We start from the raw sequence: 57,671 nt of genomic DNA on the forward strand, positions 1-57,671 counted from the left end.
GCATGTGTTAGGCCTGCCGCCAGCGTTCAATCTGAGCCATGATCAAACTCTTCAATTTAAGATTTTGTCGGCTCAATGAATACTGAACATTACATAAAGTAATGCTTGAATTGACTGTGCTGAATCCGAAGATTCAATGGTCACTTCGTATCATTGAAACCTAATTTGAAGCCTAAGCTTCTAATTGGATTATCATCAACGAGTGCCCACACAGATTGATAGGTTTATATTGTTAAAGAACTTTGTTTTAAGCTTTACTCAAAACGGACGGCCATTTTAGCGAGATAACTCATAGTGTCAAACACTTTTTTTGTTATTTCTCTTAAAGTTAAATGATTAACTTCAAGCCGTCTTATCATCGGCGAGATATGTTTAGTATCCCGTGACAACGAGGGCGCATTATAGGGAGTTCACTCGACAGTACAAGAGGGAAATTGAAAAAACTTGTAGTTTTTACTTCGTTCGCTCGCAATTTAATCAAAGCGGCGTAAATGAAAGCAAAAAGGGCTCCCAAGAGCCCTTTCTATACACCTCATCATTGATGGGCAATAATCTGGTCTTTACTGACCAGTAGCTTAACTGGTTTATCTGGCACGACTTTCCCAGCCAGTATTGCTTTAGCCAGTGGGTTTTCAACACTTTGCTGAATTGCCCTTTTCAGAGGTCGAGCACCATATACTGGATCAAAGCCAACTTGGGCAATAAGATCCAGCGCTTTGTCTGAAACCTCTAACGCATAGCCTCTTTCTTCCATACGTTTGGATAGTCTCTGCAATTGAATAGATGCTATTGACTTAATGTGCTCCTGACCAAGTGGATGGAAAACAACACTCTCATCGACACGGTTGAGAAATTCTGGACGGAAATGTTTGTTGACGACTTCCATTACCTGTTCTTTCATGCCTTGATAATCCAAAGAACCAAAGTTTTCCTGGATTCTCGCCGAACCTAAGTTGGATGTCATGATGACAACCGTATTGCGGAAATCGACGGTACGACCTTGTCCATCAGTTAAACGGCCATCGTCAAGCACTTGCAATAAAATGTTGAACACATCTGGATGCGCTTTTTCAACTTCATCTAACAAAATCACTGAATAAGGTTTTCTGCGTACGGCTTCCGTCAGGTAACCACCTTCTTCATAACCAACATATCCAGGAGGTGCACCCACTAGGCGAGCTACCGAGTGTTTCTCCATAAACTCCGACATATCAATTCGAACCATGGCATCTTCACTGTCGAACATAAAGCTTGCCAGCGTTTTGCATAATTCTGTTTTACCAACACCTGTCGGACCTAGGAATAAGAATGAGCCTATCGGTTTATTTGGATCCGACAGCCCTGCTCTGCTGCGGCGAATTGCATTTGAAACCACTTCTACGGCTTCGCTTTGGCCAATGACACGAGCGTGCAATACCTCTTCCATACGCAGAAGTTTTTCTTTTTCTGCTTCCAACATTTTGGAAACAGGAATACCAGTCTGCTTCGACAATACGTCAGCAATCTCGTTGTCTGTGACTTTGTTACGCAACAAGGTCATTTCCTGCATCTCAGCTTGCGTCGCAAGATCCAGTTGCTTCTCCAGCTCAGGGATACGGCCATATTGAAGCTCAGACATTCGATTGAGATCACCCGCTCGACGAGCAAATTCCATATCCATTCGAGCCTGCTCTAATTCGCTCTTGATATGTTGCGTCCCTGATAATGCCGCTTTTTCTGCATTCCACACTTCTTCAAGCTCGGCAAATGCGCGTTCTTTGTCTTCCAATTCTTCGTTGAGATTGCTTAGGCGCTTCTCACTTGCTTCATCATGCTCATTAGTCAACGCCTGCTGTTCAATTTTAAGCTGGATAATTTTACGCTCCAGCTTATCGAGTGATTCAGGTTTGGAGTCGATCTGCATGCGGATGCTTGATGCCGCCTCATCAATCAAGTCAATCGCTTTATCGGGCAATTGACGATCAGAAACGTAGCGATGAGATAAACTCGCTGCAGCGACAATCGCAGGGTCGGTAATCTCTACATGGTGATGCAGCTCGTAGCGCTCTTTCAATCCACGTAAAATCGCCACTGTATCTTCAACCGAAGGCTCATCCACCAGCACTTTTTGGAAACGGCGCTCTAATGCCGGATCTTTTTCAATATATTGGCGATACTCATCTAATGTAGTGGCGCCAACACAGTGAAGTTCTCCACGTGCTAAAGCAGGTTTGAGCATGTTGCCGGCATCCATAGAGCCTTCACCTTTACCAGCTCCAACCATGGTATGAATCTCGTCAATAAAGAGGATGACATTGCCCTCTTCTTTAGACAGCTCATTAAGAACCGACTTCAAACGCTCTTCAAATTCACCACGGTATTTCGCGCCAGCAACTAAAGCGCCCATATCAAGCGATAGAACTCGTTTGTTACGTAGACCTTCCGGAACTTCATTATTGATGATGCGCTGTGCCAACCCTTCAACAATCGCGGTTTTACCGACACCCGGTTCACCGATAATCACTGGGTTGTTTTTGGTTCGACGTTGCAGTACTTGAATCGTGCGGCGAATCTCGTCATCACGACCGATGACAGGATCTAGTTTGCCTTGCTCTGCTCGCTCGGTTAGATCGATGGTGAACTTTTCCAAAGCTTGGCGTAGGTCTTCAGCATTCTGATCATTGACTTTTTGTCCACCGCGTACCTTATCAATGGCATCACTCAGCTTGGCTTCGGTTAAACCTAACTCTTTTAAAAGCTCACCGAGTGGCCCGCGATCTTCAATGGCAGCAAGAAGGAAAACTTCTGAGGAAATGTAGGCGTCCTGACGCTTTTGCGCGACTTTGTCGCACAAATTGAAAAGCGTGCCCATCGCACTGGATAACTGAACATCCCCACCGATACCGCTTACTTTAGGTAAACGATCAAGGATTTCACTCAGCTTAGAGCGTAAATGGGTAACATCGACATCAAGCATGGTCAGTAGTGGCCTAATAGGGCTGCCATTCTGATCCATCAGCGCAACCATTAAGTGCACTGGTTCGATGTATTGGTGATCGCGCCCCAGCGCGAGCGATTGTGCGTCAGATATCGCGATTTGAAATTTGCTTGTGAATCTGTCGAGACGCATACATACCTTCCTAACCTTAACGGAGAATACTCTTATAGTCAGTATGAGAGATGGATACGCAAGAATCGATTTTCAAGGGGAGAGGGCTAAGTTTCCTTAGCAATTCTGAGAGTTACTTTTCCAGCCAGATAAACGTTGCTTGTCTCCCAGTAGCACCATCTCGACGATAGGAAAAGAAGCGCACCGGATCAAGATAAGTACACAGTTCACTGTAATAAACGTCAGTCACACCGACTTTATTCAAGCGTTGAGTAACAAGCGTGTTCATATCTGCCAGCCATTTCCCCGGCTTCTCGCGTGGCACAAATGCCTTTTTAGCCTCAGAGTCGAACGAGACAAATACATCCAGTACGTCCTGACCAACCTCAAACGCCGAAGCACCGATTGCAGGGCCAATCCAAGCCATCACCTGCCCGTCAAATTTCGAAACAGCATTTTCAACAATCCCATCAGCCAAACCACGCCAGCCAGCATGAACCGCTGCCACTTGCGTACCAGCGGTATTGGTCAATAAAACGGGTAAACAATCAGCGGTCATAGCAGAACACACGACGCCAGCTTGCTGAGTAAAGAGGCCGTCAGCATCCAGCACATTTTGTGTTGGTTTGTCAGCTTCCAATACAAGTGTAGAGTGTGTCTGATTAAGCCAGATTGGAGCCGTCGGCATTTGGGATTGCTGCGTTAACCATTGGCGGTTCTTTTCAACAATCGCAAGTTCATCCCCAACATGAGCGCCAAGGTTTAACCCCTGATAAACGCCAGAAGAAAAGCCGTGCTGTCGAGTCGAGGCAAAAGCTTTAACATTGCTCGGCGCAGGCCAGTTAGGGATGATCATGTCCATCTTAGAATTCGTCTTCTAATCCGTGGTGCTGCGTATCTTGGCGAAGCGCTTCAGCCATTTCGACCATGTCATCTGGTACTGGAGCGTGGAACTCCAGCTCTTCTCCGGTCACTGGATGATCAAACTTTAGCATCACAGCATGGAGCGCTTGACGATCAAACTTACGGATCATTTCCGCCAGTTCTTCTGAAGCACCAGAAGGAATTCGCGCTCGACCACCATAAGCAGAATCACCCAGCAACGGATGCTGAAGGTAAGACATGTGCACACGGATCTGGTGAGTACGCCCGGTTTCAAGACGTAAACGAATACGGGTGTGCTCACGGAAATGTTCCGCGACTCGGTAGTGCGTCACTGCTGGCTTACCCATTGGGCTAACCGCCATCAAAGTACGCTTCGTTGAGTGACGGCCAATCGGCTGCTCCACTCGTCCGCCCGCAGTCATACGGCCAATCGCGATCGCTTCATACTCACGAGTAATGTTGCGCTTTTGCAGTGCTCGAACGAGACGAGTTTGTGCTGGTACTGTTTTCGCTACCACCATCAAACCTGTAGTGTCCTTATCAAGACGGTGAACAATACCCGCTCGAGGCACTTCAGCAATATCAGGGTAATGATGCAGCAGAGCATTTAATACCGTCCCATCAGGAGTACCGGCACCTGGGTGAACAACAAAATCTCTTGGCTTATTGATGACCATAATATCGTCATCTTCATAAACGATGTCCAATGGGATATCTTGCGCTTCCCAGCGCTCTTCGTCTTCCAATTCAGCCTGTAGCGTAATGATTTCACCACCCATCACTTTCGTGCGGGGTTTGGTAACCACCTCACCATTGACCTGAACTTTGCCGTCGACCAACCATTCTTTCAGGCGAGAGCGGGAAAAGTCGGCGAATAATTCTGCGATCGCCTGGTCAAGACGCTGACCTAATTGACTATCTTTTACTGTATGCGTTAATTCAATCTGCTGAGCCATATCGAACTTTTTTAAAAACTGTGAGACTAATTGTCACTAGTGTGGAAGAATATCGCTCCATTGTATCTGCTACCGGCAAGAAAGTAACGGAAGCGCAAGAAATATTTATCTCAAGGAATCGAATCCTGACATGAAAAAGCATACTTTATCTGGCTTATTGGCATTATCCGTTTTGGTTGGCTGCTCAAGCAGCGAAGAAATCGTCCCGGATGTACCGCCATCGGAACTCTACTCAGAAGCACAGGTATCGCTGCAAAGTGGCAACTGGTTAACAGCCATCGACAAACTGGAAGCGCTGGATTCTCGCTACCCGTTTGGCGCTTACTCCGAGCAGGTTCAGTTGGATCTGATTTATGCCTACTACAAAAACGATGATTTAGCGCTTGGTCTTGCGACGATTGAACGTTTCTCTCGTCTCAACCCAACTCACGAAAAGCTTGACTGGGTTTTGTACATGCGTGGTCTGACTCACATGGCACAGGATCGTAACTTTATGCACGATCTATTTAATGTTGACCGTAGTGATCGAGACCCTGAGCCAGTGAAAAAAGCCTTTGCTGATTTCAAAAAGCTGCTAGAACGTTATCCAAATAGCCCTTATGCAGAAGATGCTCAAAAACGCATGTTTGCCCTGAAAAACCGTTTAGCGGAATACGATCTGGCGACGGCTGACTTCTACCTACGTCGTGAGGCTTGGATCGCTGCCATCAACCGAGCACAAGAGTTGCAAAAGACTTACCCGGATACAGAAGCGGCTCGTAAGTCACTAGAGATCCAGCTCGAAGCCTATGAAAAACTTGGGCTAGAAGACGCCGCTAAGCGCACCGAGCAACTTATCGAGCTAAACCCTCAGTAACTGCTTAGAAGTTAAAGAAAACCGCCTCCATATTGAGGCGTTTTTTTATTGCCTATTTTGCTGAGTGACTTGTTAAGAACTACCTTTAATAGATGATCTGTCGAGGGTATTTCATGAGTCGAATTGTTTTAATTCTGATGTTGTTTGCCGCCACTTCCCATCAAGCGGCCGCGCTATCTTTGTCACCATTGCAAAAAGATCCTTACTTTGGCGATCTGACAGAGCTCGAAAAGAAAGGGGTTATACGAGTATTGGTTTCTGCCGATCTCGGCTTTTATTATATTGAAGGAGGCAAACCTAAAGGCATTCTTGCTGAGCTGCTGTATCACTTTGAGAAAGAACTCAGACAACGTTCCTCCTACTTCAATCTGCAGATTATTCCGGTACAAAGAGACGAGTTACTGCCCTCACTAGAAAAAGGTTATGGCGATCTGATCGTTGCGAACCTGACTATCACTTCCTATCGCTCAAAGCATGTCGATTTTAGCATTCCGGTTTTACAGGGCGTCAGCGAACTGCTCGTCACTCGCAACACAGTCCCGCCAATCACTGACCTGACGCAACTCAGTGGCAAAGAAATCTGGGTTAGAGCCAGCTCCAGTTATTTCGAAAGCTTACAAAACGTCAATCAAATGCTCGATGAGCATGATTTACAACCCGTCACCATTCGCTTTGTTGAAGAGACGCTACAAGATATTGAAATTATTGAATTGGTTAATCAAGGCCACATTGATGCCACAGTTTTAGACAGCCACAAAACTGAACTTTGGCTTAAGGTCATGGAAAACATTCAAGTACACGACCAAGCTCCCCTCAGAGTTGACGGCAAGATTGCTTGGGCGATGCGCCAAGACAGTCCTGATTTACAGTCGTTCGTTAACCAATATCTCAAGAAAACCCGTTCCGGCACCCTGTTAGGTAACGTCATCTACGGCAAATACCTTGATAAAACAGGCTGGCTAAGACGTATTCTCAATCCTGACCATATTACCCGCCTAGACTCGTTATCCGGCATCTTCGCCAACTACTCCGAACAATATGACTTTGACCCATTGATGATCTCAGCCCAAGGTTTTCAGGAATCAGGCTTAGATCAGAGCAAGGTGTCACACAAGGGCGCAGTAGGCGTCATGCAGGTATTACCCAGCACAGCCAAAGATCCCAATGTCGCCATCCCTGACATCTATCAAGTTGATAACAATATCCATGCTGGCGTGAAATACATGCGTTTCCTTAAAGATCGCTATTTTAGTGATGATGACATAACGCCCGACAATCAGGTTTATTTTTCCCTTGCAGCCTACAACGCCGGGCCTGCCAATATTCGAAAGATGCGCCGTTTGGCCGAGCAGCATGGTTATGACCCTAATCGATGGTTCCGACATGTTGAGATCATGGCGAGACGGAATATTGGCCGTGAGCCAGTCCATTACGTCTCCAACATCAATCGCTACTTTGTCATATACAAGCAGCTCAATGCCTTAAAAGAGCAACGTCAGAATCAGTCCAGTAGTGCAAACACACCCGATTTATTCGTTCCTAATATCGATCAGTAACGCTGGGGAAAATGCATCAAGAAGAGGTTCAGGAAACGACAGAAGAGAATGAGAAGAGAATCACATTGGCAGTTGAGCAACAATTAACCAGCCATTTTTATCAGGTCGAATTGGAGCCCTAAAAAGCGGATGATTTTTAGTACGTTACCTCTTCCAATCTAGCGATATTTTTTTCAGGTACAAGCTTTTTCAACGCCAAACAAACCAAGTATTTGAGATAGATCACGTTTAATTTCAATCTAAAAACACACCGACAAAAGAGTGATGTAAGTCACATTATTTTAGACTTGGACGAGTAATCTGAAGTTAACCCATAAGGGATGCTACAGAGGAAAACATCTATGAAAGTAAACATCACTGGTAAAAATATCGAAACCACCTCTGCAATCCGAGCTCATATCGAGAGCAAATTTAAAAAGTTGGAAAAATGGCAAGTAGACATCATCGGATGTCAGGCAAGCTTCAGTGAGGAGCCGAATAAACAGAAGAAATTTGAAGCTGTCATTACTGTCCCTAAAGGCCAACTTGTTGCATCTGCCACCAACGAAGATCTGTACGTTGCTATCAATGAGGTAGAACAAAAACTGGAACGTCAGCTCAACAAACTTCGTCACAAGCCTGAAGCGCGACGCGCAGAGAAACCAGAGCTTGAAGAGATAGAAAGCGAATAATTGTTAACTCATATTGATGAGTTACGGAGGATTTAAAAAATAGCGCCGAAAGGCGCTATTTTTTTGCTTGACGCTCACTAAGCGGTTGCTTATTGTGTTGGCAGCATCACAACAAAAGTAATGATTTATGACTCACAACACCCTGTTCTTTTTTGACTTCTTTTTTCTCCACTAAGCTTGGAGGCTCTCTCGTTTTCGAAAGAAAAGTCAAAAACGAACAGGAAGCCTCCCAAACGGGAGGCTTTTTTTATGAAGGAATGCAGGATGACCGAACAAAAATACTCACTCGATGAAATTCGCTTACGTTTAAATGAGCTGGATGACGAACTGTTGAAGCTTTTATCTGAACGAAGAAAGATGAGCATTGAGGTGGCTAAGAGTAAAGTTCAGACATCCAAACCGGTTCGTGACGCAAGCCGAGAACAGCAGCTATTGGTGAAACTGATCAACGCGGGTCGTGACAAGTACGAACTTGATGCTCAGTACATTACTAAGCTGTTCCACACCATCATTGAAGACTCCGTTTTACTGCAACAATCTTACCTGCAGAATCTAGCCAACCCTGAGTTGAGCCGTAAGCCACTGGCTCGTGTGGCGTTTCTTGGCTCTAAAGGCTCATACTCCCACCTTGCTAGCCGTGAGTATTTCAGCCGTAAAAATACTGAACTGATCGAGCTCAATTGTGAACACTTTAAAGAAGTGACACAAACGGTGGAATCTGGTCATGCCGACTATGGTGTACTGCCGATTGAAAACACCAGTTCCGGATCCATCAATGAAGTTTACGACCTGCTGCAACATACAACGCTGTATATCGTCGGAGAAATGACCCTGCCGATTGAACATTGCCTAGTTGCAACATCAGACATTCGTTTAGAAGAGATCAAAACGCTCTACTCACACCCACAGCCTCATCAGCAATGCAGTGAGTTCCTGAGCCGAATGAAAGGTGTCACGCTGGAGTCTTGTGCCAGCACCGCCGATGCGATGCAGAAGGTTAAAGAAATGGGCCGCAGCGATATTGCCGCCATTGGTAATGCTTCAAGCGGCAAGCTCTACGGCCTGCAATCGATCCAGGCTAACATTGCCAACCAAACGGAGAACCACACCCGTTTCATCATCGTGGCACGTAAACCTGTCGAAGTGTCCAGCCAGATCCCAGCAAAGACGACACTCATCATGTCAACCTCCCAAGACGCCGGCTCATTGGTCGCAACCTTACTGGTACTACAAAAGTACGGAATCAACATGAACAAATTGGAATCACGTCCAATCATGGGGAACCCTTGGGAAGAAATGTTTTATGTTGACCTCGAATCTCACCTTAAATCTGACGAGATGCAGCAAGCTCTGAATGAGCTAACGCAACTGACTAAACATTTAAAAGTTTTGGGTTGTTACCCAAGTGAGAATGTCAAGCCAACGACAGTGAAACTTCAGTAATTAAACAATGCAGATCAAATAAATTACTTACAAGGACTGACACTATTCATAAATGAACCTAATATTCCGCTTCTTAGTTGCATATTAGGTGTGTGTCAGTCCTTTCAACATATCACTCTGATAGGCGTTATCCATTCATGGATCAGAAGGCCACTTCCTAGCTGATATGAGATCACTATTTCTACTTGCTGTCGCACTTTCCGTGCCCAGTTTTTCTACTCAAGCAAACCCTCCACTCAACGTCTACATGTGGGAAGACACGCTCTCACCGAATGTCATCGAAAGCTGGCAATCGAGTACAGGAACGCCTTTGAAGCTGTCCCATTTTGATAATGATGATGAACGTAGCCTGTTGATGATGAAAGGTATTCAGTTACCTTTTGACCTCGTGGTTTTAGATAATGTTTCGGCTCAAATATATGGCCGTTTAGGATCGTTTGAAGATCTTACCCAACTGAAAAATCGTCAACATAACGACGACAAATGGCTCCAAGCCTGCGGTGAATACGCCGTCCCTTACTTCTGGGGAACCGTTGGAATAGCTTATCGAAAAGACATAGTGCAAACGCCTCCAACCAACTGGCAAGAATTTGTCCATCCGCCGAAAACTCTGGAAGGACGAATTGGCATGATCAATGACAGCGTCGAAAGCTTTCTGCCAGTATTTTACAGCTTGGGGATCTCACCAACAGAAGAACAAGAGTCGCTCTTCCAGCAAGCCTACCCCGAATTGCAATCTTTCAGCGATAAAGTGCTCACCTACGAATACATTCTCAGCTACATCCGCAGTAACAGGAATGCGGAAAAGCTGGCAATGGCTCTAGCTTACAGTGGTGATCAGCACTCATTAAATCGCTACTACACAGATAATCAGTGGGATTTCACCGTTCCTGAAGGTGAGTTGTTTTTATGGGTTGATTGTCTGGCCGTCAGTAGCCACTCAACCAATAAGGAGAGCGCTAAAGCCTTCCTTGAGTACCTTATGGATCCCACTATTGCTGCAACAAATGCAACAGACATCAAAGCTGCAACGCCAAACTTAACGGCGTTAAAACAGATGCCGGATTGGTATCTAGATGATGCATCATTGTTTCCAGAACAACAGCGAGTCGAGCAAGGGCGCGTAGATAGCGAACTCTCGGCATCAAATATCAGCTTACGAGCAAAAATAATAAATCGCATTCTGAAACGTCATGAAGCTCAGTACTAGAGTTCTGTTGCTAGTTTCCCCAGTCATCCTAATCAGTGCTGCGTTTTCTAGCTACGGCATATACAACAACCAAAAAGATGCGTTAATTAAACGCGAAAACAGTTATCTCCAATTAACGATGGAAAAGCTCGCAGGTCACTTTCGCCAATCAGTGGCACTGTTGAACAGCTATTCCCTGACCTTAACCAAGAGTGACATTATCCGTCATTACTTTGGTCAGCAGGACAACCCATATCGGGAGATGGAGCTGATCGATAACCTGCAGACGACGATAGAGAATCTGCAGGCCAACAAGCAGAACGATATTGCCGTCGCGATTCTAAATCATAATCGCGCCCCGCAGTTCTATGCAGATAATCAGTCCGATCCTTTTTCTAAGCTGGACCAGAATGTGTTCCGCTTTGTGGATCGAACATACCGCCGCACGGGTAACACGTCCTACACTGGTTTCACGCAAAACCACCAAGGGCAGAGCATTTTAGTACGCTACGATGTCCTTGATACCAATACGCTGATTTCTCCGCTTAGTTACAATACCGATCAGGTATTTTTTATCGTTGTTTATCTGTCTTTGGATAAGTTTGACCAACTAAAACACATCATCGAATTTGATAATGACAGCAGCATATTTTTCGCTGACCAACCAATCATAAAATCAGGGTTAACTCAGTCGGTCGAGCTCAAGCCCAACCTGTATGCGGTGTTGGATCCAGCGCAATATCTGCTGGCTGAAAAGCTCCATAAGATCGAACAAAGGCTGCTGTTGTTCTTTGGTGCCTCCACGGTAGCAACGATCCTGATCCTTTTGTTTCTGCTCCATCGCCGCGTCATCAGCCCAATTACCCGTCTTGAACATCAACTGCAGGAAGTCGAACAACGTAAGCGCCATAACATTGAACGGCTCAGCAGCGACGATGAAATCGGCCGTTTGTCGGTTCGTTTTTATGATATGTACAAAGAGCTCAATTCAAGTTACCAGAAAACCAAAGCAATGGCGGAGAACGACCACCTGACACAACTGGCCAATCGCTACCAGTTTCAAGTCTATGTCGAGCGTACAATTGCCAACAAACTGCTCCACACCCACGCTTGGATTCTGTATATCGACTTGGACAACTTTAAGTACGTCAATGACAAATACGGGCATCATTTGGGTGATTCGTTGCTGGTGAACTTTGCCGACCATATTCGTGAAATCTGTCATCAGTATGAACTGTCTTATGGCGTGAAGTGCATCGCTTCAAGATTGTCTGGTGACGAGTTTGCTATTTTCATAGCTTCCGCACACGACAACAATTACCCAGACAAGGTGGCCCAAGCGGTTTTAGAACCGATTCAAAACCCTCAGAGTTCACCGCTAGGCAGCTTTCCGATTACCGCCAGTATCGGCGTGGCGAGCTACCCTCAAGACGGGCAGGATTTAGCCAAACTGCTGTCTAATGCGGACACTGCGATGTATCAGGCCAAACGTGCAGGGAAAAACCAAGTCGCACGTTATTCAGAAGAGCTGGATCAGATTGTTCGTCGCCGAACTCAGATTGAGCGCGCCTTGAGAAATGGCGAGTTCGACGATGAGTTCCATTTGATGTATCAGCCTTACTTTGATCGCTCGGGTAAGACCATTGTCGGCGTGGAGGCTCTATTGCGTTGGGAGTCACCCAAAATGGGCAAGGTCAATCCGGGCGAGTTTATCCCTATCTCAGAGAAAACGGGGTTATTTGGTAAGATTGATCGCTGGGTCATACTTCAGGCGTTTAAAGACTTTGTCGCCCTGCAAAACTGTTTTGATCATCCGATTCAACTGTCAATCAATCTCTCTTCTGCAGAACTGGACTCCTTGCAACTGGCGCGAGACATACAGCACGCCGCCAAGCAATATCACGTAATTCCCGGCTTGGTGGATTTTGAAATCACAGAAACTTTTGCCACAGACTCCCAGAGCTACTCTCTGCTACATGAACTGTCATTGATGGGCTTTAAGTTGGCGATTGATGATTTTGGTTCCGGCTATACATCTATCACTCAGCTTGTAGAATACCCGGTACAGAAAATTAAGCTCGACCGTGAATTTCTCACCGCTCTGATCAAAACCAATAATCAGAAAGTGGTGAAGCCACTGGTGGATTTGTGCCATTCACAGTCAATGATAGTGACCGCTGAAGGCATCGAATCACAGGAAATGCACCAATGGCTGGCGGAGAATCAGTGTGACTACATGCAAGGGTATTTCCTTTCTCCTCCGGTTTCATTGTCTGAGCTGAAATTCCTCGATTCATCCACACAAGGAAACCAGCATGTCGGTGAAGAAAGTTATTGTCGCTTCGCTTAACCCAGCCAAAATTAACGCGGTCAAAAGCGCATTTCAGGCAGCTTTTGACTCACAAACGTTTGAGTTTGTCGGCGTGAGTGTCGCTAGTGAAGTGGCCGATCAACCAATGAGCAATGAAGAAACGCACACAGGCGCGCTCAACCGGGTCCGCAACGCTAAAATGTCTCAACCTGATGGCGACTATTATGTTGGCCTCGAGGCTGGCATTGAAGGCAATGTGACCTTTGCATGGATGGTAATTGAGTCAGAAACACATCGTGGCGAGTCTCGCTCTGCTAGCTTGATGCTACCACCGGTTGTGATTGAAAAACTGGCTAAGGCTAATGAACTGGGTGATGTGATGGATGAAGTGTTTGGCACTGACAACATTAAACAGAAAGGTGGTGCCATTAGCCTACTGACGCAAGACCAGTTGACGCGCAGCAGTGTGTATCATCAGGCGTTGATATTGGCATTAATTCCATTTACCAATCCAGAGCACTTCCCCGCTAATCTCTAGGGTCTGTTGACCTTTTGCGGTTAAATTTTGTTCGAGATAAAAGCATTTTAGTCGCGGCGAGAGGTTTGTCGCCTAGTGACCTAAGCAAAACACCTCTCAACAAAGAGTAAAACGCTTTTAGCCGAACCCTCTGGGCAGCGTTTGTGGCTCCTTTCTACTGCGTTATCGGCTTATCAGGTAGGGCAACTACGTTTCAAATCCTCTGCCTTGTATAAAGAACCCACAAACTGCTGCAAAAATCAGCTCAAAAGGGTGAGCAGCATAGTCAGCAACATCTCGTGTTGGTCAGATTCGCTGCTCGTTTTAATCAAATCTAAGATCTGTTGCCAGTCGGTGTACTCAGGTTGTGTTGCCATTTGCTCTCGCTGCCTAGAACGTCATAAAACTAGTACCTGGTATCAATCTCATTCTGATTGAGAAACGCCCCATCGACCCCCAACAGGTTACGGTAGTATGTTTCAAACATCAGAATGTTCTGCACATAGCCACGGGTTTCCTTAAATGGAATGGCTTCAATAAATGCGTAAGCATCCAGTTTGCCTTGGGTACGTTCACGCCAGGTTTTCACTCGGTGTGGTCCAGCATTATACGCAGCAAGCGCGAAAATTCGATTATTATCGTATCGCTCTAGTAAGCCTTTCAGGTAGTGGCTGCCTATCTCTATGTTTTTGCCAACCTCATATAAGTCATTGCTACTGCGATACGATAGCTGATATTTACGCGCAGTGTACTTAGCCGTTGATGGCATAATTTGCATGATACCGCGCGCACCAACAGGAGAACGCGCTTCAACATCCAAGCCACTCTCTTGTCTCGCCAATGACATCAGAGTGATTGGATCAATGCTGTGCTTTTCGCCATAGAAGTTAAACCACCAGCGATGAGCCACCGGGAAACGCAGCTCTAGGTTGTCCCACATTTTGGCTTTGATACTCGCCGTAACGGTCAAATGAGACCAGTCTTTATAGGAGGCATACGCCGCTAGCATCTCTTTTTGCTCAGCATTGGCTCGATTGAGCAACCAACGCCATTCGCTTTTCGCTGCGGCAATTTTATCCCGTTCAATCAGCTCTTCAATGCGCACTAAGGCCGTCATAAACGGTTTGACCGCTTTCTGCTCAAAAGAGATGGTGGAGACTGGGTAATTGATCGATCGCTTGATCTCTTTCGCTGCCGCAACGCTATAGAAGTTTCGCTGACCCACCAGATTTTCAAGACGCTGGCTGCCTTTGGTGATATCCCCCAATGCGACTTCACTGCGTCCTAACCAATATTGCCAGCGCAGGCTTTGCTGCTTTTTCTCAGGCAAGTGCCCTATCCAATCTTCCACACCACGCCAGTCTGCTTCTTGAATCGCTAAGCGAACCCTGCGCTCAATCAAATCATTATTACTGGACGTTTCTATCTTCTTATCGCGCCATTGCGCCAAAGACTCGGAATCGGTGTTAATCAATCGGAAGGCAATATAGTCAGCCAATTTCTGCGCCTCATCTTGAGGCATTTTCTGCGCAGAAGTGGCTTGGTCAAACGCTCTCTGTGCCATTCTAACGTCTTTTCGCGCCAGCTTTTTCAATGCAAGCCCAGTCTGAGAACGGTTGAAATCGCTCTCGCTGTGCTGACGAGCAAAGTTAACGACATTTTCTGGCCGATTAAACAACGCCTTCATATCAGAGGCTTGTTTGCGCGTTTTATCGGAGTTGAGCTGCTTTTTGAGGTAGTTCATTAACGAGCCATTACGTGCTTCAAACGCCAGCAGCATACGCTCAAGGATTTGCTGATCGGTTCTTAATCCCGCTTTGTCCCAAACCTCAAACAGAGGATCACAGGCATCAGCAATACTCTGCCCGGAGTGCCAAAGTTTCTCTGCGCCTTCAAAAGCCTGGTCTTTATGACCCGTTTGATAAAGCGCATGGTAGTAGTGACATTGGTACGTTTCACCGCGTGGTTCTACGGTCTGAAATTCTGCCAGCTTTTGCCACTGTTTTTGTCTAGCAAGGCTGTCGATGTATGGCGCTCGAATGCGAGCTGAAAATGGCAGCGTACTATAAGTATCAATAAACGCTTCCACCTCCGCTGGTGAGCGTTGCCCGATGTCAACTAAAAAAGCACGGTAGTCTGTATAAGGAGTTAGAGGGTAGCCTTTGATTTTATTGCGAATTTTTTGGTATTGAGTTACCTGATTATTATCAAGGTATTCTTGTGCCTGGTCATAAATTTTCCGTTGTTGCTGGAGATCACTCGCCATTGCTGAAGTGGCTAAGCTTGCGCTGCAAACCATCGAGACCCAGGTCAAAATCGATGAAGGAATGCGATGCAGCGACTTTGAAAACGTCAGCATCATAAATTCTCGTCCTGTTGAGAATAATTAGTGTGGTTATTAATTTATGCTTATTGTAAGCAGCCGTGTAAAGCGTATAGATGTAAATAATAATAAATTCACACAACTGTGACATAAGTGGCATCGCAACAAATGAATTGTTCACTTATCCATCAATAGGGCCGATTAGTTCCTCATCATCCTCATTTCGAAGGTAACAAAGCCCCCCATCTTGGTATAAAATGCCACTCTACGTGAATTGAAATTTTAGGAACGATCGGCAATGGCTGAATACGTATATACCATGTCGCGGGTGAGCAAAATCGTGCCACCTAAGCGTCAAATTCTGAAAGACATCTCGCTAAGCTTTTTCCCTGGAGCCAAGATCGGTGTTCTTGGTCTGAACGGTGCGGGTAAATCGACCCTACTGCGTATCATGGCGGGTATTGACACTGATATCGATGGTGAAGCACGTCCACAACCAGGTTTGAATGTCGGTTACCTACCGCAGGAACCAGTATTAGACGAGTCTAAAACCGTACGTGAAATCGTTGAAGAAGCGGTATCCGATGTTGCGGGTGCGATGAAGCGTCTTGACGAAGTATACGCTGCGTACGCAGAACCAGATGCTGATTTCGATGCGCTCGCAAAAGAGCAAGGCGAGCTGGAAGCTTTAATTCAAGCCAAAGACGGCCACAATCTAGATAACGCACTTGAGCGTGCTGCGGATGCACTGCGTCTTCCTGAGTGGGATCAAAAGATCGAACACCTGTCTGGTGGTGAACGTCGCCGTGTGGCGATCTGTCGTCTGCTACTTGAAAAGCCAGATATGTTGCTTCTTGACGAACCAACCAACCACTTGGATGCAGAATCAGTCGCTTGGCTAGAACGATTCCTGGTTGACTATACCGGTACTGTTGTTGCTATCACGCACGACCGTTACTTCCTAGACAATGCTGCGGGTTGGATTCTAGAGCTTGACCGTGGTGAAGGTATCCCATGGCAAGGTAACTACACCTCATGGCTAGAGCAAAAAGACGCGCGTCTACAACAAGAAGCGTCTCAGGAAAAAGCTCGCCAGAAAACCATTGAGAAAGAACTGGAATGGGTTCGCCAGAATCCAAAAGGTCGTCAGGCGAAATCAAAAGCACGTATGGCACGTTTTGAAGAGCTTCAAAGCGGTGATCACCAGAAACGTAATGAGACTAACGAGCTGTTCATCCCGCCAGGTGAGCGTCTAGGTGACAAGGTTATTGAAGTGAATAACCTGACTAAGTCGTTCGACGGCCGTGTTCTTATTGATGATCTTTCATTCAGTATGCCAAAAGGTGCCATCGTCGGTATCATTGGTGCCAACGGTGCAGGTAAATCTACCCTCTTCAAGATGCTGAGTGGCACAGAACAGCCAGACTCAGGCTCCATTGAGATGGGTGATACAGTCAAGCTGGCGTCTGTCGACCAGTTCCGGGACAGCATGGATGACAGCAAGACTGTTTTCCAAGAAATCTCTGAAGGCGCAGACATCATCAAGATCAACAACTTTGAAATTCCTGCGCGTGCATACTGCTCTCGCTTTAACTTCAAAGGCTCAGACCAGCAAAAGGTCATCGGTGAGCTATCTGGTGGTGAACGCAACCGTGTACACCTTGCTAAACTGCTTAAAGCGGGCGGCAACGTACTGCTACTCGATGAACCAACCAACGACCTTGATGTTGAAACGCTGCGTGCACTAGAAGAAGCACTACTGGAGTTCCCAGGTTGTGCCATGGTTATCTCGCACGACCGTTGGTTCCTAGACCGTATCGCAACGCACATCATCGACTACCGTGATGAAGGTCAGGTGAACTTCTACGAAGGTAACTATACTGAGTATATGGAGTGGCTGAAGAAGACCTTAGGTCCGGAAGCAGCGGAACCGCACCGAATCAAATACAAGCGTATTACTAAGTAATCTTGCTTGAAATTTGTGCAAAGGCCGCTAATATTAGCGGCCTTTATTGTATATTGGTTCACAATACTTACGGTTGTTACCGTGTTTTGAATCAATAATGCGGACCGACGCGTATAGCAGTCACTTCTGATTTGATAGCCTTACTGGATACCATTAAGAGAGACAACTATGATCGAACGCCGTCGCTTTTCGCGCATTGTTTACCAGACACAAGCGTTGCTATCTCAAGAAAACAAAGTGGTGAAATCCTCTTTGTGTGATTTATCCCTGCATGGACTGCTGCTGACGTCAGATGACGCAGACTCGCTTGATGTCGACAGTATGGTAGATGTAGAGTTTTCGCTTCAAGACAGCGATATCACGATTGAGCTAGTCGGCAAAATTGTGGGCCTCAATAACAATGTGATCCGTCTGAGTATTGATCATATTGACATTGAAAGTATCGGACATCTGAAGCGGTTAATTGAATTGAATGTCGGTGACGATGAACTCCTACACAGAGACATTGAGCACCTGTCAGATTTAGGTGAATACACCTAACTAAGCAGTATGTCCAAAAAGATAATAATCTCTATCCCCTCTTCATCTGGGGAGCAACACTTTCACGTTTCAAGAAAAGCCCTTCTTCTGACTATTGCTGGTTCAATCAGTGCGATTGCCTTCAGCACGACTGTCGCTTATTACAGCTGGCAGCAGCAGAATTCTTCTCAATCTCAAGTCGTTCAACTGCGCAACCAACTTGAGCAAGCCGAGCAACAATACCAACAGCAGGTCAATGAAACTCATACTTTGTCTCAAGAACTGGAAGAAAAGCGCGATCAAATCCATACCCTAGGCAAACGAGTTTATGATGTGGAGTCAGCTCTTGGCCTTGCTGACGATACGCAGGCTGAAGAGTACAACTTGGCGAATCGTATTGACGCTGCAGCAGTCGATTCTGCCGTACGCGCCACCATGTTCCGCATGATCCCGAACGATACACCGATGGACTACCTGCGCATCTCTTCATCTTATGGTCGACGCATTAATCCAATCACGGGCAAACGTCATACCCATACGGGAATCGATCTGACCTGTAAGCGTGGAGAGGCGATCTACGCCCCAGCCGATGGCGTGGTGGAGACAGTTCGCCCAAGCTCAAAAGGCTTTGGAAACTTCCTGACCCTGAGGCATTCGTTTGGCTTTATGAGCTCATACGCCCACCTTGCGAAATTTAAAGTACGCAGTGGTCAGTTTGTGAGTAAAGGAGAGTTAATTGCGACGTGTGGTAATTCAGGAAACTCGACCGGCCCTCACCTTCACTATGAGATCCGTTTTCTTGGCCGAGCGCTGAACCCTCAATACACCATGGATTGGACACCAGAGAACTTTAACTATCTGTTTGAAAAAGAGAAGAAAGTGAAATGGGCACCGCTGGTTGAGTTGATAGACAACACGGTCAGATTACAGGTCAACCTCACTAACCATCCTTATCAGGATGCCCCGGTAAATACGGTAAAGCGTGACGAGAACCTAGCCGATACTCTCACCATACAATAAAAAAGAGCTGCCGAGGGCAGCTCTTACGATATCTGGTTAGGAGTTATAGATTAGCCACGATGAATGGAATCATTCGCTTGCTTCAGTAGATTCTGGCTTTCATGCATAAACTGCTGAGAGTAATCACCAAACCACTCGCTTACTTTATTGAAGCTTGTGACAAACGCCTGCTTATCTTTGCCATCCAGCACTTTCAGTGCTTCGCCAAAGCATTGATGGAAACGTTTGATCATCTCGATGTTTTCGTCTGAAGAAAGGATAATATCGCCGTATAGGTTTGGATCCTGACCGAAAAGACGCCCAACCATCGCCAGCTCTAAGCGGTAGATTGGTGAGCTTAGCTTCAACAGCTTATCAATGTTCGGGTTTTCACGGCTCAAGTGCAGGCCGTAAGCAAAAGACGTAAAGTGACGCAATGCCTGAATCAAAGTCATACCATGATCGTGCTCTGAGGCATCAATCTGACATAAACTCGCGCCCCAGATAGAGAACTGTTTCAGTAGCCACTGGTAGTGCTCTTCACCACGACCGTCACAGTAAACAATCACCTGCTTAGCTAAACTCGGTACATCAGGGCCAAACATTGGATGTAATCCAACAACGGGACCTTGATGCACATTGAGCATACCTTGCAGCGGTTTAGACTTGATCGAGGTTAAGTCACACAAGATGCAATCTTTTGGCAGTTTGCCTAGCTTCTCAATCACGCCTTGGGTCAGATGAATCGGTACAGTAACTACCACTAGGCCAGCGTCCACCAGCATTTCATCCGCTTTATCCCAGTCTTTGCTGCCAAGTACTTTGACATCATAACCAGACAGCTTGAACATGCGACCAAACAGACCACCCAGTTGGCCGTTACCACCGACAATCACCACAGAGCGCAATTCTGGGTTCAAACACTTAAAACCAGAATCTTTCTCGCTCGCGTAAGACTCGCGCATGGTACGACGAAGAATGTCTTCAATCAGCTGAGGCGGTACACCTTTCTTTTCCGCTTCTTCGCGACGTGAAGCTAACATGGCCGCTTCACGATCTGGTGCATAAATCGGCAGACCGTGTTCGCTTTTCACTTCACCGACCTTCTCCACCAGAGACAGTCGCTGTGCCAATAAATCCAGAATTTGTTTGTCTACTGCGTCAATTTGATCACGCAATTCATTCAATTCAACGGCCATGATGTTCCTTGTTATTCTTCTCTTAACCTTTCAGACGATCTTCCAAGAATGGGACCAGTTCTGTGTGTGCATGACGCAATAGTGCCTCAGTTGTATCCCAATTGATACAGGCATCGGTAATTGAAACGCCATATTGCATTTCGTTGAGAGGAATATCGGATGACTGATTACCTTCATTAATATGACTCTCAATCATCAGGCCAATAATCGATTTGTTTCCTTCACGAATCTGGTGAATCACATCTTCAGCAACCAAAGGCTGGCGACGGAAATCTTTACGCGAATTAGCGTGGCTACAATCCACCATCAGAGAGGCATCCAGACCAGCTTTCGCCATATCCTGCTCACACTCAGTGACTGACACTGAATCGTAGTTGGTTTGTTTACCACCACGCAGAATCACATGACCATTTGGGTTACCTTGAGTTGTCAGTAACGCAACCTGACCTTCACGGCTGATACCCATGAAGCGGTGGCTTGAAGACGCAGCCTGCATCGCATTGATGGCTGTTGCCAAGCTGCCATCAGTACCGTTCTTGAAGCCGATTGGCATAGATAGACCACTCGCCATCTCACGGTGAGTCTGAGATTCAGTCGTACGTGCACCAATTGCTGCCCAGCTGAATGTGTCCGCGAGGTATTGAGGGCTGATCGGATCCAGCGCTTCGGTCGCCAGTGGAATCTCCATCTCTGCTAGTTCAACTAGCAGTTTGCGACCTACGTGCAGACCGTGCTCGATATCGAAAGTACCGTCTAGGTGTGGGTCATTAATCAAACCTTTCCAACCCACTGTGGTACGTGGTTTTTCGAAGTAAACACGCATAACAATGTACAGTTGATCGCTGAGCTGCTCAGACAATGCTTTAAGACGCTTAGCGTACTCTTTCGCAGCGTCCAGATCGTGAATTGAACAAGGGCCACATACCACAAGTAGTCGATGATCTTTCTTATGAATAATGTTAGCGATAGTCTGACGAGACTCCTGAATAAAGCGACGAGCGTTATCACTCAGTGGTATCTTGGCTTTCAGCTCTTCAGGTGTAATCAGAACTTGTTCTTCACTAATATTAATGTTGCTCAATTCACTTTTTTGCATAACTCAAACCTGTATATATTTTTTTACACCCAATTTAAAGCATCTCTATTGGGCTGGATTAAGCATAAAATAACAGCCTAAAAACAAATTTCAAGGTGTACACATAAAAAAACACACTGTAAAAATATATTTACATAACTATAATTTGAGCTAGTTAGTTGAAAAACTTTGACTCATGCATGTTTTCTTCAACTTATCTTTTCTAAAATATGCCTATAGCCCAGCATATTATTTCACTCATGGATCTCATTCTTTCCTTACTTCAGCAAATGTGTGTCTACTTAGTCCTTGCTTATATGCTAAGTAAAACCCCCATTTTCCTACCACTGCTGAGTATCTCTAATCGCCTGACGCATAAACTCAGCGTCTACGTACTGTTCTCCCTGTTTTGTGTCATGGGGACGTACTTTGGCTTGCAGATCAATGATGCGATTGCCAACACGCGTGCGATCGGAGCCGTGATGGGTGGTTTATTTGGTGGGCCTGTGGTTGGCTTCTTTGTCGGGTTAACGGGCGGTTTGCATCGTTACTCGCTTGGCGGGTTTACCGACTTGGCTTGTGCTATCTCGACCACCGCAGAAGGTTTGATTGGTGGCTTGTTACACACCTATCTGCTCAGGCGAGGCAAAGGTGCCCAACTGTTTAACCCAAGCGTAGTGTTTGCGGTCACCTTGGTGGCGGAAATTGCCCAGATGGCGATCATTCTGATCGTCGCTAAACCATTTGATCAGGCATATTCATTAGTCTCTGCGATTGCCGCCCCAATGATCATCGCAAACTCAGTCGGCGCAGCGCTGTTTATGAGCATACTGCAGGATCGAAAAACTATCTTTGAAGAGTATTCCGCCACCTTCTCACGCCGGGCATTGAATATCGCCGAACGGTCGGTTGGTATTCTCGCTTCTGGTTTCAACACGAAAAATGCGGAGAAAATTGCCCGAATCGTTTACGAGGAAACCAATGTGGGCGCCGTGTCCATCACTGATAACGAGAAAATCCTCGCGTTTGTCGGCATTGGTGACGATCACCATGAACCGGAAACGCCGATCTCTTCGCAAAGTACACTCGATGCCATCTCACGTAACGACATCATCTACCTCGACGGCAAAGACAAACCTTATCAGTGTTCAATCTCAAAAAATTGCAAACTGGGCTCCGCACTGATTATTCCTTTGCACTCAGGAGATAAGGTAATTGGCACCATTAAGCTGTACGAACCGAAACGTAAGCTGTTTTCAACCATCAATATGTCGATGGCCGAAGGAATAGCACAGCTGCTTTCCAGCCAGATCCTGTTTGGTGACTACCAGCAGAAACGCACCCTACTCTCTCAAGCAGAGATAAAATTGCTCCATGCGCAGGTGAACCCACACTTTCTGTTTAACGCACTAAACACCATCAGTGCCGTCATTCGTCGCGACCCTCCGAAAGCTCGTGAGCTGATTCAGCACTTGTCACATTTCTTCCGCAGTAACCTCAAACAAGACGTAGAAACGGTTACTCTTAAGGAAGAATTGGCGCACGTTAACGCTTATCTCACCATCGAAAAAGCACGTTTTACCGACCGATTAGAAGTGGATATTGATATTGATTCCGCATTGCTGGAGCGTAAGCTGCCGACCTTTACCCTACAACCTTTAGTCGAGAACGCCATTAAGCATGGCATATCGAACCTACTGGAAGGAGGAAAGATCCGCATTTACAGCCAGAAGCTTGCGCAGGGTTATCAGCTGTGTGTGGAAGACAATGCAGGCAGTTATACACCACCAGCCGACAATCATCAGGGACTGGGGATGCAAATCGTCGATAAGCGTTTGACCAACAAGTTTGGTCAGGCGGCGTCACTCGCTATTGATGTAACGCCACACCAACTGACGAGAATGAGCTTCCTCATTCCCGAAAAGAAAATGGATTAGGACACGGATATGCTTTCTGCTTTAGTCATAGATGACGAACTGTTTGCGCGTGAAGAGCTGACTGAGCTGCTCGAAGAATCGGGCCAAATCACCGTCATAGATCAGGCCAGTAATGCGATTGAAGGTCTGAAAAAGATTAACCAGCTTAAACCCGATGTGGTCTTTCTCGATATTCAGATGCCGCAAATCACGGGCATTGAGCTACTTGGGATGCTTGACCCTGAAACCATGCCAAAAGTTGTGTTTGTCACCGCCTACGATGAGTTCGCTATTCAAGCGTTCGAAGACAATGCGTTCGATTACTTATTGAAGCCGGTAGATACCTGTCGGTTGGACAAAACCATCAAACGCCTTCTTAGGTCAGTCAGCAGTAATACTCAGGAACAAGTCTCAGCGATCACCCCATCCAGCCTAGATCAGGTGCCGTGTATTGGTCTGAATCGCATTGTCATCATTCCAACGCAAGATGTGGAGTTTGCTTACAGTGATATCAGTGGCGTTCATGTCCAGACAGAAGAACAAAAAGCCACCTCACAGTTGACGCTCAAAGTGCTCGAAGAAAAAACACCTCTGGTGCGCTGCCACCGCCAGTTTCTGGTTAATATCAAAGCGATCAAAGAAATCAAGTTGCTAGAGAACGGATTGGCAGAGATCATCACTGTCAGTGACCACCCGATTCCCGTCAGCCGTCGCTACCTGAAAACGTTAAAAGAAATGCTCGGCTTCCACTAAAAAGAGCCGCTATTGCGGCTCTTGTTCTCTCATTACTTTTAACTCATCCAATAACACGTTTCATGGCTTCGGATGCCTGCTTCCACTCATCACTGCTACGCAGCTCAGACAAAGTGAAAGATTGTTTCTTCAATAGCTCAGTCGCTTGTGGCGTTTCCATCACAGGCAGGTTATCCAGCACTTCAATCTGCGCATCACGCTTATTGCACACCAACACCATGTCGCAGCCCGATGCCAGAGACTGATGAGCACGCTCAGCTGGGCCACCCATCACAGACGCGCCTTCCATCGTCAGATCATCAGAGAAAATAATGCCATTGAAGCCCAGTTGTTTTCTCAGCACATTCTTGAGCCAGAACTCAGACCCACTGGCAGGCTGGTCGTCATAATGAGGGAAAACCACATGCGCAGGCATCATCGCATCCAATAGCCCCGCCTCGATCTGAGCTTTAAAAATCGCCATATCCTGTTCGAGAATGGTGTCTCGCTGATCATAAGGGGTTTCCAGATGCGAGTCCGCAATCACCCCGCCATGGCCAGGAAAGTGTTTGCCTGTCGTTGCCATACCCACCGCTTTCATGCCGCGCATATAAGCATTGCTATGGCGGATGATGGTATCGACATCTTCACCAAATGAGCGGCTACCAATCGCCTTACATTCATGACCTTTATCGAGTACCGGAGCAAAGCTCAAATCGATGTCGTGAGCAATCAGTTCTGCCGCCATTAACCAACCGCCTTGTTCAGCCAGCTTTTCTCCATTCGCTTGCTTGGCATAGGATTCCGCAGCAGGGATAAGGGAAAAGCCTTCCTTGAAACGTTGAACTCGACCGCCTTCCTGATCGACGCCAATAAGAATCGGACGTTTCGCAGCCTGACGAATCGACTTGTTCAGGGCCAACAACTGCTCATTATCGTGATAGTTGCGGGCAAACAGAATTACGCCACCGACAGTTGGGTGCTCAAGAATTTCTCTGTCTTCTGCGGTCAGTTCGCAACCTTCTACATCAACCCATAAAGGTCCCATAATCATTCCTTACTGTTTTAAAACCGCAACAGCGGATTTACTTTGTTCAATTAATTGGTCAGCACTCTCTTCCTGCTGAGTTAACGCAATGAAGAGCAAGTCTGTCATCAGCAGCTGACTGTCTCGTGCTGTAATGGAAGAGCTTCTTATCTGCTCCTCATCTGCCGCCGTCATCAGTTTGATGTCGGCGTATCTATCCAATGGTGTCGGAGCCAGCTGACTGATGATGATCACCTTAGCGCCTTTACTGCGTGCCAGCTGAGCAATGCTCAGCACCTCTCGACTTCGCCCGGAATACGACAACGCAACCAGCACATCGTTTTCACTCAACGCTGCGGCGTTGGCTATCTGAATATGTGCATCGTACTCACAGTGCACCGCATGACCAATTTTGGTCAGCTTATAGCTCAAATCTTTGGCGACCAGCGAAGAAGCGCCAACGCCCGCAATCTGAATTTTTCCGGCTAAGTGCAGGTAGCCTGCCGCTTGCTGAATCGTGTCGGCGTCATTGAGTGCCACAGTTCGGTCAAGTGACTGCTGTTTACTCGATAATAACTTAGCCATCACCAGAGCCATGTTATCGCTGCGTGAAATGGTGCCGTGAATCGCTTTCTTTGAACTGGGTTGATACGCCAATTCACTCTCATATAAACGAATTTTCAAATCGGAGAAGCCGCTGTAGCCAATCTTCTGACTAAATTTCACAATTGTCGACTGGCTGACACCGATGGCTTTTGCCAGTTCGGGAGAGGAGAACTGTTTTACCTGTTGAGGGTATTCGAGTAAGTATCGAGCTATCTTGTTATCCGCTGGTGAAAGCTGAGGTAACAGTGCACGAATTCGAGCTAAACCTTTCATCTTCACCTCCTCTGTTTGATTTGCAGTGTACTCAGCCACGTGAAGCTGGGGAATAGTTATTCCAATCCAAGCATAAATTTGGAATAGACTAACGCGTGAACTGAGAACAGGATCATAGAATCAAAGCGGTCGTTATTCCATCAAAGAATAGACTTAGGAATGAACTATTCATATCAGCATACTGCTAAAAAACGATAAATAGATTCCCTACATGATTCAGGCTATGGAGCTGCGATGAATTCTTTATTTACCTCTCTCGACTGGGCTGTGTTCGCCTTATACTTTGCGATCATTGCCTATACTGGCTGGCATTTCAGCCGAGTCAAAATTACTTCCACTAAGGATTACTTCCTTGGTGGGAATAGTATGCCAATGTGGGTAGTGGCCGTTTCCGTTCTGGCGACATCTCAGTCAGCGGCGACATTTCTGGGTGGCCCAGATTCCAGTTACCGTGGTGACTTAACTTACCTAGCCACCAATATAGGCGGTATACTCGGCGCTCTGTTCGTTGCTTGGATTCTGATCCCACGCTTCTACCAGAATAAAGTGTCGACCGTTTATGAATTACTCAAAGTACGATTTGGCGAGAAAACCAAACAACGTGCCGGGCTGATGTATCTGGTTGGACGCGTTTTTGCTTCTGGTTCACGACTGTATATGGCGGCCATTGCGGTCTCGATGATTCTGTTTACCAACATCAATCCAACCAGCGTTATCGCTTCGGTTGTTATTTTGGTCGTTGTTGGCCTTGCCTACACTTACATGGGTGGGATTCGCTCGGTAATCTGGAGTGACTTGATCCAGTTAATTGTTTACGTTGGCGCGGCGCTGGCCGTGATCATTTACTTGCTGGGTCAGATTCCAGCAGATTTTAGTCAGATCATGCACGTCTTAGAGAACCCAGGACCAGATCAGGCTTCTAAACTTACCTTGCTCGACTTTAGCCTTGATTTCTCACCAGCCGGGACCTTTAGTTTCTGGGCTTGTATCACCGGCTTCGTGCTACTGAATATCGGTGCGTTTGGCCTCGACCAAGATATGACTCAACGCGTTTTAACCTGTAAGACCGCCAAACAAGGCTCACAGGCAATGGTTAACTCAATTATCTTTTCACTGCCGATTGTTCTGATTTTTATGACCATTGGCTTGCTATTGTATGTGTTCTACCAGCGTCCTGATCTGATGGGAGTCGAAGGGCAAGATGTCGTACAGAGCTTCAATGGCGAAAATGTCACTATCTTTATGTACTACGTGCTGAACGAAATGCCAGCAGGCTTACGTGGCCTAGTGACGGTAGGGGTTGTCGCTGCGGCGCTATCGACGCTGAACTCTGGTCTTAACTCAATGTCTTCCGTGGCCACTCAAGACTTGTACAAGCCATGGAAAGAAGCTCGTGATGGCCAGCAAGATGACGTGCACTATGTCAAAGTCGGTCGATTTGGAATGGCAATTGCGGCAGTTGCGCTGGGTAGCATGGGAATCTTGTGTTTCTACTGGCAGCAATACACGGACATGCCACTGCTCGCGTTCGCACTCAGTGTGATGGTTTTTGCCTACACGGGTTTACTTGGTGTCTATTTCACCGCTCTGTTTACGGACCGAGGCAGTGAGCGTTCGGTTGCGATGGCACTGGTCGCTGGCTTCTTGACCACACTGTTGCTACAGGCTTACGTTTGGGACAACACGCTCGGGCTCATCAATCCAGGTTGGGCAGGGCTGAGCTTAGCGTTCCCTTATCAGCTTTGTATCGGTACCTTAGTTTCATTTGGTGTCTGCTTGTGTGGTAAAGCACAACCACAAGAGCAGCTGCAAACGGCTCGACTATGATTACGCATTTACTTGCAATCGACGGAGGCGGAACCAAAACCGCCTTACGTCTGACGGCTCTAGACTCACTAGCGACTAACCCGGCTTTCATCTTGACTGTTGGCCCGTCTTCTCTGACGCAACAAAAAGAGCAGGCCCACCATCAAATACGGGAGGCAATTGAAACTTGCCTAGCACAAGTAAAACTGACGTCTCAGCAGGTATTCATTGTCATTGGCGTTGCCGGCGCTGGCAACGTCAATGCAAGACAAGCACTTGAGCGGTCGCTACTCAGCTACCCTAACTACTTAGTCACAACCGATGCACATATTTCTTTGTTGGGCGTCAATAAAGGTCAGGCCGTGAACTGCCTCGCCATTGGTACAGGCAGTGTCGCTACCCGACTAGAGGCCGACGGCTCAACTCAAATGTATGGCGGCTGGGGCTTTCCAATTGGCGATCAAGGTGGTGGCGCTTGGCTAGGGCAACAGGCCGTACAGGCATTAATTGAAGCCGTTGAACAACATACCACCAGCCCGTTGACCGACTATCTATCTCAGCATCTGGGAAACCAGCGCGGCGATATTTTGCAATGGCTTACCACAGCGAATGCTTCGCGCTTCGCGCAATTGGTCCCCGCCCTTTTGGACCACGCGTATCAAGGCTGCCCAGTAAGCCATGAGATTGTTAGACGTGGGCAGCATCATATTGATGAGCTTGTGACAAAGTGCTGTGAAAATAATGAGTTAGATATCGCTTTTTTAGGAAGTTTGGGCGCATACTATCAACAGCATATCAGTGATAAATGGCGCTCACGCCTCATCACCCCGAAAGGAGACGCACTGGACGGTGCAACTCTGTTAGCCAGACAACAGGTGGAAATTCGTAATGGATAAAGAGCTTTATATTGGCATCATGTCTGGCACCAGTCTGGACGGTATTGATGTCGCACTAGTTGAAGTAAGTGACGGACACATTCAGTTAATCAATCATGCCGATTACCCAATACCTTTGGCGGTTAAAGAGCAAGTGCTCGATATCTGTCTCGGCCAACAAACCAATTTAAAACAGGTAGGCACGCTGGATCACCAATTAGGCCATTTGTATGCCGATGCAGTGTTAGTCTTACTTGAAAAAACAGGTCACGGTAAAGATCAAATTACTGCGATCGGTAACCACGGTCAGACGGTTTTCCACCAGCCAACAGGTGACGCGCCGTTTACGACTCAGCTCGGTGATGCCAATATCATTGCAACACGAACCGGCATTACAACAATCGCCGATTTCAGGCGTAAAGACATGGCTCTGGGTGGGCAAGGCGCACCACTGGTTCCAGCCTTCCATCAGTCGCTGTTTCAATCAAATACATCGAGCACAGTCGTGCTCAATATTGGCGGAATTGCCAACATCTCAGTGCTTCGCCCTGATCACTCTGTCATCGGTTACGATACCGGGCCGGGTAACATGTTGATGGACGCTTGGTGTCACCAGCACCAAGGCCAGCCTTACGACAAAGACGCCTTGTTCGCACAGAAAGGTCATGTAGATACAGCACTGCTCAACACCCTACTTCAGGAGCCGTATCTTTCGCAAAAAGCCCCCAAGAGCACGGGGCGAGAGCTGTTTAACTTACCTTGGTTAGAGGCTATTCTGAGCAACCATAACTGCTCCGCTGAAGATGTTCAGCGAACACTGTGCGAATACACCGCGCGAACTATCAGCTCAGAGGTAGAAAAGTTTTCGTTGGGTGAGCAGCCACAACTATTGGTTTGTGGCGGTGGCGCATGTAATCCACTGTTGATGAGTCGCCTGAAAGCACTACTACCTGCTTGGTCTGTTGACTCTACAGACTCACAAGGTGTCGACAGTCAAAATATGGAAGCGATGGCATTTGCTTGGCTTGCCTATCGCCGCATTCACAACCTGCCAAGCAATTTGCCAGAAGTCACCGGAGCGAGCCATCCTGCTTCTCTTGGTGTGATGTACTTTGCCGATTAAATAAGGACGATTATGACCAACGATGCACTAATCGCAGCGCTTTCCCATTTGGTTTCTGAAGGTCGTAACCCAGAAACGATGGATATTGACCTGCTGCCTTCTCTGGAAATCGTTAAAAGAATTAACCAGCAAGATAAACTCGTTCCACTCGCGGTAGAAAAAGTGCTGCCTGAAATTGCACAGGCGGTGGACAAAATCACTCAAGCATTCAAATCGGGTGGCCGTTTAGTGTATATGGGCGCTGGTACCAGCGGACGTTTGGGGATCCTTGACGCTTCGGAGTGCCCTCCTACATTTGGCGTCTCCGATCAAATGGTCATCGGTCTGATTGCAGGCGGCCCGGATGCGATCCTCAAAGCCAAAGAAGGCGCGGAAGATTCACCGGAGCTTGGCGTTGCTGATTTGAAGTCGATTGAGTTCAGCGACAAAGACGTCGTGGTGGGAATTGCCGCTAGCGGCCGAACGCCTTACGTCATTGGTGCGCTGGAATACGCCAACGACCTTGGAGCGACTACAGTAGCTTTATCATGTAACCCAGATTCCATCATTGCAGAAGTCGCACAAATCGCGATTAGCCCTGTAGTAGGTCCTGAGGCTTTAACGGGCTCAACACGATTAAAGTCAGGAACGGCGCAGAAGCTGGTTCTCAACATGCTGACCACAGCCAGTATGATTCGACTGGGCAAAAGCTATCAAAACTTGATGGTTGACGTGAAAGCAACCAACAAGAAGCTGGTCGCACGTGCTGCTCGTATTGTCATGCAGGCGACTGAGTGTGATAAGCAGCAAGCAGTCACGGTGTTAGAGCAAACGGAATATGACGTAAAGCTTGCCATCTTAATGATCCTGACTGGAATGGACGTCGACAGTGCCAGAAACCAGCTCCAGCATCAGGAAGGCTTCCTGAGACGAGCAGTAGAAAATCACAACCATTAACGTAAAAAGGCTTGGTAAATACCAAGCCTTTTTATTTAGTAATACTCGTTAGCGTGTTCATCCCAACCGCGCTTCCATTCCATTCGAAACTTCTGCGCATCTGCCGTGCCTTCACACACGCCCTCATAATATTGCCCCGTTAAACCAATCTGATAAGCAACATTCGGGTTGCAGTATTCTTTAATTCCGCTCAGGTAACCCTGATCATAGTCGCCCTGTTTGACACTGCCCAAGCTGGCCAACTCTTTAAACGGACGCTGAGCTTGACCACGTACGCCGTCTTGGTACCCAATCTCATACCAGTCCCCTTCCTTGGCCAGTTGTTCAGTACTGGCGGCGCAAGCCATCAAGGTCGATACCAACATCAGAAAAATGAGTTTTCTCATTGTTTTTCCTTGTTTTTATAGAAACTCTATTAATGAAACCACTAAATCCTCAACATTGCCACTCACAAAGAGGAAAAACCACTTAATGGTGCCAAATACCACTCAATTGGGTATACGACCACTCAATTGAGATCCGAATGTGGATTGCTTCGGGCCAGCGTAATATTCAGGCTGAACTTATTAAATTATCACTAAGGAACGAGTGCTATGTTGTGGTTTTTAACCTGTGTTGCAGCCTTAATAGGTGGATACTTCATTTATGGGGCGTTTGTTGAGAAGATTTTCGGTATCAATGAAAAACGCCAAACTCCAGCTCATACACAAGCTGATGGCGTCGATTATGTTCCAATGTCGACCAAGAAAGTCTATCTGGTTCAGCTTCTGAACATCGCTGGTGTTGGCCCTATCTTCGGTCCTATCATGGGCGCGCTTTACGGCCCAGCAGCCATGCTGTGGATTGTCATTGGCTGTATTTTCGCAGGTGCCGTGCACGACTACTTCTCCGGTATGCTGTCGGTACGCAACGGTGGCGCTTCTGTACCAACAATCACAGGCCGCTACCTAGGCAATGGTGCAAAACACTTTATGAATATCTTTGCCATTGTCCTATTGCTTCTGGTCGGTGTGGTATTCGTTTCAGCACCAGCAGGGATGATCACTAACCTGATCAACGATCAGACAAGCCTGTCTGTCAGCATGACGACCATGGTCATTGCTATTTTTGCTTACTACATCATCGCCACTATCGTTCCTGTCGACAAAATCATTGGTCGCTTTTACCCACTGTTTGGTGCTCTGCTGATCTTTATGTCGGTTGGCCTAATGACAGCGGTTGCGCTATCTAGCGAGCACACCGTAATGGGTGACTTCCAAGTAACGGATATGTTCACTAACCTCAACCCGAACGACATGCCACTGTGGCCAGCCCTATTTATCACCATCGCATGTGGTGCTATCTCTGGCTTCCACGCTACTCAGTCACCTCTGATGGCTCGTTGTATGGAGAATGAGAAAAACGGTCGATTCGTTTTCTACGGTGCCATGATTGGTGAAGGTGTGATTGCGCTTATCTGGTGTGCGATTGCTCTGTCTTTCTTCGGTAACCTTGATGCGCTCTCTGAAGCCGTGAAGAACGGTGGCCCAGGTAACGTGGTATACAGTTCTTCGTTTGGCCTGCTTGGCGTAGTCGGTGGTGTGATTGCCTTCTTAGGTGTCGTGATTCTACCAATTACATCCGGTGATACTGCGTTCCGCTCTAGCCGTTTGATCTTGGCTGAATACTTCAACATGGAACAGAAAACGCTGCGTAACCGCCTACTGATGGCTGTCCCTCTTTTCGTGATTGGTGGCATCCTAACTCAGGTAGACTTCGGTGTTATCTGGCGTTACTTCGGCTTCGCTAACCAGACCACAGCAGTTATGATGCTGTGGACGGCTTCGGCTTACCTACTTCGTCACAACAAACTGCACTGGATCACCACAATTCCAGCAATCTTTATGACGACTGTCGTGGTGACCTTTATCCTAAACAACAGCACGCTAGGGTTTGGTCTGCCAATGAACGTCTCGACCATCGCTGGTATCTTGTTCTCACTCGCGACAACGGCCTACGTCATCAAAAAGTCTAAAGGCAAAGGGGAAACTGACCTAGCGGATGAAGACAAGACAAAAGTAGCGACTGAAACTGCTTAAGCCAATAGATTGGCATATTGATTAAGGCTCCTTAGGGAGCCTTTTCTTTTGTCTGAAAACTGCCATAAGCGAAATGCTCACGCTAGGTCTAACGAAAAATCAGATGAAAACCAGTTTTCTACATTTAAACCAGATGTAAAAAAGGCGACTTAATGTCGCCTTGTTATCCTTTCAAGTCGTTAGTCGACTTGTTTAATCTGTAGCTCTTTTGGTACTTCAAAGAACATGTTTTCTTCACGGCCGAGTACTTCTTCGACCGAACGTGTGCCAACAAGCTCTTTGATGCGTTCCAGAATCTGATTAACCAGCTCTTCTGGCGCTGACGCCCCCGCCGTAACACCCACTTTCACCTTATCGTTAAACCATTCGGGCTCGATGTCTTCCGGGCAATCTGTCAGATACCCTGGAGTGCCCAGCTTTTCAGCCAGCTCTTTGAGACGAGTCGAGTTAGATGAGTTTTTAGAACCGACAACAATCACGACATCAACGTCTGTTGCCATTTCTCGTACGGCATCCTGACGATTCTGTGTGGCGTAACAGATATCGTCTTTGCGTGGCCCCTGAATCTCTGGGAAGACGCGACGTAGCTCAGTAATTACATCAGCGGTTTCATCTACAGACAGTGTCGTCTGACTTACGTAATGCAGATTACTCTGATCTTTGACTTTTGCTTTGAGATCGGCCACATCTGCTGGCGTTTCAACAAGGTACATACCACCTTGTTCACTGGCATACTGGCCCATTGTACCTTCGACTTCTGGGTGTCCAGCATGACCGATCAAAACCACTTCCATATGACGACGGCTTGCTCGTGCTACTTCCATATGAACTTTGGTTACCAGTGGGCAAGTCGCATCAAAGACGGTCAGATCACGTTCTTTCGCTTCTTTACGAACAGCCTGAGACACACCATGAGCAGAGAAAATCACAATATTGTCATCTGGCACTTCATGAAGCTCTTCCACAAAGATAGCGCCTCTTTGCTTAAGACCCTCGACCACAAATCGGTTGTGCACGACTTCATGACGAACATAAATCGGTGGTTGATACATTTCTAATGCACGCTCAACAATGCTGATCGCACGATCAACACCTGCACAGAAGCCACGTGGGTTGGCTAAAAGAATTTTCATTTCATTGCTCATAGTGATTATTTTATCGCTTCAGGCCGCTATTCTACTGACAAAATTTCAACTTCAAAAGTCACATCTTGCCCTGCTAGCGGGTGGTTGAAATCAACCGTCACTGAGTCACCCGCAATTTCGGTAATGATTCCAGGGATTTCCATACCATCAGGGCCAGAGAAAGCCATGATTGTGCCCACTTCAACTTCTGCATCACCAACAAATCTTGCTCGATCCATATGATGCACATTGTCTGGATTTGGCGCACCAAAGGCATCTTCCGCTTTCAGCTCAATCGCCTTTTGCTCACCCACTTCAAGTCCTAGCAAGCATTGCTCAAAGTTTTCACTTAGGCTACCGTCACCGATAACGAGCTTGGCAGGCTTACCCATGTTGTGCGTGCTATCCGCAACCGATCCATCTTTAAGTTTGATTGTAAAATGCAGCGTTACTGCGGATTCCTGGACAATAGTGGTCACAATACTGTTTCCTTGTTATTGGAGATATTGGCTTCTATTCAATAGAGGCTTCGTTATAGTAAAAAGCGCTCTCTGAATCAACAGACAGCGCTTAGGGTTATTCAAACATTATCAGCTTACGCTTTTTTTTCAGCGTCTTTTTTACGAAATCCATCAAGGATAATCATTGCAGCACCAATACAAATCGTACTGTCTGCCAAATTAAACGCTGGCCAGTGGTAGTCACCCCAGAAAAAGTCTAGGTAATCGACAACATAACCGTGTACCACACGATCAAACACGTTACCCACCGCACCACCGATGATCATGGCATAAGCCACATTGTTCCATTTCTCTTTTGCTGGCAGTTTACTCATCCAGTAAGTCAGCATAGCGGTTACCGCAAAAGCGATACCCGTAAACAACCAACGTTGCCAGCCAGCCTGATCGCTCAGAAAGCTAAATGCAGCACCGTAGTTATGTACGTAAAGCAGATTAAAGAAAGGCAGTACCTCAATACGGTTCGCCCAGCCATAACCCATGTTATCCATCACAAACAGCTTAATACCGATATCTGCTAAAAAGATAACCAATGCTAGCCACAACCAGCGCACGCCTGATTGCTTCAAAGTGAGTGCTTGTTCGCTCATAAAGTTCCTAAAAGTAGCCCCAGTAGATACTGGGGCTATATTATCTCAATAAAGTTCAACTTCTAGTTGCTATAAATTACGCGAAGCGACGTGTTTCGCCTTCACCATCAACGTTAGACACACAACGGCCACAGATCTTCTCGTGACCTTCGATTGTGCCTACGTCAGGAGTGTGGTGCCAACAACGGTCACACTTCTCGTTTTCCGTTGCTTTCACTTCAACAAACAGACCTTCAACATCAGTTGCTTGTGCCGCCTCTGACTTCTCGCTTAGAGGCTTAACAACCGCTGCTGAAGTCAGTAGTGCAAAGCGCAGCTCATCTTCAAGCTTGCTTAGTTTCGCCGCTAGTGCGTCATCAGCGTAAAGTGTCACTTCCGCTTGCAGAGAACCACCAATGGTCTTCTCTTTACGAGCATCTTCTAGCAGTTTGTTCACACCACCACGAACCGCTTGGATTTCAGTCCAGAACTCGTTGTTAAGCTCTTCGCCTTCAGCTAGACCAAACAGACCTTCGTACCACTCGCCTGTGAATACAAACTTATCGCGTTCGCCCGGCATCTCGTTCCAGATCTCGTCTGCTGTGAACGACATAATTGGCGCCATCCAACGAACAAGTGCTTCTACGATGTAGTAAAGCGCAGTCTGACAGCTACGTTGAGCGTGGCCGCCAAGTTTCGCTGTGTACTGACGATCTTTAATTACGTCTAGGTAGAATGAGCCCATTTCGATAGAGCAGAACTGCATTAAACGCTGAGTTACGGCGTGAGTATTGTACTCACCGTACGCTTTCACGATCTCTTCTTGAGCAGCCAGTGCACGACCTACAGCCCAACGGTCTAGAGCCACCATTTCTTCAGCAGGAACAAGGTCCGTTGATGGGTTGAAGCCACTTAGGTTAGCAAGGAAGAAACGCGCAGTGTTACGGATACGACGGTACGCATCTGCAGAGCGTTTTAGGATTTCATCAGAAACCGCCACTTCACCCGTGTAGTCCGTTGAAGCAACCCATAGACGCAGAATGTCAGCACCTAGCTTGTTAGTCACATCTTTTGGCGCAACCACGTTACCGATAGATTTCGACATCTTACGGCCTTGACCGTCAACCACGAAGCCGTGAGTAAGCACTTGCTTGTATGGCGCTTCGTCTTTCATCGCGATAGATGAAATTAGCGAAGATTGGAACCAACCACGGTGCTGGTCAGAGCCTTCCAAATATAGGTCTGCCGACGCGCCGTTGTACTCTTCACGAGCATCAACCACTGAGTAGTGAGTAACACCTGAATCGAACCATACGTCTAGCGTATCCAGTACTTTCTCGTACTTATCCGCTTCTTCACCTAGTAGGTCAGAGATTTCTAGATCCCACCAAGCTTGGATGCCTTTTTCTTCAACCAGCAGAGCGACTTTCTCTACTAATTCGATCGTATTTGGATGAAGCTCTGCCGTTTCTTTATGAACGAATAGAGCAATTGGCACACCCCAAGTACGTTGACGAGAGATACACCATTCTGGGCGACCTTCAATCATACCTTCGATACGGCTTTGACCCCACTCAGGCATCCACTCAACACCTTTGATTGACTCTAGTGCTTTTGCACGTAGACCCGCTTGGTCCATAGAGACGAACCACTGTGGTGTTGCACGGAAGATGATTGGCGTTTTGTGTCTCCAACAATGCGGGTAGCTGTGCTCGTAAGCGTGGTGATGTAGAAGCGCGCCTTTCTCTTTTAGCGTCTCAACAACTGCATCGTTCGCTTTGAATACGTGTTGACCAGCAAACAGCTCAGTATCCGGCAGGTAAACGCCGTTTGAACCTACTGGGTTAGCCACTTCTAGGTTGTACTTGTTACCGACCGCAAAGTCTTCTTGACCGTGGCCAGGTGCAGTGTGAACCACACCAGTACCAGAATCCGTTGTTACGTGATCGCCAAGGATCGCAGGAACAGTGAAATCGTAGAACGGGTGGTTAAACTGAGATAGCTCAAGATCGCTACCTTTGGCAAAACCAAGGTTATGGAAGTGCTCGATACCCGCACGATCCATCACGTCTTTCGCTAGCTCAGAAGCAACGATGATTCGCTCTTTAGAATCGCCTTCTACTTGAATTAATACGTACTCTAGATCATCACGTAGACAGACTGCGCGGTTCGCTGGCAGTGTCCATGGTGTGGTGGTCCAGATAACGATAGAGATATCGCCTTCACCTTCATGACCTTCGTTCAATGAGAACTTAGAGAGAAGCGCTGCTTCATCTGTCGCTTTAAAGCGCACGTCGATAGATGGCGATACTTTATCTTTGTACTCTACTTCTGCTTCTGCAAGCGCAGAGCCACAGTCTGTACACCAGTGAACAGGTTTGAAACCTTTTAGTAAGTGGCCATTGTCAGCAATCTTACCTAGAGCACGGATGATGTTTGCTTCAGTAGCAAAATCCATAGTGCGGTAAGGCTTATCCCACTCACCCATGATACCAAGGCGTTTGAAGCTCTCTTTTTGACCTTCAACCTGACCCGCAGCATAGTCACGACATTTCTGACGGAACTCAGCCGCTGTCACTTTTTGACCTGGCTTACCAACCTTTTTCTCTACCATTAATTCAATAGGTAGACCGTGGCAGTCCCAGCCAGGAATGTAAGGAGCGTCAAAACCTGAAAGTGTTTTGGATTTAATAATAATGTCTTTAAGAATCTTGTTTAGTGCGTGACCAATATGAATGTCACCGTTGGCGTATGGAGGGCCATCGTGTAGAACGAAAGATTTTTTGCCTTTCTTCGCTTTACGGATTTCGCCGTAAAGGTCTTCTTTATACCAACGCTTAAGCATTTCTGGCTCGCGGTTCGCCAGATTGCCGCGCATCGGAAACCCTGTTTCAGGAAGGTTCAGGGTATCTTTATACTCACTCATCGATTCTTAATTCCGTTGTGTTGGGCGAATGTTAGACATTATGCCAAGCGGTGGACTAGACCGTTTAGCGATTACGCTGAAGCAGCCACACCCTTGCTGCTTCAGCATCCAATTCAATTTGTTGTTTCAATGCTTCAAATGAGTCAAATTTATGCTCATCGCGAAGCTTATGTAAAAGTACAATTTCTAGCTGCTTGCCATATAAATTGGCTTGAAAGTCAAACAAATGTACTTCTAGTTGCTGGCGAACCCCGTTCACGGTTGGCCGGTTGCCAATATTTGCTACGCCCCCAATCGGTTTGCCTCCAAGGCCTAAGGCCTCAACGACATAAACGCCCGATACAGGTGACACGCAACGCTTCAGTGGGATATTCGCGGTAGGAAAACCAATGGTTCTTCCTAACTTACGACCGTGTGATACTCGACCACTGATGCTGTAATCTCGACCCAGCATTTCTGCTGCTGAGTTCAACTCATCGCTTGCCAATGCTTCGCGTATCGCAGTACTGCTGACACGCAATTGCTCAAGACAGAAACTTTGTGTGCTCACCACTTCAAAACCGTGTTTTTCACCGGCTTCTTTGAGCATCTTGAAGTTGCCTTTGCGGCCTTTGCCAAAGCAGAAATCATCACCAACGACGAGAAACTTAACACCCAATCGCTTCACCAACAAGTCGCTAATAAACTCGTCTGGAGTCTGATTAGCAAAGCGCTTGTTGAAATTCACACAAAGTAAGCGTTCTATGTTCAATTTGCTCAGTTGAACAAATTTGTCTCTCAACCGAGTTAATCGTGCTGGTGCTTTCTCTTTTGCAAACAATTCCAAAGGTTGAGGTTCAAAAGTCATGACCGTTGCAGGTAAGCCTAATTTAGCTGCCTGTTCAGACACTTGACGCAGTACTGCTTGGTGACCCAAATGCACACCGTCGAAGTTTCCTATCGTCAGGACACACCCTGAATGGTGTGCTTTGATATTGTGAATACCTCGGATCAATTCCATTGGAAGCTTCTAATTCCTGTCTCTTTTATTATTAGCAAAGCGTGAAACTGACGGATTATATACTAATCCTACTTATTCTGTCGCTGCTTTTAAATCTTTTAAACGCACACCCATTATGAGGAGCGATATCAGGTAAACACCAGCACCTAATCCAATCAAAATGGTCAGTGACATCACTCGCTCAAACAGGCTCCACGTCAGCCACACCGACATCTCTTCCAATTGCCAAAGAATCGCTGCCACCATCAGCCCTCCAGCAACAGCCAGCTTAGTCACAAAGACCACCGTGCGGCGCGTCAGCTTGTAAACACCCGCTACGTGTAAACCTCTATACAATAGAGACATGTTAACAAACGCAGACAATGCCGTTGCGATTGCCAAACCAACATAACCATAGAACCAAGCAAAGATGGCGTTAAAGACCATGTTGGTCACCATGGCAATGATGCCATATTTGACTGGTGTTTTAGTGTCTTGGCGAGAGTAATACCCCGGCGCTAGCACTTTGATCAACATAAAGTTGAGCAAGCCAGAGGCATAAGCAACCAGAGACATCGAAGCAAACTGGACGTCCTGTGGGCTGAACTCACCGCGCATAAACAGCACCATCAGCATAGGTTTCGCCAATACCATCAAACCAAGCATCGCGGGAATACCAAGCAATGTCACCATGCGGACTCCCCAATCCATCGTGTGTGAGAAACCATCACTGTGGGAATCGACATGCTTGCGTGATAGTGCCGGCAAAATGACCGTTGCGATGGCAATACCAAACAATCCGAGCGGAAATTCCAACAGGCGATCAGAATAGTAGAGCCAACTGATAGAGCCTGTCTGAAGGAAACTGGCAATAAAGGTATCAAACAGCAAATTGATCTGACTGACCGATACACCGAACAAAGCGGGAATCATAAGGGTGCGGATTTTCACTACCCCTGGGTCACGCCATCCCCATTGAGGCTTAACCATGACGCCTGCTTTAATAAGGAAAGGGATCTGGAACAAGAACTGAACCAAGCCACCAAGGAATACCCCAATAGCAAGACCGATTTCAGGCTGCGCCATATTCGGCGAAATAAACCACGCCGCGAGGATGATCATGACGTTGAGAAACACTGGCGTAAAAGACGACACCGCGAACTTACCCATGGTATTAAGAATCGCACCAGATAACGCGACAAAAGTAATGAACCATAAATAAGGAAAGGTGATCTTGAGGATGAAGCTCGCCAATTCAAACTTTTCAGCCGATGGCCCACCGTTCATCCAGTCAAGGAACCAGCCAAAGCCAAATAGTGCCGTGACCACACCAGAACCTAAAACTCCGAGCACCGTAACAATTGAGACAAGTACACCTAAAGTACCCGCAGCTCTGGCAATCAACTGACGGGTTTTATCCATATCGCCTGCGGCATGGTACTCGGTCAATACTGGTACAAATGCCTGAGAAAACGCCCCTTCAGCAAACAGGCGGCGTAAGAAATTCGGAATTTTATTGGCAAAGAAGAAGACGTCAGCACTGGCGCCCGCCCCCATCAAATTCGCCACTACTACATCGCGCACTAAACCAAGCACACGAGAAATCAAAGTCATAGCACTAACAATCAGGCCTGACTTGAGCAGACGTTTACTCACAGCTACCTCGGGAATCCTGCAATACTTTCAATAAGGCTCCACTCTATGACAGGAATGTCAGGGCTAGAGCAGATTAGTATTAGCAATGAAAAAAAAATACTGATAGAATCCCCGCCATCTTAACCGTGAAGACCTATCTAATCCAAAATTTGTTTGGCTCCGATTGGTTTTTACACAAATCATTTGACATTTAAGCGCAAATGAGGGATATTCCTCGCCCTTAAATTGTCACCGAACTTAAGTTTTTGGGAGTTAGACCCTTGGCAAATAGTAAATCTGCTAAGAAGCGCGCTATCCAAGCTGAGAAACGTCGCCAGCACAACGCTAGCCGTCGTTCTATGATGCGCACTTACATGAAGAAAACTGTTGCTGCTATTGAAGCAGGCGACAAAGAAGCTGCAACTGCTGCATTCGCTGTAGTTACACCTATCCTAGACCGTATGGCAACTAAAGGCCTTATTCACAAGAATAAAGCAGCTCGTCATAAGTCTCGTTTCGCTGCTGCAATCAAAGCTCTTTAATAGAACTCTGATTCCCCAGTGAAGAAAAAACCGGCTAACGCCGGTTTTTTTATATCTCAAATTCAGTGCTGACGAGCTGCTTAAGCCCTCGACATCATGTCTAATCCATCACTTCACTGCAGTATAAGCTGTGCAATAGATGGATCATCGACTTCACTTCTTCACTACTCAATGTATAAAACACGGTTTGTGCTTCTTTACGCGTATTCACCAAGCCATCGCGGCGCAACCAGGCTAAATGTTGCGACAATGCAGACTGACTCAGCTCGAGCTTGCTGCACAATTCCCCTACTGACAATTCTTGGTTATGCAATAAGCATAAAATCTGCAAGCGTCTCTCATTCGCCATCGCTTTCAGTAGTACCACCGCTTTGGCAGAATTCTTTTCCATTTCTTGTAAATTCATCGGCTAGTACCCCTTGAAACAACAAAACATCAACAAATCTCAGCCTGCAATTTATAAATTGATACATTTATAGCTGATACTAATCTATTTGCATCCAGTAATCTATTTGTAGAAATGAAAAAGGTTCTCACTGGAAGAGATTCGTGAAGTCTGCATCACAGACGTTCTTCACCGCTGGGTGTTGAATCATTCGTTCAGCAAAAATGACGTAATATTCCTCTTTAAGTTCATCTATGTGACCAATCAACTGCAAAGGCAAATCGCTTTCTACTTCTGACACGTATAAAGAAGGCGCAAGAAAGATGACATCATGATGGTAGCGAGCAAATGACTTCATTAAAGCAACGTCATCAAACTCCCCCAGAATATTCGGTTGAAGCCCTTGCCTATCAAACCATTGTAAGACTTTACGCCCCATTGCAGTGCGGCTACCCGGGATCAGCAGTTTTCTTTGCTCCAATACCGCGGGGAAACGCGCCTGATCCACATTGCCGCTAGAGAAAAAACTCATATTGCACTCTCCCAGTTTTTTACTGTACAAACCTGGGCTTTGGCTAGAGTCGACCGGACAATCAGACAGAATCATATCTAATTTGTGTTGAGCAAGCTGCTCAAGCAGCATTTCGTGCGTTGATTCGAAGCAGCGTAGATGAATGCTGTTGTCGGGTGGCACAGTGGTCATTAAAATCTTACTGACCAAGCGTTTCGATAAGGCATCCGCCACCCCCACATCAAACAGAATATTAGAGCGTTGGCTATAGTTGACGATATCCAGCATCTCATAACTCAGGCCGAACATACGGTCAGCGTATTTAAACACTAGCTGACCGAGCTCCGTAGGTTCAATACTTCTGCCATTTCTCTTAGTCAGCTTGCCATCCATTCGCTCTTCCAGCGCTTTGATCTGTCCTGTTACCGTTTGAGGAGTAAGGAACAAAGCATCGGCCGCTTTGGTCACTGAGCCTTGTTTACACACCATCCAAAAATAATAAAGATGGTTGTAATTTAAGTGCGACATGAAAAATCTCTCTGTATTACATATGGCTATGGTTATAGCAGAACCTTCAGATGACAACAATAACTCGAAAAAACCTTTCCTTTACCAAAAAATAGATGGTTTTACCGAAATCTTGAAAAAGTTATATGACAACCTTGTGTCACACTCGCTGGCTAAAAATTGCGATTTTGTGAAACAAACCCTCTTTCGCCACAAATTTTAACCCTTCAAAAATCCGCAAATATACTCTTTAACATCAGCAACTTATGCAACATGTAAACCTAATAATACATGCTCTAAATCCGTGTCCAGATAAAAAAAATTCTATTACACACAACTGTAATATTAATGAAATATTTACCCTCTAGTATCGCCCACAGTTTCAACAACCGACCAATACAAACTTAATACGGTCCACGGAGAAAAATTATGAACCAAGCTACTACTACAGCGGCGCCTATATCGAGCACTACTCGCTGGTTACGCTGGGCTAACTTGGCATTCATGTTATATCTACTGCTTCTAGCAGTATCTATGGTAGGCAGTGGCTTCAAATGGGCGACAGGCGATCAAGCTAAAGTCTTGTTCGAATTCGCGTCTCACCCAGTAGCAGGCTTGATGATCGGTCTTGTCGCAACCGCTCTTATTCAATCTTCTAGCACAGTGACTTCTATCATCGTTGGCCTAGTAGCTGGCGGTCTGCCGGTAGAAACCGCGATCCCAATGATCATGGGTGCAAACATAGGTACTACGGTAACCAATACATTGGTTTCCCTTGGTCACATTCGTAATAAAGAAGAGTTCAAACGTGCTTTTGCAAGTGCGACGATTCACGACTTCTTTAACCTTCTGGCCGTTGCTATCTTCCTACCGCTGGAAATGATGTTTGGCATCCTAGCGAAGATTTCTCATTGGTTGGTGTCACCATTCCTAGCGACTGGCGACATGAGCATGAAAGGTCTGAACTTCATCAAACCAATCACTAAGCCTGTTGTAAACGCAGTGAAAGAGCCTCTTGCTACATTTGGTGATACTGTCGGTGGCGTACTTCTTATCGTTATTGGTATCGCAACCATCTTCGTTGCTATCACTGTGATGGGTAAACTGATGAAGAGCCTAATGGTTGGCCGTGCTCGTGAAATTCTAAAGAGCGCTATTGGTCGTGGCCCAATTCACGGTATTTTCTCTGGCTCTGTGGTTACTGTTCTGGTTCAGTCTTCATCGACAACCACCAGCCTAATGGTTCCACTTGTTGGCTCAGGTGTACTGAAAGTTCGTGACGTATACCCGTTCACACTAGGTGCCAACATCGGTACATGTATTACTGCCCTATTGGCGGCAACAGCAGCATCAGGTGAGTTCGCAGTATTCGCGCTACAAATTGCTTTGGTACACCTAGCGTTCAACATCCTAGCCACAGTCTTTATCTTTGGTATTCCGTTCCTACGTGAACTACCAGTTAAAGCCGCTGACATCATCTCTGATATGGCAGTGAAGAACAAAGCTGTAGTGGCTGGTTACCTTATTGCGGTATTCCTTGTACTGCCAGGTAGCATCCTAGCGCTGACTGCTTAATTCGAAGAACCATCGCTTATTCAAAGCCCGCAACCCAGGTTGCGGGCTTTTTGTTTGTCTACGCTTCGCTGATGAAGAAGGATACGGGAACGGGTTTCATCCTTCGGAGAGCTAGAGAACTGGAGAGCTAAGTTGTGGTTAAGCAGTCAACTCTAATTTTCCTTGGGGCGAAGCTCGATTCTGCTCTCCAACGGCAAAACGTTCCATAAGGTGCTGCCCGTTCTTTCTCATACAAAAAAGCCGCCCTGTGATAGGCGGCTTTTTAACAACTCGTGCTGATTACACTGAGAATGGGTACTGGATTGGGTCATGGTGCTCGTAGCCCTCAACCGAGAAATCATCCAGTGTGACCCAAGTTTCCAAATCTTCCAGAGACTTGATATCAGGGTTGATATGGAACCTAGGCGATGCCAAAGGTTCTCTCTTTAACTGAACGTCACGCATCAACTCAAGCTGATCTTCATAGATGTGAGCGTTCACTATCTTGTGGTAAGCCAGCCCCGGTTTTTTGCCTGTAATCTGAGCCATAATAGCCAAGAACACGTACACCTGAACCATGTTGAAATTCAGGCCAAGAGGCACATCACATGAGCGCTGAGTACTGTTGAGGTAAAGCGTATCACCTAACAACGAGAAGTGATGACTATACATGCAAGGGCGTAAGCACCCCATATGGAACTCACCTGGGTTGTAGAAGTTGAGGATTTCGCCGCGGTCATCAACCCCACGAGTTAAGTCATCAACAATCTTACGTAGCTGGTCGATATGCCCACCGTCAGGCTTAGCCCAAGCACGCCCCTGAACACCATAAACGCGGCCCATGTCGTCCTCACCTTTTCGATAAGGGTTATTGAGCCAAGCTTGGTTTAAGTTTGCATTCGCGTCCCAAGTTTTGGTACCGAGCTTGCGAAAATCTTCCGCACTGTCGTAACCACGAATATAGCCGAGCAACTCAGCCACCGCGGCTTTCCAAAAGCTTTTACGTGTTGTCACTAATGGGAACTGGTTGTGGCCAACATCGTAAGTCAGATCAGCGTTGATGACCGTCAGGCAGCGTTTGCCTGTACGTTCGTTTTCAATCCACTCACCTTGCTCAACAATTCGCTGACAGAGATCTAAATACTGTTTCACACCCGTTCCTTACTTCGTTTGTTGTGGAATTTCATCTTTGTAATGACCACGCTTGTAAGCCCATACCATCATCAGAATACCAACGATAACCATAGGTAGAGATAGGATCTGTCCCATAGAGATAAATCCACCGAACAAACCAAGATGGGCATCAGGCTCACGAACGTATTCGACAAGGAAACGGAATGTACCATATCCTGCTAAAAATAGCCCTGAGACCGCACCGAGAGGGCGTGGCTTTTTGATGAACCAATTAAGGATGAAGAACAACACAACGCCTTCAAGAAGCATTTCATACAGTTGAGATGGATGGCGAGGCAAAGGGCCGCCATTAGGAAAGACAATCGCCCATGGCACATCCGTCACTCGGCCCCATAATTCACTGTTCATGAAGTTACCTAAGCGCCCCATTCCGAGACCAAACGGTACTAATGGCGCGATAAAGTCAGCGACGCCGAAGAAAGTACGACCATTCTTCTTGGCATACCAGAACATTGCCGTGATGACCCCGAGCAGTCCACCGTGGAATGACATGCCTCCAGTCCACACTTTGAATAGGTACAGAGGGTCTTGGAGGAACAAATCAAAGTTATAGAAAATAACGTAACCGACTCGTCCGCCGATCACTACCCCAAGGAAACCAGCAAACAGCAGATCGGAGACTTGCTCTCGCGTCCATCCACTGTCTGGCTTATCTGCTCGTCGATTCGCTAGCCACAACGCAAACGCAAAACCAACCAGGTACATCAGCCCATACCAGCGAATTGACAGTGGACCAATCGAAACCAGAACAGGATCGATATTAGGAAATTCAAGGTATCCCTGAGACATAGAATAATTACTCTTTTGGTATTCAGATAATTAGATGAGAGTCCATTACAGCAACATAGTTCCGGCAACAAAGACTAAAAAGACTGCAAAGATTTTTTTCAATGTTGCCGTCGGTAAGGAAGTCGCCAATTTAGCGCCGATGCGAGTCGTCAACATGGATGTCGAAGCAATGGCAGCCAGTGCTGGCACATAAACATATCCCAAACTGTAAGCTGGCAATGATTGTGCCTGATAACCATGCAAGATGAAACCAATCATACCTGAGATGGCGATAAAGCAACCGCAGACTGAAGAAGAGCCGACCGCTTTGCGCATTTCAATGCCGTGTCGATTAAGAAATGGCACAGACAACGATCCGCCTCCGATGCCCGCGAGGCTCGACACCATACCAATCCCTGTGCCAATCGCTACGGTGGCACCGTTGCCGGGCATGCTTTTCTGACTCTTGCGTTTTATCGAAAATAGCATTTGCACCGCTAAGCACAGCACTATCACGCCAAACACTTTCGGTAGGTACTGCGAAGGGATCCATTCAGCGACATTCGCGCCGAGAAAACCGCCAACCACCACACCGGGCATCAGCCATTTCACCACATACATATCCACATTACCGAGTTTGAAGTGGTTAAGTGCCGAAGAACCTGAAGTGACAATAATGGAAGCCAGAGAGGTCGCCAAAGCGATTTGCATACTGATCGCGGGATCGATTCCAGCCATTGGTAGCAAGAAGAGCAACGCTGGTACCACAATCAAACCACCACCGATGCCAAGCAGCCCTGCCATCACCCCAACAATACCGCCAAGAAGGAGCAGCAAGACTAAAAATTCAATATTCACGTTTTTCCTTATCGTTTACCAGCTCGGATAAAGCCTGCAAAGCCTTTCTCCTCAAAGAAAGTTTGCATCATAGTATAAATGTCATTGCCATAAGGCTGCATCAGCGCTTTGTCAGCAAGTTCACGTAATTCTGAACTATCGGTATGACGCAGCAAGTATTTCACTTTGGCAACATTGGACGTGTTCATACTCAAGCTACGATAGCCCAGCCCCACCATGAGAAGCGCGCCGATAGGGTCACCCGCTAATTCACCACAAATACACACGGGCAGTTGAAGTTGCTGGCAAGTTTGCTGGATATGATCCAGTGCCATGATCACAGCAGGATGCATCGACTCATACACATCCGAGACTCGTGCATTGTTGCGATCCACGGCAAGTAAGTATTGCGTCAGATCGTTCGTACCAATAGAAACAAAATCCACCTTTTCCGCAATCAGCGGCAACAGATAAATCATTGACGGCACTTCGATCATCACGCCAATGGCTGGCATTTTAACTCGTTCATCCAATTCTGCGACTTCTTGATGGGCACGTTCAATCAGATCAATCGCATCATCCAATTCTTGAGCCCCTGATACCATTGGCAGCAAGATGCTCAGATTATCGTGCTCAGCACTGGCTCGCATCATGGCGCGAATTTGCATCAGGAAGATATCAGGATGATCAAGCGTGAAACGAATACCGCGCCAACCAAGGAAAGGGTTGTCTTCTTCAATTGGCAGGTATGGCAGCGCTTTATCTCCACCAACATCAAGTGTACGCATGACTACGCGCTTGTCGGGGTATGTATTCAGCACTGACTGATACTGGAGAGTTTGTTCGTCTTCAGAAGGAAAACGATGTTGGAGCAAAAAAGAAATTTCGGTCCGATATAGGCCAACCCCATCGACCCCTTGATTCACAGCAATGTTCGCATCCGCACTCAAACCAGCGTTGAGCATGACTTCAATACGCACATCATCGCTGGTGCACGCGGGTTCAAGAATTCGCTGGTTGACCATTGTCGCCAGCTCGCTCTCTTCATGCGCCAGTTCGCGATACTCTTTGAGTAGCTGCTTACCCGGTGAGACAAAAATCTTACCGCTGTATCCGTCGACGATGCCACGTTTGCCATTAACTGGCTTAGGGTTGAGTGTCACCCCCATCACAGCGGGAATGCCCAGCGCACGAGACAAAATGGCCGCGTGAGAGTTTGCTGCCCCTTCAAGAGAAACCACCGCGAGGAGTTTTTCCTTAGGAATAGAAGCCAGCAAGGTAGCCGTTAACTCGCGCACAACCAATATGACGGGCTTTTCGATAGAAGGCTGATCTTTCTCGGTATTGTGGAGGAAGAACAATAAACGTTGACCGAGCTCTTTTATGTCCTGAGCACGCTCTCTGAGATACACATCTGACATGCGAGCAAAACGGTTAGAGTAGCTCTCAACCACTTGCCTCAATGCCCAATCAGCCCGATCCCCTTTTTGGATCTGCGTTTTAAGGTCCTTGCGTAACATCGGATCATTCAGCAGGTGCGTAAACAGATCAAATATCGCTAAGGTATCTTTGTTGATTTCGCTATCGAGCTTTTTACGCATACGGCGAAAATCGCTCAATGCATCTTCAATTGCTAGCAGCAGCCATTCTTGTTCACGTTCAATGTCCAAGGTCGATGCCGGATAGACATCCGCTAAATCTGGTTGAGTGTCATCCCACCAGAACTCACCGATAGCCACACCAGAAGATGCTGGGATACCTTTGATGGTATGCAGTTTCTTCTCTAGGCGCCAATGTCCCTGAGTTTGAGCATGAGCAATGATCACCGCTAGCTGAGCAGCTAATGTGACCAGAAAGGACTCTTCCATCTCATCAAACTGACGCGGTTGCTTTTGCTGGACCACCAGTACACCGAGCACCTGCTTACGATAGATGATCGGGGTGCCCAAAAAGCTCTGATAGACCTCTTCGCCAAGTTGGGAGAAATATTTGAAATTCGGATGCCGAGAGGCTTCGGCAAGATTGAGCGGCTCAGCGCTGCGTTTGACCAGACCGACCAAACCTTCGCTGAAGTTGATGTGGATTTTGTTGCCTTTGAAACGCAAGCCTTGAGTCGCCATCAACTCAAGGCGCTGCATCTCTTCGTTAGCAAGATAGACGGTGCAACACTCCGTACTCATCGCGCTGCATGTTTGCTTAACTAAAACCTTCAATGCCTGATGCACATCTTCGACTTTAGATACCTGTTCAACTATGTCCCTTAGTTGAGAAAGCATGTCTATCCTCTTCTGTGTTTACGCTTACCCTTAGCTCTGCGCTCTTTAAACGGCATCGCTACAGAGGCGAATTCTTTCATTGCTCGACGGTATACATCGCGCTTAAAAGACACCACTTGCCTGACTGGATACCAATAACTTACCCAACGCCAACCATCAAATTCAGGGGAATTTCCTCGCTGCATATTAATTCGTGATTCATCACAATCCAGACGAAGAAGGAACCATTTCTGTTTTTGTCCGATACAGACAGGCTTTGAATCCCAGCGCACTAATCGCTTTGGTAGTTTGTACCTTAACCAATGACGGCTAGTTGCCACAATTTTTACGTCTTTTTTTGTAAGACCAACCTCTTCATATAGCTCGCGAAACATTGCCTGCTCAGGCGTTTCGCCGTCATCAATTCCCCCTTGAGGAAATTGCCAAGAATGTTGCCCGTATCGTTTAGCCCAGAAGACCTGACCATGGTTGTTACAGATTACAATTCCCACATTTAAGCGGTAACCATCGCCATCTATCACTGGCCAACCTCTAATAAATTCTTAATTACAGTGATTTTTCCACATATCCCCAGATGTAGCAAACTTACTAGTGTGACTGATACGTAAAATATGGCGTAACTTAGTCTTTATGGATAACTTTTAACCCGAAACGCGGTTATTCACATAAAGGTGAGACATAGTCCACATTTATTCACCTTTTCTGTGCATAACCATGTGAAGAATCTTAGAGAAAGTGATCGTTCTTTATCCATGATCACATCATGCTTAATATAAGCTTTAAAACACCAGAAATAAAATACATAAAAATCATAAAGATAAACAAAAACACTCAAAGTAATCACCAAGATACCGATCGATAAAACGACACTCACTCAGATCGGTCAAAGATCCACCACCGAGACTTTTATCCACACCACCAGCTCAGCAAGGCAACTTATGACCAAAAACTCAAGCAAATTATTGCCCCTAAAACACTGTTTATTCATACACTCCTGATAAAAACCCCTCCAATCTCAACAACACCTGTGGATAACCCCTTAACTGATGATCTTTTAGACACTAAGATCAACTTTCAATCAGCCACATTTGGATCGATTTCCGTTACAATAACGGCCACGTTTGACCACCCCGATGATCCACATGAAGCCCGAACCTAAATCAGAAACCGAACTGCTTGATCGAGCGAGAGATATTGCTGGCATGAGTTTTAAGGAACTGGCGGATGAGGCGAACCTAACAGTTCCACCAGATCTCAAAAGAGATAAAGGCTGGGTGGGTCAACTATTGGAATGGCACCTTGGCGCAATTGCGGGAAGCAAACCCCAACAAGATTTTGAGCAGCTCGGAATCGAGCTGAAAACGATCCCGATCAGCTATACGGGCAAACCTTTGGAAACCACCTTTGTCTGTGTCGCACCATTGATGGGAGTACAAGGACTGACTTGGGAAACCAGTCACGTACGTAATAAGCTATCACGAGTACTTTGGGTTCCTGTCGAAGGGGAGCGAGAGATCCCACTTGCTGAACGCCGCGTAGGGTCACCTTTAATATGGTCACCAAGTGAAAGCGAAGAGTTACAACTCAAAACGGATTGGGAAGAATTAATGGAACTGATCGTGCTAGGACAAGTGGAACAAATTACCGCTCGCCATGGTGAAGTGCTTCAACTGCGACCAAAAGCCGCGAACAGCCGAGTATTGACTGAAGCGTACGGAGCGAGCGGCAAGCCTATAATGACGTTGCCGCGAGGGTTCTACCTTCGAACTCAGTTCACTGCTCAGATCCTTGAGCACAATTTTGTTTGATCTAATGTGTGGTCAATGACAGTTCAACATCATGATAAAGCGGGCCATCTCCAGCGCCACATTCATCATAAGCGTTATGTAATCTTAGATAAGCCCGTTCAACTCCCAGACGTAATAGTTCTTCTTTGACAGAGTCGAGCGACTCAAAATGAATCGGCTCATCATCTTGTTTAATCGGTTCCAGTTTGTGCTTGTACTCCACTGCAAGAAGGTAATGTGAGAGATCCGAACAACCAATGACAAACACCTTAGGTGGCTGATAGCTGTCTTTGTGATGTCCATGAATCCATTTATCTAATTGGCTTTTTTGCATAGCTCACCTCCAATTTTAAATTCTAGTTAACTATACAAATTTTGCGAAATTGTTATCGAATCCCATTTCTTCTAATGTGACGATGCCCTATATTGGGATAACAAAGAGAAATTGAGTAAGGAAGTTCAATGCAATACAACAAGTTACCTCATTCCACTCTTGAAATAAGTAAAATCTGTCTGGGCACCATGACCTTTGGTGAACAAAACACAGAACAAGACGCTTTCAGTCAGCTGGATTATGCACTCGAACGTGGTGTGAACTTCATTGATACCGCCGAAATGTACCCCGTCCCCCCTAAAGCGGATACCCAAGGTTCCACCGAGCAATACATCGGTAACTGGCTGAAAAAATCAGGTAAGAGAGAAAAAGTCGTACTGGCGACTAAAATTGCTGGCCCAAGAAATGTCCCTTACATTCGCGATAACATGAGTCTGGATAGACGCAATATTCATCAGGCGATTGACGATAGTTTACAGCGCCTGCAAACCGACTATGTCGACCTTTACCAACTGCATTGGCCGCAGCGCCGGACTAATTGCTTTGGCCAACTCAACTATCCCTACCCTGACGAAAATGAAGAAGTCACGCTGATTGAAACCCTCGAAAGTCTGGCAGGCCTGATAAAAGCGGGCAAAGTGCGCTACATTGGCGTCTCTAACGAAACACCCTGGGGAGTAATGACGCTACTGCGCCTAGCAGAGAAACATGAACTGCCGCGTATTGTTTCAATTCAGAATCCGTATAACCTGCTCAATCGCAGCTTTGAAATCGGTTTGTCTGAAATCAGTCACTATGAAGGTGTTCAGTTGCTTGCCTATTCACCGTTGGCATTTGGTTGCCTGAGTGGTAAATACCTTAATAATGCTCGACCAGATGGCGCTCGCTGTTCCCTATTCGAACGCTTTGTCCGTTACTTTACGCCGCAAGGCATTCAAGCGACTGAAGCCTACGTCAACCTAGCTCGAGAGCACGGGCTTGATCCTGCACAAATGGCATTGGCGTTTGTCAATCAGCGCCCTTTCGTTGGCTCCAACATCATAGGAGCAACGAATCTAGAGCAGCTTAAATCGAACATTGACAGTCTCGATGTCGTATTAAGTGAAGAATTGCTTCAGGGACTTCAGGCAATTGGCACGACTTATTCCAATCCTTGTCCTTAGTGAAAAACCAGCTACTGCATCAGTAGCTGGCTGATAAGGTTCGGGCCAGTGAAGCAAACTGGCCCTTTTTATTACGTAGGTATTCGCGCACTGAGTACTCGACGAAGATGACGAATACGACGCTCGGCTTTGACGCTATCTGGCTCAGTTTGACCGACAGGTCGACCATCTTGTTCTAAACCAATATCGCGTAGCAGGTGGGTATTTTCCCAAGGAATCTGAAACGCGCTGCGGCGAACCCGACGTTTCCATTCACGCTCTTCACGACGTAGATCAGCTTTTACTAGTAGCGTAGCAAGTTTTAGATATACAGAATGACTCATGATAATTCTCCAGTTGGATGATAGACAGCTGGGAAAAGATCAACGAATAGACTGATAAAATGAGGACATTTTTAATTCGCTGCTTTCCCGCAGCCAATTAAAAATAAATGGATACGGACTAATTACATTACTTGGGCAGATCGGCGATCAAATGAAGCGGGCTTATGTTGTTTAGCCGCCATGATCGATACTTGATCGCAAGACGCAGTAATCAATGAATTGACGTTGAAATTTTTCATTGTGCGCCTCCTAGCAATGTATTAATCCAAATAGAAAAGTGTTTCGATGTATGAGCTTGTACTCATGGTTAAATTCTATGCATGGGCGATGATATTTCAACCACTTTGTTGCATAAAATTAAAATACAATTTTTTAACCTAAAAATAACCATACCAAACTCATGAATATAAGATATTCCACTAGGTGATATAAGCTTCAACGATTTATGCTCTATGAAAATAAAAAAACCACACTGCTGAGAGTGTGGCTTTATGTAAATAAAACAGCTAATTACACTGTCGCATCACTAATTAAGTTATGTTTGTTAAGTAATCGGTACATAGTGGCACGCGATACACCCAACTCTTTCGCTGCCATTGAGACCTGACCAGAATGAGACTCCAGCACTAATAGAAGCGCATCACGTTCACTGCGTTCACGAATGCTCTTCAAGCTGCGTTTGCCGTCACTGCGTTTAGGTAAATCGAGATGTTCTTCATCCAACATCACAGTTTCAGACATCAGAACAATACGCTTGATCTGATTCATCAACTCACGGACATTACCCGGCCAGTGATAACGCGTCAGAGCACGTGTAGCTTCTTCTGTGTAACTGCGAGCCTGAGCGTTGTATTCCTTAGAATATTCCTGAAGGAAATGACGCGCGAGAATCGCGATATCCCCCGCACGCTCTTTCAAGCTTGGCACATTGATGCGCAAGACATTGATGTAGTGGTAAAGCTCTTCATTGAAATCACCATCAATCAACGCTTTTTCGATATCCGCCGAGTTGGCGGCCAGAATACGCACGTCGATTTCCTGACGACCATTCACTGTCTCGATAGTCCCTTCCTGAAGGAATCGCAGCAAATTCAACTGCTGAGACTTAGGCAGAGTAAGAATATCGTTAAGCAGTATGGTGCCACCATCCGCCTTTTCAAGAATCGAAGGCTCAGAGGCATCATCGCGGTTAATACCAAATAAATCGCTCTCAAGACGCCTTTCCGACATAGCGCGACAATTGACAGAAATGAACTCTTTCTGCGCCCGAGAAGAGGTTTTATGCACGGCGCGAGCCACGGTTTCTTTGCCAGTACCACTCTCTCCGTAAATCAGAATGCTGACGTCAGTTGGACCGATACGTTTGATCTGATCGCGCAGACGCTTCATTGGGATCGACTCTCCAATCAGCCCCATGTCATTATTGCTGCCATAGTGTGGCCAAACTTTTTTCTCTAACTTGAGCATACCAAGTTGATGGCCAATAGTGCTGAGAAGCTGAGCATCCGGGATTGGCGCAGTGAAAAAGTCGATACAAAAGTTAACGATAAACTGGCAAATGGTATCTGAACTTAACTGCGATTCACGAATAAACGCGAGCCAACGGACTTGCTTATGGTTACTCACCAAATTCGCAATACCATTGAGACTGAACTCATCATGACTAAGGTCGACGATGCCAATGCAAGGCCCTGTTTCGCTGAACAAAGCGTCTGCTTTGCGTAAATCTGCACACTGAGTACAACGCCATCCTACTTGCTCTAACACCGACAGCCAGGGCTCATACGTACCACCGACAACGATAAGTGAACCAGGAATGGAGTCCATTCGGAACTGACTAGCCATGAAATGTATCCCTATTGATTCAAATTTTAATGCTGTGCCTCCAGAGGCACCAAAACTTAGCCGTTACATTATAGAGACTCGGCAAGATAATCTGTCTCATTACTAAGACTAGCCAGTGAATTATATAAATTCCAAACGACAATGCGATCAACATTCAACACGAGTATGCATCTCTCGGCACAAAACGAGACATAGTGCTAAAGCTCTATTGCAACAATTTCAGACATTGCATCTCCGCCAGATAAAAAAATCCGGTATAAGCGTTGCCTATACCGGATTCTGTTTAAAACAATGTCGACATGTTATGCCAATGCTTGTTCTGACGGCTGTACGTTATAACGTCGAATGTCTTTTAATAGCATCATCGCCACAACAATACTCAGCGCGATGTTTGACAGCGGGTAGGCAATCCAGATTCCTGGAACGCCCATCAGCTTAGGCATTATGTACAAGAAAGGTAACTGAATCAGCATATTACCTATAGTGACAAACATGGCTTTGCTGCCTTTATTGATCGCCTGATAGTAGGCTCCGGCAACAACAAGGAATCCATCCAACGCAAGCGCAAACATGTGTAATCGAATGCCAAGAATCGTATTATCGATCAATTGAGTATCCGTTGAGTTAAATACAGACACAAACTCGCGTGGGAAGATATTCAGCAAAAGCACAAACGCCATTCCGATGACCACAGAGCTGACCATCGCCACTTTGAGCAACTTGCGAATATTGGCCTGATGGCGTGCACCATGGTTATAGCTCACCAGTGGTTGCATACCGTTGGCGATACCCTCGGCGGTCAGATAATACACGGTCACGATATAGCCCAAAATGGCATAGGCACCAATCAAGAGCTGATCGCCATATTGAGCAAACAAGCTATTGTGCAACGCCACCATCATCGAACCATAGGCGTACATAAAAAAGCTGGATGTACCGATGGAAAATATCTGAGGCACTAGCGCCAACTTAAGTTTCAGCTCATGAATTCGTAGGCGAAGTTTGGCTCTGTGTGAGAAGAAGTACCCTACTCCCAATATGGTAACAACCATCTGAGCAATTCCGGTCGCAATCGCCGCACCAGTCAGCTCCCAACCTAACCAAGCGATAAATAGGTAGTCGAGCACAATGTTGATTAGCGCCCCCACGACCATCAACATAGTCGCCAAATTTGGGCTGTCGTCATTACGCAGTAAGAACGGCATAGCAATCGAGCCAAGGGTAAATACGCTGGCACCTATCAAGATGTGCAGATACTGTAACCCTAAGTCAAACACGCGTCCTTCAGCGCCCTGCCAACGCAAGAAGTCATCAGCGAAGAAAAACAGTAACCCAGACACCACAGGGGTTAACGCCAGTAAGAGTACCAAACCTGTCGCCAGAGTTTGTTTCGCACCTAGTGCGTCTTTTTCACCTTGACGAATCGACACCATCGCCCCGGTACCCACGCCTACCAGCATGCCAATTCCTAGAATTGAGCCGATCACGGGCCAGGCAACATTGATTCCTGCGAGCCCATCAGCGCCAACATAGCGACCAATAAATACACCATCGACCACCTGATACAAACCATTGACCAGCATGGCAGCGACGGTGGGAATTGTGTATTTCCAAAACTGTTTATATATGGAAGTTTGCATTTCCCTCACCATAAGTTAGCTAGGCTAACTAAATAGTTAAATTGAAAATTGTTGAACCTGTTAGCCTTTTAGTGACTTTTCCAACAGAGATACAAGCTGCCCTGCTTCTTGTTCCGTCAGTTTGTTGCTCATCGCTTGCGCAATATGCTGATAAACTAACTGTTCTTTCGATAAATCCTTTAACACCTGCTTACTCAGTATGACTCGCTTTGAACGTGCATCCTGCAGACATGAGATACGTGAAACTAACCCTTTCTTTTGCAACCGCGCGACCATATTCGACGCGGACGGTTTGGTTACTTTCATCTCATTGGCTAGGTCAGTGATACGAATTCCTTCCGGAAATTCTTCGATGACCCTCAAGTAGTCATACTCGTTAAAACTCAATAGAGATAAAGGGTCTTCTTTAGCATGCACTCGCCACGCTTTGGCGCAAAAACGTTCCAGTTCTATCAGGCAGTTTTCCAGAGCCATAAGATCTCAGTACTTTTAGTTAGCAAGGCTAACTATTTTAGTGATAGTTAAAATAAATGGCAATAAAAAAACCGCTGCGGGACAGCGGTTTTATCATTCAATATTGATTCAGTTGGAGGCTTGTTGTTGATCCTGAGCCTTTTTGGCTAACTGTTCTTCCTTGACCTCATTGTAAATTCGGGTCAATTCCAAGAACGAATAACGATGCTCAACGTACTCATACACGTTAAACGAAATAGCGAGTTTGTAGAGGGAGATTGCACTCGCGTAGTCACCTTGGCTCTGGTAACGCTTGCCGAGGTAGAAATACGCTTCTGTTAGACGTTGCGCTAACAAGGTATTGTCACGTGTACCGACTAAGATCGCTTTGAAAGCTTCATCTTCCGAGATTTCACCTAAGGTGATTGCCACTAGCACCCAGCCCCACTGTTCGTCACGTTGCTCATAACGGTACATTAGCTCTGCAGTGGCTGCCTGAGGATCTTTTTCCGATTTAACAATATATAGCCAAAGTGCTCGGAAAGGGTCTGCTGTATCTTCTTGGTAATGCTCTGTCATATCTTCTAATGCAAGATCGATACGACCACCGTAATACAATGCAATCGCACGATTTCGGGCTGCATAGGAGTTTGCAGGGTCAAGCTCCAAAGTAGAGTCAAACGCATCGTAGGCAGCGTCATACTCTCCAACCTGAGTGAAGTAAACACCAAGTAAGTTAAACAGATCTGGCTGCGCAGGGTTAAGCGACAGTGATTGATTGTAATCTAGTCTGGCCAAATCGCGCAGGCCTACACTATCGTAGTAATTACCACGCTCATAAAGCATCTTCGCCCGGACTTCTTTAGGAAGATCCTG

The 57,671-nt window shown here is 46.4% G+C and carries 49 protein-coding genes, 1 pseudogene and 1 other annotated feature (1 of these 51 running past the window's edge); of the genes and pseudogenes, 21 read left to right on the plus strand and 29 right to left on the minus strand.

Annotated features, from left to right (window positions below):
- Positions 1–535 precede the first annotated feature (535 nt).
- From clpB to rluD, 3 genes are all read right to left on the minus strand, one after another.
- Entirely contained in the window at positions 536–3,109 is a 2,574-nt protein-coding gene (gene clpB, locus F0265_RS19585; protein ID WP_038513387.1) for an ATP-dependent chaperone ClpB, read from the minus strand.
- Between the two features lie 112 nt (positions 3,110–3,221).
- The gene (gene pgeF, locus F0265_RS19590) at positions 3,222–3,950 is read right to left on the minus strand and encodes a peptidoglycan editing factor PgeF (protein WP_171750085.1); all 729 of its coding nucleotides are present in this window, start codon (positions 3,948–3,950) and stop codon (positions 3,222–3,224) included.
- A 1-nt stretch (position 3,951) separates the two neighbouring features.
- Complete coding sequence (rluD, locus tag F0265_RS19595; protein ID WP_019276844.1) at positions 3,952–4,929, minus strand: 23S rRNA pseudouridine(1911/1915/1917) synthase RluD; 978 nt, start codon at positions 4,927–4,929, stop codon at positions 3,952–3,954.
- Positions 4,930–5,059: 130 nt separating this feature from the next.
- On the opposite strand from rluD, the gene F0265_RS19600 reads away from it, so the two are divergent.
- The 7 genes from F0265_RS19600 to yjjX all read left to right on the plus strand — a co-directional run bounded on the left by F0265_RS19600 (position 5,060) and on the right by yjjX (position 13,493).
- Positions 5,060–5,785: an outer membrane protein assembly factor BamD gene (locus F0265_RS19600; protein WP_171750086.1), complete on the plus strand. Its 726-nt coding sequence runs from the start codon at positions 5,060–5,062 to the stop codon at positions 5,783–5,785.
- Between the two features lie 113 nt (positions 5,786–5,898).
- Positions 5,899–7,341: a lytic transglycosylase F gene (locus F0265_RS19605; RefSeq protein ID WP_171750087.1), complete on the plus strand. Its 1,443-nt coding sequence runs from the start codon at positions 5,899–5,901 to the stop codon at positions 7,339–7,341.
- A gap of 341 nt (positions 7,342–7,682) precedes the next feature.
- On the plus strand, positions 7,683–8,012 hold the full coding sequence (gene raiA, locus F0265_RS19610; protein ID WP_006957664.1) for a ribosome-associated translation inhibitor RaiA: 330 nt from the start codon (positions 7,683–7,685) through the stop codon (positions 8,010–8,012).
- A gap of 129 nt (positions 8,013–8,141) precedes the next feature.
- Positions 8,142–8,263 (plus strand) — a sequence feature (Phe leader region).
- Between the two features lie 13 nt (positions 8,264–8,276).
- Positions 8,277–9,455 (plus strand): prephenate dehydratase, encoded by a 1,179-nt coding sequence (gene pheA, locus F0265_RS19615; RefSeq protein ID WP_171750088.1) that lies wholly within the window; start codon positions 8,277–8,279, stop codon positions 9,453–9,455.
- Between the two features lie 166 nt (positions 9,456–9,621).
- Positions 9,622–10,665, plus strand: a complete 1,044-nt coding sequence (locus F0265_RS19620; RefSeq protein WP_171750089.1) for a spermidine/putrescine ABC transporter substrate-binding protein — start codon at positions 9,622–9,624, stop codon at positions 10,663–10,665.
- The gene (locus F0265_RS19625; RefSeq protein ID WP_171750090.1) at positions 10,649–12,994 is read left to right on the plus strand and encodes an EAL domain-containing protein; all 2,346 of its coding nucleotides are present in this window, start codon (positions 10,649–10,651) and stop codon (positions 12,992–12,994) included. Before F0265_RS19620 ends, F0265_RS19625 begins: the two co-directional genes overlap by 17 nt.
- Complete coding sequence (yjjX, locus tag F0265_RS19630) at positions 12,960–13,493, plus strand: inosine/xanthosine triphosphatase (RefSeq protein WP_019276849.1); 534 nt, start codon at positions 12,960–12,962, stop codon at positions 13,491–13,493. Before F0265_RS19625 ends, yjjX begins: the two co-directional genes overlap by 35 nt.
- A gap of 251 nt (positions 13,494–13,744) precedes the next feature.
- Here yjjX and F0265_RS19635 read toward each other — a convergent pair.
- Together F0265_RS19635 and sltY are read right to left on the minus strand one after the other, a co-directional pair.
- Positions 13,745–13,849: pseudogene (locus F0265_RS19635) on the minus strand (Trp operon repressor); the annotation flags it as partial.
- A 29-nt stretch (positions 13,850–13,878) separates the two neighbouring features.
- Positions 13,879–15,834, minus strand: coding sequence for a murein transglycosylase (gene sltY / locus F0265_RS19640; protein ID WP_171750091.1), 1,956 nt, complete (start codon positions 15,832–15,834; stop codon positions 13,879–13,881).
- Positions 15,835–16,093: 259 nt separating this feature from the next.
- Here sltY and ettA point away from each other — a divergent pair, with 259 nt between their 5' ends.
- From ettA to F0265_RS19655, 3 genes are all read left to right on the plus strand, one after another.
- Positions 16,094–17,761, plus strand: a complete 1,668-nt coding sequence (gene ettA, locus F0265_RS19645; protein ID WP_019276851.1) for an energy-dependent translational throttle protein EttA — start codon at positions 16,094–16,096, stop codon at positions 17,759–17,761.
- 168 nt (positions 17,762–17,929) lie between these two features.
- Positions 17,930–18,301 (plus strand): PilZ domain-containing protein, encoded by a 372-nt coding sequence (locus tag F0265_RS19650; protein WP_006957680.1) that lies wholly within the window; start codon positions 17,930–17,932, stop codon positions 18,299–18,301.
- Positions 18,302–18,310: 9 nt separating this feature from the next.
- Positions 18,311–19,300 (plus strand): M23 family metallopeptidase, encoded by a 990-nt coding sequence (locus tag F0265_RS19655; protein ID WP_171750092.1) that lies wholly within the window; start codon positions 18,311–18,313, stop codon positions 19,298–19,300.
- A gap of 50 nt (positions 19,301–19,350) precedes the next feature.
- Here the strand turns inward: F0265_RS19655 and tyrA are convergent, their stop codons facing one another.
- Both tyrA and F0265_RS19665 read right to left on the minus strand, forming a co-directional pair.
- Positions 19,351–20,478: a bifunctional chorismate mutase/prephenate dehydrogenase gene (gene tyrA, locus F0265_RS19660; protein ID WP_006957684.1), complete on the minus strand. Its 1,128-nt coding sequence runs from the start codon at positions 20,476–20,478 to the stop codon at positions 19,351–19,353.
- Between the two features lie 22 nt (positions 20,479–20,500).
- A complete protein-coding gene (locus F0265_RS19665) occupies positions 20,501–21,574 on the minus strand; it encodes a 3-deoxy-7-phosphoheptulonate synthase (protein ID WP_021456376.1) in 1,074 nt (357 codons plus the stop codon).
- A 239-nt stretch (positions 21,575–21,813) separates the two neighbouring features.
- Between F0265_RS19665 and F0265_RS19670 the strand changes: the two genes are divergently transcribed.
- Both F0265_RS19670 and btsR read left to right on the plus strand, forming a co-directional pair.
- Positions 21,814–23,490: a sensor histidine kinase gene (locus F0265_RS19670; protein ID WP_171750093.1), complete on the plus strand. Its 1,677-nt coding sequence runs from the start codon at positions 21,814–21,816 to the stop codon at positions 23,488–23,490.
- A gap of 9 nt (positions 23,491–23,499) precedes the next feature.
- Positions 23,500–24,222, plus strand: a complete 723-nt coding sequence (gene btsR / locus F0265_RS19675) for a two-component system response regulator BtsR (RefSeq protein WP_006957689.1) — start codon at positions 23,500–23,502, stop codon at positions 24,220–24,222.
- A 43-nt stretch (positions 24,223–24,265) separates the two neighbouring features.
- On the opposite strand, the gene nagZ is transcribed toward btsR, so the two are convergent.
- Both nagZ and F0265_RS19685 read right to left on the minus strand, forming a co-directional pair.
- On the minus strand, positions 24,266–25,249 hold the full coding sequence (gene nagZ, locus F0265_RS19680) for a beta-N-acetylhexosaminidase (protein WP_171750094.1): 984 nt from the start codon (positions 25,247–25,249) through the stop codon (positions 24,266–24,268).
- 9 nt (positions 25,250–25,258) lie between these two features.
- Entirely contained in the window at positions 25,259–26,107 is an 849-nt protein-coding gene (locus tag F0265_RS19685) for a MurR/RpiR family transcriptional regulator (protein ID WP_006957693.1), read from the minus strand.
- A 234-nt stretch (positions 26,108–26,341) separates the two neighbouring features.
- On the opposite strand from F0265_RS19685, the gene F0265_RS19690 reads away from it, so the two are divergent.
- From F0265_RS19690 to murQ, 4 genes are read left to right on the plus strand one after another with little or no spacing between them, the layout of a single operon-like run.
- Positions 26,342–27,934 carry a sodium:solute symporter gene (locus F0265_RS19690; protein ID WP_171750095.1) on the plus strand — a complete coding sequence of 531 codons (1,593 nt, stop codon included), beginning with the start codon at positions 26,342–26,344 and terminating at the stop codon, positions 27,932–27,934.
- Entirely contained in the window at positions 27,931–28,809 is an 879-nt protein-coding gene (locus tag F0265_RS19695; RefSeq protein WP_171750096.1) for a BadF/BadG/BcrA/BcrD ATPase family protein, read from the plus strand. The genes F0265_RS19690 and F0265_RS19695 overlap by 4 nt, the downstream gene beginning before the upstream one ends.
- Positions 28,802–29,911 carry an anhydro-N-acetylmuramic acid kinase gene (locus tag F0265_RS19700; RefSeq protein WP_171750097.1) on the plus strand — a complete coding sequence of 370 codons (1,110 nt, stop codon included), beginning with the start codon at positions 28,802–28,804 and terminating at the stop codon, positions 29,909–29,911. Before F0265_RS19695 ends, F0265_RS19700 begins: the two co-directional genes overlap by 8 nt.
- A gap of 12 nt (positions 29,912–29,923) precedes the next feature.
- Positions 29,924–30,847 (plus strand): N-acetylmuramic acid 6-phosphate etherase, encoded by a 924-nt coding sequence (murQ, locus tag F0265_RS19705; protein WP_006957700.1) that lies wholly within the window; start codon positions 29,924–29,926, stop codon positions 30,845–30,847.
- Between the two features lie 35 nt (positions 30,848–30,882).
- Here murQ and F0265_RS19710 read toward each other — a convergent pair whose 3' ends face one another.
- Positions 30,883–31,233 (minus strand): DUF2799 domain-containing protein, encoded by a 351-nt coding sequence (locus F0265_RS19710; protein WP_006957703.1) that lies wholly within the window; start codon positions 31,231–31,233, stop codon positions 30,883–30,885.
- 207 nt (positions 31,234–31,440) lie between these two features.
- On the opposite strand from F0265_RS19710, the gene F0265_RS19715 reads away from it, so the two are divergent.
- Entirely contained in the window at positions 31,441–32,925 is a 1,485-nt protein-coding gene (locus F0265_RS19715) for a carbon starvation protein A (protein WP_171750098.1), read from the plus strand.
- Between the two features lie 179 nt (positions 32,926–33,104).
- On the opposite strand, the gene ispH is transcribed toward F0265_RS19715, so the two are convergent.
- From ispH to murJ, 6 genes are all read right to left on the minus strand, one after another.
- Positions 33,105–34,070, minus strand: coding sequence for a 4-hydroxy-3-methylbut-2-enyl diphosphate reductase (ispH, locus tag F0265_RS19720; RefSeq protein WP_029236227.1), 966 nt, complete (start codon positions 34,068–34,070; stop codon positions 33,105–33,107).
- Between the two features lie 26 nt (positions 34,071–34,096).
- Positions 34,097–34,528: an FKBP-type peptidyl-prolyl cis-trans isomerase gene (gene fkpB, locus F0265_RS19725; protein WP_006957709.1), complete on the minus strand. Its 432-nt coding sequence runs from the start codon at positions 34,526–34,528 to the stop codon at positions 34,097–34,099.
- Between the two features lie 116 nt (positions 34,529–34,644).
- Positions 34,645–35,157 carry a signal peptidase II gene (gene lspA / locus F0265_RS19730; RefSeq protein ID WP_006957711.1) on the minus strand — a complete coding sequence of 171 codons (513 nt, stop codon included), beginning with the start codon at positions 35,155–35,157 and terminating at the stop codon, positions 34,645–34,647.
- A gap of 76 nt (positions 35,158–35,233) precedes the next feature.
- A complete protein-coding gene (gene ileS / locus F0265_RS19735) occupies positions 35,234–38,062 on the minus strand; it encodes an isoleucine--tRNA ligase (protein WP_171750099.1) in 2,829 nt (942 codons plus the stop codon).
- 64 nt (positions 38,063–38,126) lie between these two features.
- Positions 38,127–39,062 carry a bifunctional riboflavin kinase/FAD synthetase gene (gene ribF, locus F0265_RS19740; protein ID WP_045985449.1) on the minus strand — a complete coding sequence of 312 codons (936 nt, stop codon included), beginning with the start codon at positions 39,060–39,062 and terminating at the stop codon, positions 38,127–38,129.
- A gap of 72 nt (positions 39,063–39,134) precedes the next feature.
- Positions 39,135–40,697: a murein biosynthesis integral membrane protein MurJ gene (murJ, locus tag F0265_RS19745; protein WP_171750100.1), complete on the minus strand. Its 1,563-nt coding sequence runs from the start codon at positions 40,695–40,697 to the stop codon at positions 39,135–39,137.
- 260 nt (positions 40,698–40,957) lie between these two features.
- Here murJ and rpsT point away from each other — a divergent pair, with 260 nt between their 5' ends.
- Positions 40,958–41,218 (plus strand): 30S ribosomal protein S20, encoded by a 261-nt coding sequence (rpsT, locus tag F0265_RS19750; RefSeq protein WP_006957718.1) that lies wholly within the window; start codon positions 40,958–40,960, stop codon positions 41,216–41,218.
- Between the two features lie 100 nt (positions 41,219–41,318).
- Here the strand turns inward: rpsT and F0265_RS19755 are convergent, their stop codons facing one another.
- Together F0265_RS19755 and nhaR are read right to left on the minus strand one after the other, a co-directional pair.
- Entirely contained in the window at positions 41,319–41,624 is a 306-nt protein-coding gene (locus F0265_RS19755; RefSeq protein ID WP_043006907.1) for a metalloregulator ArsR/SmtB family transcription factor, read from the minus strand.
- A gap of 127 nt (positions 41,625–41,751) precedes the next feature.
- The gene (nhaR, locus tag F0265_RS19760) at positions 41,752–42,642 is read right to left on the minus strand and encodes a transcriptional activator NhaR (protein WP_171750101.1); all 891 of its coding nucleotides are present in this window, start codon (positions 42,640–42,642) and stop codon (positions 41,752–41,754) included.
- 405 nt (positions 42,643–43,047) lie between these two features.
- Between nhaR and F0265_RS19765 the strand changes: the two genes are divergently transcribed.
- Positions 43,048–44,196 carry a Na/Pi symporter gene (locus F0265_RS19765; protein ID WP_327196809.1) on the plus strand — a complete coding sequence of 383 codons (1,149 nt, stop codon included), beginning with the start codon at positions 43,048–43,050 and terminating at the stop codon, positions 44,194–44,196.
- A 279-nt stretch (positions 44,197–44,475) separates the two neighbouring features.
- On the opposite strand, the gene F0265_RS19770 is transcribed toward F0265_RS19765, so the two are convergent.
- Genes F0265_RS19770 through rppH form a run of 5 tightly spaced genes read right to left on the minus strand, consistent with a single transcriptional unit; the run spans position 44,476 to position 49,771 of the window.
- Positions 44,476–45,327: a thymidylate synthase gene (locus tag F0265_RS19770; RefSeq protein ID WP_043006906.1), complete on the minus strand. Its 852-nt coding sequence runs from the start codon at positions 45,325–45,327 to the stop codon at positions 44,476–44,478.
- Between the two features lie 9 nt (positions 45,328–45,336).
- On the minus strand, positions 45,337–46,158 hold the full coding sequence (gene lgt, locus F0265_RS19775) for a prolipoprotein diacylglyceryl transferase (protein ID WP_038513453.1): 822 nt from the start codon (positions 46,156–46,158) through the stop codon (positions 45,337–45,339).
- A gap of 45 nt (positions 46,159–46,203) precedes the next feature.
- Positions 46,204–46,995 carry a TSUP family transporter gene (locus F0265_RS19780; RefSeq protein WP_171750102.1) on the minus strand — a complete coding sequence of 264 codons (792 nt, stop codon included), beginning with the start codon at positions 46,993–46,995 and terminating at the stop codon, positions 46,204–46,206.
- Between the two features lie 8 nt (positions 46,996–47,003).
- Positions 47,004–49,250 (minus strand): phosphoenolpyruvate--protein phosphotransferase, encoded by a 2,247-nt coding sequence (ptsP, locus tag F0265_RS19785; protein WP_171750103.1) that lies wholly within the window; start codon positions 49,248–49,250, stop codon positions 47,004–47,006.
- Positions 49,251–49,252: 2 nt separating this feature from the next.
- Positions 49,253–49,771, minus strand: coding sequence for an RNA pyrophosphohydrolase (rppH, locus tag F0265_RS19790; RefSeq protein ID WP_006957734.1), 519 nt, complete (start codon positions 49,769–49,771; stop codon positions 49,253–49,255).
- A gap of 621 nt (positions 49,772–50,392) precedes the next feature.
- Here rppH and mutH point away from each other — a divergent pair.
- Entirely contained in the window at positions 50,393–51,058 is a 666-nt protein-coding gene (gene mutH / locus F0265_RS19795) for a DNA mismatch repair endonuclease MutH (RefSeq protein ID WP_171348666.1), read from the plus strand.
- Position 51,059: 1 nt separating this feature from the next.
- Here mutH and F0265_RS19800 read toward each other — a convergent pair whose 3' ends face one another.
- Positions 51,060–51,371, minus strand: a complete 312-nt coding sequence (locus F0265_RS19800) for a DUF6482 family protein (protein WP_006957738.1) — start codon at positions 51,369–51,371, stop codon at positions 51,060–51,062.
- Positions 51,372–51,499: 128 nt separating this feature from the next.
- Between F0265_RS19800 and F0265_RS19805 the strand changes: the two genes are divergently transcribed.
- Entirely contained in the window at positions 51,500–52,534 is a 1,035-nt protein-coding gene (locus F0265_RS19805) for an NADP(H)-dependent aldo-keto reductase (RefSeq protein WP_171750104.1), read from the plus strand.
- A gap of 71 nt (positions 52,535–52,605) precedes the next feature.
- Here F0265_RS19805 and F0265_RS19810 read toward each other — a convergent pair whose 3' ends face one another.
- The 5 genes from F0265_RS19810 to nlpI form a co-directional block, all read right to left on the minus strand.
- Positions 52,606–52,857 carry a hypothetical protein gene (locus F0265_RS19810; protein WP_038163689.1) on the minus strand — a complete coding sequence of 84 codons (252 nt, stop codon included), beginning with the start codon at positions 52,855–52,857 and terminating at the stop codon, positions 52,606–52,608.
- A gap of 510 nt (positions 52,858–53,367) precedes the next feature.
- Positions 53,368–54,702, minus strand: a complete 1,335-nt coding sequence (gene vpsR, locus F0265_RS19815) for a cyclic-di-GMP-binding transcriptional regulator VpsR (protein WP_019275505.1) — start codon at positions 54,700–54,702, stop codon at positions 53,368–53,370.
- A gap of 302 nt (positions 54,703–55,004) precedes the next feature.
- Positions 55,005–56,342 carry an MATE family efflux transporter gene (locus F0265_RS19820; RefSeq protein WP_171750105.1) on the minus strand — a complete coding sequence of 446 codons (1,338 nt, stop codon included), beginning with the start codon at positions 56,340–56,342 and terminating at the stop codon, positions 55,005–55,007.
- Positions 56,343–56,402: 60 nt separating this feature from the next.
- Complete coding sequence (locus F0265_RS19825; RefSeq protein WP_171750106.1) at positions 56,403–56,816, minus strand: MarR family transcriptional regulator; 414 nt, start codon at positions 56,814–56,816, stop codon at positions 56,403–56,405.
- Positions 56,817–56,924: 108 nt separating this feature from the next.
- Positions 56,925–57,671: the 3' portion of a lipoprotein NlpI gene (gene nlpI, locus F0265_RS19830; protein WP_171750107.1), read on the minus strand. It continues 171 nt past the right edge of the window; the window shows 747 of its 918 coding nt (coding positions 172–918); its start codon lies beyond the right edge, outside the window; it ends in the stop codon at positions 56,925–56,927.

The organism is Vibrio sp. RE88, assembly GCF_013113835.1.
In the GTDB taxonomy this organism is placed as follows: Bacteria; Pseudomonadota; Gammaproteobacteria; order Enterobacterales; family Vibrionaceae; genus Vibrio.

What these genes read in the sequence shown, in the direction of transcription:
- clpB (WP_038513387.1), bottom strand. Translation starts at nt 3,109, where the DNA reads ATGCGTCTCGACAGATTCACAAGCAAATTTCAAATCGCGATATCTGAC.
- pgeF (WP_171750085.1), bottom strand. Translation starts at nt 3,950, where the DNA reads ATGGACATGATCATCCCTAACTGGCCTGCGCCGAGCAATGTTAAAGCT.
- rluD (WP_019276844.1), bottom strand. Translation starts at nt 4,929, where the DNA reads ATGGCTCAGCAGATTGAATTAACGCATACAGTAAAAGATAGTCAATTA.
- F0265_RS19600 (WP_171750086.1), top strand. Translation starts at nt 5,060, where the DNA reads ATGAAAAAGCATACTTTATCTGGCTTATTGGCATTATCCGTTTTGGTT.
- F0265_RS19605 (WP_171750087.1), top strand. Translation starts at nt 5,899, where the DNA reads ATGAGTCGAATTGTTTTAATTCTGATGTTGTTTGCCGCCACTTCCCAT.
- raiA (WP_006957664.1), top strand. Translation starts at nt 7,683, where the DNA reads ATGAAAGTAAACATCACTGGTAAAAATATCGAAACCACCTCTGCAATC.
- pheA (WP_171750088.1), top strand. Translation starts at nt 8,277, where the DNA reads ATGACCGAACAAAAATACTCACTCGATGAAATTCGCTTACGTTTAAAT.
- F0265_RS19620 (WP_171750089.1), top strand. Translation starts at nt 9,622, where the DNA reads ATGAGATCACTATTTCTACTTGCTGTCGCACTTTCCGTGCCCAGTTTT.
- F0265_RS19625 (WP_171750090.1), top strand. Translation starts at nt 10,649, where the DNA reads ATGAAGCTCAGTACTAGAGTTCTGTTGCTAGTTTCCCCAGTCATCCTA.
- yjjX (WP_019276849.1), top strand. Translation starts at nt 12,960, where the DNA reads ATGTCGGTGAAGAAAGTTATTGTCGCTTCGCTTAACCCAGCCAAAATT.
- sltY (WP_171750091.1), bottom strand. Translation starts at nt 15,834, where the DNA reads ATGATGCTGACGTTTTCAAAGTCGCTGCATCGCATTCCTTCATCGATT.
- ettA (WP_019276851.1), top strand. Translation starts at nt 16,094, where the DNA reads ATGGCTGAATACGTATATACCATGTCGCGGGTGAGCAAAATCGTGCCA.
- F0265_RS19650 (WP_006957680.1), top strand. Translation starts at nt 17,930, where the DNA reads ATGATCGAACGCCGTCGCTTTTCGCGCATTGTTTACCAGACACAAGCG.
- F0265_RS19655 (WP_171750092.1), top strand. Translation starts at nt 18,311, where the DNA reads ATGTCCAAAAAGATAATAATCTCTATCCCCTCTTCATCTGGGGAGCAA.
- tyrA (WP_006957684.1), bottom strand. Translation starts at nt 20,478, where the DNA reads ATGGCCGTTGAATTGAATGAATTGCGTGATCAAATTGACGCAGTAGAC.
- F0265_RS19665 (WP_021456376.1), bottom strand. Translation starts at nt 21,574, where the DNA reads ATGCAAAAAAGTGAATTGAGCAACATTAATATTAGTGAAGAACAAGTT.
- F0265_RS19670 (WP_171750093.1), top strand. Translation starts at nt 21,814, where the DNA reads ATGGATCTCATTCTTTCCTTACTTCAGCAAATGTGTGTCTACTTAGTC.
- btsR (WP_006957689.1), top strand. Translation starts at nt 23,500, where the DNA reads ATGCTTTCTGCTTTAGTCATAGATGACGAACTGTTTGCGCGTGAAGAG.
- nagZ (WP_171750094.1), bottom strand. Translation starts at nt 25,249, where the DNA reads ATGGGACCTTTATGGGTTGATGTAGAAGGTTGCGAACTGACCGCAGAA.
- F0265_RS19685 (WP_006957693.1), bottom strand. Translation starts at nt 26,107, where the DNA reads ATGAAAGGTTTAGCTCGAATTCGTGCACTGTTACCTCAGCTTTCACCA.
- F0265_RS19690 (WP_171750095.1), top strand. Translation starts at nt 26,342, where the DNA reads ATGAATTCTTTATTTACCTCTCTCGACTGGGCTGTGTTCGCCTTATAC.
- F0265_RS19695 (WP_171750096.1), top strand. Translation starts at nt 27,931, where the DNA reads ATGATTACGCATTTACTTGCAATCGACGGAGGCGGAACCAAAACCGCC.
- F0265_RS19700 (WP_171750097.1), top strand. Translation starts at nt 28,802, where the DNA reads ATGGATAAAGAGCTTTATATTGGCATCATGTCTGGCACCAGTCTGGAC.
- murQ (WP_006957700.1), top strand. Translation starts at nt 29,924, where the DNA reads ATGACCAACGATGCACTAATCGCAGCGCTTTCCCATTTGGTTTCTGAA.
- F0265_RS19710 (WP_006957703.1), bottom strand. Translation starts at nt 31,233, where the DNA reads ATGAGAAAACTCATTTTTCTGATGTTGGTATCGACCTTGATGGCTTGC.
- F0265_RS19715 (WP_171750098.1), top strand. Translation starts at nt 31,441, where the DNA reads ATGTTGTGGTTTTTAACCTGTGTTGCAGCCTTAATAGGTGGATACTTC.
- ispH (WP_029236227.1), bottom strand. Translation starts at nt 34,070, where the DNA reads ATGAGCAATGAAATGAAAATTCTTTTAGCCAACCCACGTGGCTTCTGT.
- lspA (WP_006957711.1), bottom strand. Translation starts at nt 35,157, where the DNA reads ATGAGCGAACAAGCACTCACTTTGAAGCAATCAGGCGTGCGCTGGTTG.
- ileS (WP_171750099.1), bottom strand. Translation starts at nt 38,062, where the DNA reads ATGAGTGAGTATAAAGATACCCTGAACCTTCCTGAAACAGGGTTTCCG.
- ribF (WP_045985449.1), bottom strand. Translation starts at nt 39,062, where the DNA reads ATGGAATTGATCCGAGGTATTCACAATATCAAAGCACACCATTCAGGG.
- F0265_RS19755 (WP_043006907.1), bottom strand. Translation starts at nt 41,624, where the DNA reads ATGAATTTACAAGAAATGGAAAAGAATTCTGCCAAAGCGGTGGTACTA.
- nhaR (WP_171750101.1), bottom strand. Translation starts at nt 42,642, where the DNA reads ATGTCGCACTTAAATTACAACCATCTTTATTATTTTTGGATGGTGTGT.
- lgt (WP_038513453.1), bottom strand. Translation starts at nt 46,158, where the DNA reads ATGTCTCAGGGATACCTTGAATTTCCTAATATCGATCCTGTTCTGGTT.
- ptsP (WP_171750103.1), bottom strand. Translation starts at nt 49,250, where the DNA reads ATGCTTTCTCAACTAAGGGACATAGTTGAACAGGTATCTAAAGTCGAA.
- mutH (WP_171348666.1), top strand. Translation starts at nt 50,393, where the DNA reads ATGAAGCCCGAACCTAAATCAGAAACCGAACTGCTTGATCGAGCGAGA.
- F0265_RS19800 (WP_006957738.1), bottom strand. Translation starts at nt 51,371, where the DNA reads ATGCAAAAAAGCCAATTAGATAAATGGATTCATGGACATCACAAAGAC.
- F0265_RS19805 (WP_171750104.1), top strand. Translation starts at nt 51,500, where the DNA reads ATGCAATACAACAAGTTACCTCATTCCACTCTTGAAATAAGTAAAATC.
- F0265_RS19810 (WP_038163689.1), bottom strand. Translation starts at nt 52,857, where the DNA reads ATGAGTCATTCTGTATATCTAAAACTTGCTACGCTACTAGTAAAAGCT.
- vpsR (WP_019275505.1), bottom strand. Translation starts at nt 54,702, where the DNA reads ATGGCTAGTCAGTTCCGAATGGACTCCATTCCTGGTTCACTTATCGTT.
- F0265_RS19820 (WP_171750105.1), bottom strand. Translation starts at nt 56,342, where the DNA reads ATGCAAACTTCCATATATAAACAGTTTTGGAAATACACAATTCCCACC.
- F0265_RS19825 (WP_171750106.1), bottom strand. Translation starts at nt 56,816, where the DNA reads ATGGCTCTGGAAAACTGCCTGATAGAACTGGAACGTTTTTGCGCCAAA.